Origin of the sequence: Peribacillus sp. YIM B13481 (assembly GCF_042787985.1) — a bacterium.
In the GTDB taxonomy this organism is placed as follows: Bacteria; Bacillota; Bacilli; order Bacillales; family DSM-1321; genus Peribacillus; species Peribacillus simplex_A.
Genome location: NZ_JBHZPE010000032.1, coordinates 1 through 54,379, shown reverse-complemented (window position 1 = coordinate 54,379; position 54,379 = coordinate 1). Strand labels below are relative to the sequence as shown.

Genomic DNA, 54,379 nt, shown 5'->3' with positions numbered 1-54,379 from the left:
CCCCGGTACAATACCGGGACCATTTATTAGCTGCTTAGGCACTTTTTTATACTGTCCGTAAAATGGGGCACAGTTCAGATATAGAGGATTCTTTTTTGCAGGTCTAATATATTAAAGGTATATTCATTCTATGGCTATACAAAAAAATTATTCTATAATTTTAATTACTCTACAAGGATTGCCCACCGCAATAACATTAGCTGGAATATCTTTTGTCACAACACTCCCTGAACCAATAATACTATTTTCACCAATAGAAACCCCCATATTGATAACTGTATTTCCTCCAACCCAAACGTTGTTAGCAATATTTACAGGTGCAGCTATCTCGTAACCTTCTTTTCTAGCTTGTGGATCAGTTGCATGATTTACAGCGTAAATTTGAACTCTCGGTCCAAGCCAAACATTGTTTCCAATCGCTATTTTACCACAATCTAAAATAATACAATCGAAGTTTGCAAAAAAGTTGTCTCCAACCTCAATATTATAACCAAACTCACAACGAAAATTAGGCTCAATAACCGTATTTAACCCTCGTTTTCCTAACAATTCATCTAATACGACATTGCGCTTATTCCGATCAGCATCTGTAGTTAAATTATATAGCCGTGTCAGCCTTTTAGCATGCTCTCTTGACCTCACTAATTCATCATCGAAACCACAATAAGTTTTTCCTAATTGCATTTTTTCTTTTACATTCACAAACAAACACCCCTTCAAATTAGAATAAGTTTGTATTAATTTTTAGCCTAGCAATCCTTAATTTCTTTTATTCTCAAGAAATACATTTAAGTGCTGAAAAAGCTACATTAGAAAATATATGATATTTTTACTATTAATGTCAACTATGTATTTTAAAAGCCTTTTAATTTTTATAATCTAGTTAGGGTTATTAACTATCTTAATTATGTGATGAACTTTTATTGATAATTCAAAGGGACTTTCAATATAAATCTCCCTACTTATTTAGCTTCTTTTAATATGATTTTGGCCCCATTCACACATACAATCTAGTACATTATTCAATGATTTCCCATAGTCACTTAATGAATATTCCACCTTTGGGGGAATTTGATTATAAACAGTGCGATTAATAATTCCATCAGCCTCCAATTCCCTTAATTGTTGTGTTAGCATTTTTTGCGTAATATCAGGCATTGCACGTTTAAGTTCACTGGTTCTTTTCTTTCCATTCATTAAAATACATAGTAAGACTACCTTCCATTTCCCACCTACTATTTCAAGAGTTGCTTCAATGGGGAAATTATACTTTTTCATAAACATCCTCCTTATAGGTACTTAAAAGTGCCTAAAACACTTTAAAGTACCTACTTTTATTTTAATTTTATATCATACATACTAACACATGTGGAAAAAAATTGATTTTTAGGAAAAGGGAGTTTTTTTATGAAGAACCTGGTAATTGTTGCGCACCCAAATATCGAAGAATCACGTATCAACAAACGTTGGATAGAAGAACTAAAAAAGTACCCTGAAAATTTCACAATACATGAACTGTATAAACAATATCCTGATTGGGATTTTGACATTGAACACGAACAAAAGTTGTTAGTAAATCATGACCGTTATATTTTCCAATTTCCCTTCTATTGGTATAGTTCACCACCATTATTAAAAAAATGGTTTGATGATGTTTTAACATATGGATTTGCCTACGGATCAAAGGGAGATAAACTTCATGGAAAAGAATTTAGTTTAGCCATCTCTGCAGGTGTATTAGAACATGAATATCAAGCTGGTGAGGCTAATGAGTATACAATGAGTGAGTTAACAAAACCTTTTCAAGCATCCTGTCTTTATACTGGTATGAAATTCTTACCTACATTTGCTCTATATGGTGCCGAGCATAATGTAACAGATGAGGAAATAGAAGAAAGCGCAAAAAAATATGTAAAACACCACATAAAAAGATTAGAAGAATTGTCAAAATAACTAATTTTCCATCTATACATATGGAATCTGTTAACTAACGGTTTAATTAACTTTTGAAACATACCATAATGATTTGGCGAGGTGAGAATTTGCAAATTTCACAACAAGCTTTACTACCAAATACGAGTAAACAATATGACACTCCATTAATTACAGGGGTGAGAAACTATATAGATGGTAATTATCTACAGATGCATACCCCTGGTCATATAAAAGGAAAAGGCCTGGATGATGAATTTAAAACATTTTTAGGACAAAACACATTAGATTTCGATTTAGTAGGAATCCCCCCTCTAGATTATTTGCGTCACCCAACTGGTATTATTCATGAAGCACAGAAGTTGGCTGCAGAAGCTTTTGGAGCAGATTATACTCTTTTCAGTGTTCAAGGTACTAGTAGTGCTAATGTGGTCATGATTATGAGTATTTGTAATCCTGGGGATAAAATTATTGTACCTAGAAATGTTCATGCATCTATTGTCAGTGGACTCATCCTATCTGGAGCAATACCCATTTTTATCTCTCCTGAAATTGATTCTATATATGGAATTTGTCATGGAATTAGTCTAGAAAACATTAAAAAAACTTTGGAAGAGCATCCAGATACTAAAGGAGTTTGTATAATCAATCCAACTTATTATGGGGTTGTAACAGATTTGCAAGCAATCATAAAATATGTACATTCAAAAGGAATTCCTGTAATTGTAGATGAAGCTCAAGGATCACATGTACATTTTCATAAAGAATTACCTATATCGGCTATGGAAGCTGGAGCAGATATAGCTTCTTCAAGTATGCATAAAATGGGCGGTTCTTTTACTCAAACCAGTATTATTAATGTTCGTGAGGGATTAATAAATTTAGATAGAGTAAAAGAGAACTTTTCTTTAATTACCACTACAAGTGCATCTTATATATTGATGGCTTCCATAGACGCTGCTCGTAAACAACTAGCAATAAATGGCGAACAACTATTAGATCGTGCCATAACACTTTCTCGTACTGCAAGAAATGCTATCAATCAAATATACGGCTTATCTTGCTTAAAACCAGAAGATTTAAGTGGAACAAGCTCAAGTTTTGCTTTAGATGAAACCAAACTGTGCATAAATGTTACTAAATGGGGCGTAACAGGAAGAGAAGTTGAAAATTTTCTGAGAAACGACTATAGAATTGAAGTTGAGCTTTCAGATGTAAATAATATACTTTTTATTATTACAATTGGTCATGATGAATTTGATATTGAACAATTGATACAAGCATTAAGTTCATTAGCCAGTCGATTTAAGGACGGATCGATACTAGTTGATCTTGAACGAATTGCAAAGAGCAAAGGTGCTATAAGAGCATTGACACTACCTATATTAGCCATGACTCCTAGGGAAGCATACTTTTCAAAAGTCAAATATGTAGACTTAAATGAAACCATTGGGAGAGTAGCTGCTGAGTCAGTACTTGTCACACCACCAGGTATACCTGTTCTTTTACCAGGAGAAGTTATTACTAAAGATATTACAGATTACTTAAATTACTGCATTGACTTAGGACTTTCTGTACAAAGTAGCAATGGTTTACATGCTATTAAAGTAATTGATGATAAATAAACTATATTTTTTCGAAAAATAGGAGAGATTTATTATGACATTTCAAAAACAATTTGACACAATTGTAGAAAATCACATCAACTCACTTACAAAAGATTACTTATTAGTACTTCAAGAGAAGTTTAAAAATGAAGGATTAGCAATGATGAATGATATGTTGCCTCAACCTTTAATTGCAGCTATGTCTGCTGAAGCAAAATATCTTCTTTCAGAAAATGCAAAACGTCGTGATATTACTATTAAAGCCACAGGTAATACGCCTCGTAACTTCAATGTAGTAAATCAGGATAGTATTGCTGAAAATGGTAAATTGATCCCATCGTTCTTTAAATCTGAAGTGATTTTAAATTTCTTAACATTTTTGAACAACAATGAACCGGTTCACCGTATCCCATATAAGCCAGAAGAATTTATCATTAATAATCAGCAAAAAACAGGTGATACACACGGATGGCATTGGGATGATTATACATTCGCTTTAATTTGGGTTATTGAAGCTCCTAATGAAGGTGAAGGTGCTTTAGTTGAGTATGTACCTGACACTGTTTGGGATAAAGAAAACCCAGAATCTGGACTGAAGGAAGTTTTAGAAAATCGTGAAATTAAAAGTCTCTATGTCCCTCAAGACCACTGTTACTTTATGAAAGCTGGTACTACATTGCATAGGGTTACACCATTAAAGAATGATTCCCGTCGTACGGTTGTAGTTTTCAGTTACGCCTCCCAAGAAGATCTAGCTAAAAATATTTCTCATGAAACTATGGGAGAAATTTATGAAAACAGCAAGGATTTAGTTGGAGTTTAAGTTTTAAATAAGCTGGACATCTTTAGAGCCGGAGAGCAGAATTTTATTCCCTCCGGCCTTCTAGTAGCCTCTGTAAAATTCAGAGTGTTCCAATATATACAGATTTGTTCTGTATTGATTTAGACTGTTTTAATAAATTTTTTAAAGAGATTCATATTATTTTTATCTAATCTCTAAAGGTTTATGTTATCTCTATACGGGGGAAATTATGAGTTCTGAAAGAGCAACTGTAACTTCGAGTGCAGACAATGCAATCCATAAAACCAATGAACATCCCACAAACACATTAAAAAAAACATTAGAAACAAGACATCTTACTATGATTGCTATTGGTGGATCAATCGGAACAGGTTTGTTTATTTCTAGTGGTACGTCTATTCAAATGGCAGGACCCGGTGGAGCCTTAATTTCCTTTACTTTAATTGGAATAATGGTTTATTTACTTATGATGAGCTTGGGTGAGATGGCCACATTCTTACCCGATTCAGGATCATTTAGTACATATGCTTCTAGATTCGTAGATCCAGCTCTTGGATTCGCTCTTGGATGGAATTATTGGTTTACGTGGGCTATTACAATAGCAGTCGAGTTGTCTGCTTCTGCTATTATAATGAAATTTTGGTTCCCATCTGTTCCGGGAATTGTATGGAGTGCTATTTTCTTAACCATAATATTATTACTTAATTACTTTTCTACACAGTCATTTGGAGAAGCTGAGTTCTGGTTCTCGCTAATTAAAGTAATAATAATTATAGTTTTTTTATTAATAGGACTACTTACCATAATTGGAATTATAGGTGGAGAATTTATTGGTTTTAAAAATTTCACCATAGATGAAGCTCCCTTTCCATCTAATGGTTTTAGTATCCTATCGGTTTTTATGATTGCAGGATTTTCTTTTCAAGGAACAGAGTTAATTGGAGTTGCAGCTGGAGAGAGTAAGGATCCTAAAAAAAATATACCTAAAGCCATCAAGCAAGTCTTTTGGAGAATTTTACTTTTCTATATTTGTTCTATTTTTGTAATTGGGTTGCTCATTCCATATACACACCCTTATTTAATGAATGTCAATATTGAAAATGTCTCAATGAGTCCTTTTACAATAGTCTTTGAGAAATCTGGTCTTGTATTTGCTGCGTCAGTAATGAATGCTGTGATATTAACATCTATTCTATCAGCTGCCAATTCTGGGATGTATGCATCTACTCGAATGTTATGGTCTTTAGCTAAAGAGGGAAAAGCTCCAAAATCACTCATGAAATTAAATAAAAATGGTGTACCAATCAATGCTTTACTTGTTACCTCCTTAGTAGGTATGCTTGCTTTTCTTTCTTCCTTTTTTGGTGAAGGAAAAGTATTTATGTGGTTATTAAACTCTTCTGGTCTTTCCGGCTTTCTAGCCTGGATAGGTATTGCATTAAGTCATTATCGATTTCGCAAAGCTTATATAGTACAAGGAGGACATATTAGTAATCTCCCTTATAAAGCTAAGTGGTTTCCCTTCGCTCCTATTGTTTCAATTATATTATGCATAATTATTATAGTGGGGCAAGAATATGAGAGCATTATGAAAATGGAGATTTCATGGGCTGACTTATTCACGACATATATTAGTGTCATTTTATTTGTATGTATTTGGTTTGGTTATAAAATAAAATATAAAACTAAAATTGTCGATCTTAAGAAATGTGATTTCTCTTAAAAGTGTTTAAGAGAGCTTATGGCTATAATAAACTGCAAAGATTTTAGTCTTCTTTTGATAAAGTTGTGTATTTACCTATATGAAACAAAACTATTATATAAAAATTAATATCTAACTATAAATATTGTAGTTAATTAAGAATTTACTATATGTACTAAGTAAGCCATTAATAATTCGAAAAATTCAAACTTAGGAGGAATTTAATTATGTTACTAATTGGAACAGAAGTAAAACCGTTCAATGCAACAGCTTACCATAATGGTGATTTTATCGAGGTTACAGAAGAAAACCTAAAAGGTAAGTGGAGTGTCGTTTGCTTTTATCCAGCAGACTTCACATTCGTATGCCCAACTGAGCTTGAAGATTTACAAAATCAATACGCAACTCTAAAAGATTTAGGAGTTGAAGTATATTCTGTTTCAACAGATACTCATTTTACACATAAAGCATGGCATGATAGCTCAGAAACTATCGGTAAAATTGAATACATTATGATCGGTGATCCTACACGTACAATCTCTAGTAACTTCAACGTGTTAATTGAATCAGAAGGTCTTGCTGCTCGTGGTACATTTATTATCGATCCAGACGGTGTTATCCAATCTGTTGAAATTAATGCAGACGATATCGGTCGCGATGCAAGCATCCTTGTTAACAAAATTAAGGCATCACAATATGTTCGCAACAACCCAGGCGAGGTTTGCCCAGCTAAATGGCAAGAAGGTGCTGCAACACTTAAGCCAAGCCTTGACCTTGTAGGTAAAATCTAAGAAGTAAAATTTAAGGAGTAAAATGAAAATGGTACTAGATGCAGATATCAAAGCACAATTAGCCCAATATCTTCAACTGATTGAAGGCGATATACTACTTAAAGTTAGTGCAGGATCTGATGACACATCTAAAGAAATGCTAGGTCTAGTAGATGAATTAGCAACTATGTCATCAAAAATCAAAGTAGAAAAAACAGAATTAGAAAGAACTCCAAGCTTTAGTGTAAATCGTGTCGGTGAAGATACTGGAGTAACATTTGCCGGTATCCCCCTAGGACACGAATTTAATTCACTAGTATTAGCTTTACTACAAGTTAGTGGCAGAGCTCCAAAAGTTGAGGAAAAAGTAATTGATCAAATTAAAAGCATTCAAGGTGAATATCGCTTTGAATCTTATATCAGCCTAAGCTGTCATAACTGTCCAGATGTTGTGCAAGCACTGAATTTAATGAGCGTTCTTAACCTTGATATTACACATACGATGATTGATGGCGCTTCATTCAAAGAAGAAGTAGAAAACAAAGGCATCATGGCAGTACCAACTGTTTACTTAAATGGTGAATCATTCGGAAGTGGTCGTATTACACTTGAAGAAATCCTTGCGAAACTGGGTAGCAGTCCAGATGCATCAGAATTCATGGATAAAGATCCATACGATGTTCTTGTTGTTGGTGGCGGTCCAGCTGGTGCAAGTGCGGCAATTTACGCAGCACGTAAGGGTATTCGCACAGGTATTGTTGCTGAGCGCTTTGGTGGCCAAGTAATGGATACAATGGGTATCGAGAACTTTATCAGTGTAAAACACACTGAAGGTCCTAAGCTTGTAGCAAGCCTTGAAGAACACGCAAAAGATTACGACATCGACGTAATGAACTTACAACGTGCGAAGCGTTTAGAAAAGAAAGACTTAATCGAAGTAGAGCTTGAAAACGGTGCGGTTCTAAAGAGTAAGAGTGTAATCGTTGCAACAGGTGCTCGTTGGCGTAATGTTGGTGTACCAGGTGAAGCTAAATTCAAAAATAAAGGTGTAGCATACTGCCCACACTGTGATGGTCCTTTATTCGAAGGAAAAGACGTAGCAGTTATCGGCGGTGGTAACTCTGGTATTGAAGCAGCAATTGACTTAGCAGGTATCGTAAAACACGTAACTGTTCTTGAGTTCATGCCAGAACTAAAAGCTGATGATGTATTACAAAAACGTCTTTACAGTTTACCTAACGTAACTGTATTAAGGAACGTTCAAACAAAAGAAATTACTGGAACTGACCAAGTAGAAGGTATTTCTTACATCGATCGTGAAACTGGAGAAGTTCATCACATCGAATTACAAGGTGTATTCGTTCAAATCGGTCTTGTACCAAATACAGATTGGCTAGGCGACACCGTTGAACGCACTCCATTTGGTGAGATCGTTACAGATAAGCACGGTTCTACAAACGTACCTGGCGTATTTGCTGCAGGCGACTGTACAAATAACCCATACAAACAAATCATTATTTCAATGGGATCAGGAGCAAACGCATCTCTTGGCGCATTTGATTACCTAATCCGAAATTAATAAACTGAAATGATAAATTGTTTTACCCTGCTAACTTCTTCGTTAATTCGCAGTATAAACAATTCAATATCTTTCAATTTCCAAAAGTCGCTATACTATCGGCAGGTAGTATAGCGACTTTCTTCTCTTCGGGGTAGCGTCAGGTTATAAATAAAAGCTAATCGCAAACCTAACTGAAAGTGAAAACATACCCTTTACCATATAAAAACACTACTTTTTTAAGCAATGTGATGCTGAGAAACGCTCTACAGCGAAATTAAATTCATTTTGGCTTACAATTACCTATTTGATTTAAAATACATAAGATCTCTTGCCTAGTATAAAAGTATTTCTGGTCCCATTAAAAATAGCCCTTAGTTTGTGATTTGTTTTTGTTATCTATAAATCTATATAAGAATGTTCGAGCAACATCAGTTTTATCGCATATCTCTTTTACCGTCAATTTCTTTTGTTGGTATAAGTCATAAGCATATTCAAGTTTTGCCTGATCTGTTTTTGGACGTCCACCAAGCTTTCCTCTGGTTCTGGCTGCTTTTAATCCTGCCTGTGTTCTTTCCGATATGATATCTCTTTCAAGTTCTGCCATACTAGCCATCTTTTAAAAGATGAAACGGCCCATGGCTGTTGAAGTATCTATATTATCTTGGATGGATATAAAGTCTACTCCTAATTTTTCAAATTCCGTGAAAAATAATTTGTATAAACTGCCATATCATCACCTATTCACTTGGGGTACCAAAGGGAATCCTATATAAATTAAATGTAAATATAAAAACACTGGACTGTTGAGCTCAGCAGCATCAAAAACAGCTTTTGAATTTTCTGGATGCTATTCAATACTGTACGTCCAGGGATTCGGATTTACCTGAGCGACTATATCCCCGGTTGTTGGATACAACAAATAATTAAACTAATAAGCCAGTAGAAGCACTCCTTTCGATTCTCACTATTTTAAATAATTTTATAATATTCCATGAGGATACCACCTATAAACATCATAAAGAAAACAATTGAAGTGATTATACAAAGTTTTTTAATTTTCTTTGTATTAACAACCAGAAAACCTGCCATAAACACTAGAGCCATAATGGCACTTACTGCTGTTAATACATAAACTAATTTTTCCAAGAGACACATCCTAATTTTTTTATACTCCCTTCCTTATTTTTCATTATTTGCTGACAGTATATACGCTAGAGATGTGAATTTTATTGTAGCTTAGAAACATTAACTAACCATCCATTTAGGATGGTTTGTCTCTATTCATTTGAATGCAACTCGGTTAGTGCAAAAGGAAAAACCGAAATCTCACTTATGTAAAAATAGGCTTTACTCTATTGAGATTGTGAAGGTTTCTACTTAAACTATCGGGGTAGGATAGTTCCATAACACAAATTGGAAATATATGTGGTAATATGGGGAGAAATATATTAAAGTAGGTAATTTATTTTGGAACTCTTTACAGAAAAATTAATTCTTATATCTCTATTTATATTTATTATCCATTCTATCGAAACACTTGCATATGCAGTCAGATTATCTGGTGCAAGAGTAAGATTGTTAGCTTCAGCTCTATCCTTATTTAATTTGATGGTTATGATTTCTCGATTAGCGAATATGATGCAGCAACCATTTACAGGGAGCCTGGTTGATAATGCTCCAAAAGTAAATACACTAGCGTTTGTTGAAAACCAATATAGAGTCATTATTGGTTCATCAACATTAGGAACAATTATAGGTATTCTTTTACTTCCTACTTTTATTGCAATCTTTTCAAGGGCTATTGTTTCTTTAGCTGAAGAAAGAGGTTCTATTCCATCTTTGATAAAAAAGGGGTTAACTTTCGAATACATTAAGCGTGGGATAAAACACATTCATTTACCAAGGTTTTCATACTTAAAGGATATCAGATTGGGGGATATTCCCATAAGATTGTTCTTAATTAATATGGTAATAACTGCAATCTATACGATTGGAGTGTTATCAGCGTTATATGCTGCTTTAATAGCTCCAGAAAGAGCAACAACAGCTATTATGGCATCGGGTCTTATAAATGGAATAGCTACAATTTTACTTATAATTTTTATTGACCCTAAAATATCTATTCTTGCGGATGACGTAATAAATCAAAAGGGAAGTTACCTTAATCTCAAGAGTGTATCTCTTATGATGGTTACTTCTCGTTTATTAGGAACGATACTAGCTCAAGCATTATTTATTCCAGGGGCAGATTATATTGCGTGGTTTACTAAATTTATTGTCTAATAATTAACTGATTTTTTTAATGAACTCCCATGAAAATTAAAAAAGCTCAGAATCCAGAAAAAACTACAACAAAATAGACCCAGTAAAAACGCTTTCTAAAAAAAGGCTGAGCCTTATGAGTGATCTGATTGAGTTTGGTAAATCGTTAAACAAAAACCTCCAATTATAGCAAATTAAGTAGAGGCTAGCGCGACGACCAAAAAAGGATTAATCTCCCATGAGTGCTACCCATAAAAGGCGCGACAGTCGGTGGTACACCGTGGTTGTCGGAGTCAGACTAACGGATGGGCTCAAAGGCACCATAGTTCAACGACCTTCTTCGCCAGCCATTAAAACATTATCGACATAGAGACCAATTTTCATTCTCTGTGGTGAAGCGCTGATTTTTGCCGCTTCATGGATGGGAACGGGTGCGTTAGCTGAAGATCAGAGCTGTCTTTAAGGCGGTTTTTTCTTTATGCAACTATCGGGGCAGCATTCCTGTTAGAAGGATGTTCGGGGTCTTGAAAGAAAAAGAGCCCTCTTGTATGATGCATGAGTGTCAACGACCATTGACAAAAATTAATAAAGTAACTGAAAATACACTCGTTGTTGGTATGGATATTGCCAAGCGTGTTCATTACGCTTGTTTTGTTGATGGATGAGGGCGCGTGATAGAAAAAGCCTTCGCAGTACATCAAACGGTGAAAAAATAGAGCCCGATGGTCATGGTGGATTGGCAAACAAAAGCAAGTATTAAGTACACTTTTCCGAACGGGACATTTTTTTATAAAATCACCTACCTTTAACGTCCGTTAAAGTATGGATACAAGTGGGGAAATAATATCAATTGTTAAAACGAATGATCCGGAAAGGGGATGTTCTTTACATTCATTCACTGGATCGTTTTGCGGAACAAGGATGAAACCCTTAGATTCTAAGACTAAGTGTTTTTATTTGTCAGATTGACTTAAGGTTGTAAATGAGAAAGGTGTCACGATTGTTTGCTTAATTGGCTAGTAATTTTGTTCTTAGTTTTGACATTTCTTTATCCATTAAAGAAGAAGCTTTGGCAAGCTCAATTAGCTGCTTTTGAGCATCCTCAGGTATAGTCTCGCCTTGATATTTATAGTTTAGTTTATGCTCGGTGGATGCCCAAAAATCCATAGCGGAAGTACGAATTTGTATTTCTACAGGAACCCATATTATTTCGTTGGATAGGATGACTTGGGTTTCTACAATCAGGTGCAAACTTTTATATCCGCTCATTTTCGGGTCCCGAATATAATCCTTTACGCGTATCATTCGAATGTCTTCACGTTGCTCGATATGCTCCTTCAACAAATATACGTCATCAATAAAACTTGTGACAATTCTAACACCCAAAATATCTCTTATTTCATTCCTCACCGCTTCTTGTGTTAAAGGAATTTCTTTTCTTTGTATTTTCTCCACCAAAGAGCTTAATTTTTTCATGCGTGCTTTCATATGTTCAATAGGAGAATAGCCATGTTGTGTTTTCCACTCTAAGTCAATAACCTTGAAATCACTTTCTAATTCATGTAATGCCATTTGGTAAGGTAAAAAGAAACCCCTCCAATTGTCTAATACTTTTTGGATAACCTCGATTTTCTTCTTTTCTTTCAGCATGTCCACAGCCCTCCTGTTATTACTCTGTTATCATAACCAAGATACCATAAAAAAGACAAACAAAAAAATACGAAAATTAATCAAAAGTCAACTTCAGGAATGGATCGACTGCCTTCCCATCTATATCAAGGCTTATTGTGCCCATGAAACATACTAACTCCACTTTTTAGAATCGGAAGAGGTTAAAAAAACCATTAAAGATGATGAATATAAAATCATTGTCTATAGTAAAGATAAGCAGCAAATAAATTAAACATTTCTTAACTCCATACTAATGTAAACTAGCAAGCTTATTTATAAAAAAAAGCTATCCTATTACGTTAGCTTAGGATCGGAGCTATCTTTAAGGCAGCTTTTTCTTTATGCAAACGATGGGGGCAGAATAGTTCAAGTACCATCGTTTATTCGAACTGTGCAACATAATCATTACTTTGGAATATTTTTTGATTTACTACGAATCCTAATTTTAGGAGGCGGAAAAAATGAAAAAACAAGAAAAATCAAAAAATCTTGGCCAAAAAGCCGATTCAATGAATGCCTTGGATCAAGGGTTAAACTTGTTTCCACAAATAGTTAATAACGCTACTGGTATTGACAAGGGGAACGACGGTAAAATAAATAAAAATGATTAAACTGAACGCCTTTTTTGGGGCGTTTTTCTATCTTTTCTAATGATCTTCTCCATCCTATACTCCCTCCTTCACTTGTCAACTCAACAATAAGTCTTATAGAACTATCAGGAGCGTTAGTTGATTAAGGAACACAAAAATGACTAATCCAATTAAATAGTAGAAGGGCATGTTTTGATCAATCCTTTTTCAAAACATGCCCTTCTATTAAAGCTACACCTAACTCCAAAAACCGAACGAATTTTGCCTTCTAGTATTTAAAAATTATCAAAAAGCTTAGACTTAATGGTGTTACAGGCTACATTAATCCTGCAAATCAAACTGAATATAATCAAGGTTGTAGGAACCTGGCCTTGTGACCTTTACTGTAAATACGTGAGTACCTTTTTTTAGGTAGCGGTTCTCCAAATTCTGAAGTTTGAATGCACGTTTGTGAGTTGTATTTTTCAGCTCGATCTCCCCGCTTGTTTCGCCAGCCCAATCCAAGTTGATGGTGCCAGCCGGGGTAGATGCTGCAGAAACTCTGCCGGAGATTTTATATGTTCCTGACTTCTTAATATTCACTTTGTATTTCGCCCACTCACCATCCATGTTATGGCTTACTGCAATAGCTCCATCGATTTCGCAAACATCAATTGAATCTTGATCGGCTGTATTACAGCGGTTGGCGTCCTGATCAAAATATCCGGTACCTTGTCCACCGCCAAGAGGGTCCTCAGCTTGAACCCGAACTGTACGGTTTCCGGTATCGTACTTCCAGTGTCGCATGTTGCCTCCATTACGCCAGTAATCAATAGCTTCAATATTGTCAGTCTGCATCATATTAACTCCAAGCTTTGTTACTGCCTTCCATCCAAGATTTACATCTCTTAGTGAAGCCTCATCCGTGTATTTTGCAGCAAGGCCATACCACATTACATTCACTAAGACCCTGCTATTTTTCTTGATTTGTTTCACCTTCTCTGGCTGGATCTGCGGATCTGCAAGATCATCAAAGACAATTTCATAACCGACCGGCTGACGGCCCGGGAACGTTCCTACAGTGTTGGCGCTGTCATCAAGGATAATGTGCATATATAGGATTTCTGGATCTTTTGCCATGAATTCGGCTGCTTCTTCAACATTTGGGCTGCCTTTAAACAGACCGTGATCTACTGTGTCGGTTTTAACGAGAACCTCGTACATTTTATCCCGGATCTCCCAGCCCTTATCCAGGTTTACGATTGCACGGTCCTTTACTGCAAGCATGACCTCTTTAAGCGTTGGAATTTTGTGCTTGGTGAGCGCTGCCGTCTTACCTCCGAGACCTTCCTTAAGGCGAAGATTCTTAATTTGAGCCAGTGTGAGGTCAGAAACCTTTCCCTTGCCATTGGTAGTACGATCAACGGTCGTATCGTGCATTAATACAGGTACACCATCAGCCGTTAGCTGGACATCTATTTCTACAATTTCGGCGCCATCTTCAATCGCCTCATTGATTGCTGCAAGCGAGTTCTCGGGATATTCACGCCATTGGCCCCGGTGAGCCAGGATCATGAGTGGTGCATCTTCACTATGGTCGAGCAATTCTGCGTGAATCTGTTCAAAGGACTTGCCTTCTTGGACAGCAATCGGACTAGAAGCGGTTGCTCCTGCTTGCTGTACCGGTACTAAGACAGACGCTAGTAACCCTAATAAAAATAATTTTTTTAGCTTCATTATTGTTAAAACTCCTTTCAATTTTTAATCAATTAAAGGTTGTTTTAATATTTTTACCCCGCCCCCCCCCCGACATAGTTATTGGATGCATCCACTTTTACAGTTTCATTATACTTTCACTATGTAATTAAATATTATAATTAGACAATTTTTTACAAATATTCACATAGGTTTTACAAAGTTGCCATTTGCTATCCTTGTTGGTTTAGTCAAAGGATTTAGGAAAACCGAGAGATGGTGCAAAAACTATAAAATTTCTAGTGAGCGATGAAACAGATTGAATTACATGTCAGATTATTCATTTTAGAAGGTGGATTTACTAGAACCTTTTTGTTGTATTAAATTCCAAGGATTACACTTAAAACTAACAGGTTATGATCGGGGCTGTCTTTAAGGCAGATTTTTCTTTATTCCTAATAGAGTTTCAAAGGACAGAGATATATAAGTGGAGAATATTTTATTTATCAAATAAATGGAGGCTAATTTGATGAATGAAAAATTATTAAGGGGACGTATTACTTATATACCAGTTACTGATGTAGAACTTACTTCGGAATGGTATGTAAGTAAATTGGGTGCGGAGTTAAGCTATAGAGATGAAGACAAACCCAATTCTTAAGGTACAATAGGTATCAATGAAGATATTCCTCAAAATATATGGAAGAATACAATATTAAAAAATTACAAGTACAATTAACAAGTAAGACATAATCAAATTGTTATTAATGAGGATCAGTTAAAAACAGAAAAAAATGAAAAATTCAAAGATACTGGTGGGGAGATAAAAACCGGTATAACAATTCTCATACTGCAGCCAGTGTTTAGCACAGCGTAATATAGCTGCAGGTGGAGCAATAACTGCATTGGGAATGCTTGGATTTGGACCGGGTGCATTTACAGGTGTTGTAAGTGGACCTATGGGGGGACTCGGTTAGAGAATGGATGCACATAATGAAGGTAAAGGTGGAACACTTTTTAGTTACTTGGGTATAAGTCTTTACTGTAGCATCAAGATAAGGAGTATTTATGACATATACACAACAAATTTTTTTAATAATGATGATTATACTAAGCATATTTTATTCTCTAAAGTATGCTAAAAAAGATGCTCCTAAGAGGTCAATGTCTTTTATGTTATTGTTCTTATTAGTAACGGTTACTTTAATATCTATTATAACTTTCACTATACTTTTATAGATTGAAAGTAAGTTTAGGATTGTTGAGCCGAAGGAAATTCAAAGTGCCATTTTGCTATGGGGGTCGGATGCTTAGGCATCATATGAACATTTGGATGCAAAACTTGTTAACACAACACCTATTTCCAACACCACCAAGTTAGTGAAAACCAGAATTTGACCAAAGTCGGTCAAGTTCTGGTTTTTTTGTTTGAGAAAGGGGGGGAATGATCCCCATAATCTAAATTTACGGTGTAAATTTAATGATATCAGGAATCCGAAATAGGAAAAAATAAAAGGACAAATACTGATGATTTGCAAGCATTTGTCCTCTTGTTTTTAAATTGTTTATTTTTCTCATTTAATGAGGGCTATAAGATTCAATGTGTTTATCCGAGGGCTCACTTTTTTGTTCCTCCTGATGTTCCATAATCTTTAATTGTTAATTTTACATTGTAGTTGATCGGGATTTCACTAAATGTTTGGTCCCAATCCTTTTTGACCTTCATCCATAATTTGGGGTTCTCGATTCTCAAGCGATTTCCGAAGCCAGCGACGTCCACTCGATATTCTTTTTGCATTTTTTCTATTGAATTCCTTACCAAGCGTTTCACTTCTTTTTCCGCTGATATTTCCGCTTTTTTTAGAAATTCATTTTTAAAGGGGTCTCCCGAAACCACCCAATTTTCGGCTAGCCTTCCCTCTGATTCAATGTTTACATCAAAAGATATGTTGTTTCCTTTAACTCGAGGTTTAATAGTACTTTTCATTGTCTCTACTTCATACACCATCAGCTGACCAGTCTTCTTATCAAAGCTCTTTACAACACCGCCTTTACCCTTTCCTGTAATCCATGTTACGCCTTCTAGTTCTTCCTCATTCAAAAAGCCCTTCATTTTATGTGTTTTTCCATCGATCACGGAAGCTCCCGCAAATTTGACTTCCCCATTAACTGAGTCTACATTTTGCAGCAAAAAACTGGATTCTGAATGAAGCTTGCTCTCTAATTTAAAAAGCGGCATAGGAGGCAAAATCCTCGATGTTCGAAAGGTATTATCTAAAATGCCAACCAGCCGAAACGCTGGAATTTCTCCTGCTGTCTTTGTTTCCAGTGTGCTCTTTGCTCTTCCTTTACTAATGAGCACAACACAGCTTGGTCTAAAATCGTTATCACGAAGATTTTCATCGAGTAATTGTTCCAAATCATACGATTTTGCAAGACTTTCACTGATAACAATCACTTTCATGTGGTGACTGGTTAATGCCTGTTCCCTTTCTAATGAAAATTCACGAATCATTTGAAGGACGGAATCCCCAGTTTGAGAAATATTAATATAAGATTTTTGTGAGGGTCCTGATTGTTTTGTGGTGGAACTTGCTACTTGTGGAGTGATGATTTGAAAGGTTGAGGTAATCAGGTCTTTTTTTGTATAACCCTCCCCTTTTTTGCTTAACTCTTTCTCAATTTTGGACTTCATGCCTTTATCAAATGCCAAACCTATGCCTAAACTTTGCTCTTCAATTTCATGACTGCTCCAACATCCTGTAAGGGATACGAACAATAGAACGGAGAGGGAAATGAAGAGGGGCCGTATTTTGCTATGTGGTTGTTTCATATTTTCCTCCCTTTACTTTTTGAATAATAAGCAGGAGAAGCGGGAGTAAACCAAATAAATACAATGCGTAAATGCCGACGAAATCTCCAAGTTTAAAGATGTCATTCATATTTTTTGGAATCATGGAAATGATGTATAAAACCGGAAGCAAGGCAAACATAAAAGGGTGAATGTTCTTTTTTGAAAGTTGAGCTAGCCCTAAAGAAGCTGCATAGTATGTAATGGTGAATGTGGCAAATATTTGCATGATCCATACCACGAGCAATAAAGATTCAAACCGTTCAAAGATCAAACCTGAGACCTCAAAACTGCGTATAAGATCAAGTGTCGGCCATGTTCTTGTGACCACTCCTTCAATAGATAATGCTCCGATAACCATTACGACCGTTAACACGTAAAAAATCAATGGAATGAAAATTCCAACAAGAATGGCTTTTACTGCTTTTTTGGGCTGATTCATAAACGGAATAAGCAGTAACATGATTTCAGGTCCTGTAAAAGCTAGTGCCGTCGTTTTTACTCCTTTTAGTACAGGGATGACTCCTTCCCCTAATACCGGACGCAGATTATCAATCTCAAATATTTTAATGCTCATGAAGGCAACGACCAAAAAAAGGATAACCGTCAAAGGTAATATAATTTCAAAAAGACGGGCAATCGGGTTAAGGCCGCCGATGATCAGATAGAGACTTACCCACATGAAAATCATCGAAATTGCCCATGTAGGGGTGCCTTCAAGAAGCAAATACTTTATTACTTCCGCCATAGAACGGAGCTGAAACCCGCAAGTAATAAGGAAATAACATATTAAAGCTAAACTGAGTAATTTGCCTAACCATTTTCCCACAATTTCATTGCTGTATTGATAAAAGGTTTTTTCGGGAAACTGTTGGCTTAATTTGACGATGATCACCCCCGCGATTATGGCAATAACCCCGCCTAAAATAACGCTTATCCATGCATCTGGTGTCTGTACCTTCTCCGTGGCTGCTCTGGGCAGGGTGAGTAATCCTGTACCAAGTATAAAGTTGATGACTATGACCGCTACTTGAGGAGTTGTAATTTGGTCTTTCGGACTGAGATTCATTCTTTAATCACCCTTCCACCGTATGTTATCTTTTACGTATAGGATTTTTCGTATGCATCATCTTTGGCCGGCGTTTCATCATCATAATTGGCATGCGAACCATCAAGTCTTTCCACTCACTTAAGCGATAAGGAACGGCTGGACTCAAATAAGGCACGCCAAAGCTTTTTAATTTCACTAAATGGCTGGCCATGAAAAGAAAAAAGAGAATGACTCCGTATAATCCCAATGTGGCAGCACACAACATAGCTGGAAAACGAAGTACCCGAAATGTAAACCCAGTACTATATTGCGGAATAGCAAATGATGAAATGGCAGTTAACGCGACTACAATCACCAAAACAGGGCTAACGATCCCTGCCTGCACAGCAGCTTCCCCAATGATTAATCCGCCGACAATCCCCATTGCAGGACCAATTGGCTTAGGTAAGCGCAGGCCTGCTTCCCTCAAAATCTCGATGGATATTTCCATAAATAATGCTTCGATAAGTGCCGGAAAAGGAACGGTTGCTCTCGTTCCTATAATGGATATGGCCAGTTTGGTCGGAATTAATCCTGAATGAAATGAGATGAAAGCTATATACATAGACGGTGTAAACAGGGCTAGAAAGGCTGCGAGATAACGAAGCATACGTATGAATGTGCCAGGAATCCATCTTTCATAATAGTCTTCCGGTGATTGTAACATCATGCTTAAGGTAACCGGAGCAATCAAAGCAAATGGCGTCCCATCCAATAAGATGGCCACCCGGCCTTCCAACAAAGCAGCGATTACGCGATCAGGACGTTCTGTATTCTGTATCTGCGGAAAAGGACTTAGGTAATTATCTTCGATGAGTTGCTCTACATAACCTGATTCTGGCACATTGTCAATATTAATTCTCTTAATTCGATTTTCTACTTCTTGAACTAATTCGGGATCAACAATATCTTTTATGTAAGCGACAACCAAGTCTTTTTTTGAACGCTTTCCTACTTGGAATTTTACTAACGATAAATTTTCGTTTTCACCACTTCCCCTTAAAAAAGATGTATTATCACTCAAAGATTCAGTGAAACCGACCCGTGGACCCCTGACTAATGCCTCTGATACCGGCTCTTCAATCGCCCTTGTTTTAAGTTTTGTTGTTCCGAGGATTAGCGGTTCCGGCAATCCATCAATTAAAAGAGCGGTAGAACCTGTTAATACTTTTGATGCTAACTCTTTAATGGAACCGACCACTTCTACTTCACTGATAGTTACCACTTCATTTTTTATAAATTCTTTTGAAATGCTTCCTTTGATGTAAGGAAGGCCCTGTTTGTATTCTGCTGAAAAGTCAACCATTAATGATGGCATGATATTTTTATCAATGAGTTCTTTATCTGAAAGTCCATCAACAAAAATGATAATTGACCGAATACCGGTACGCCCTATATTAAATTCTCGAAAATGCACATCCCAATTATGGCCAATTTCTTGCTTAACTAATTCTAGATTTGATACAAAATTATCTGTAAAATGATCAGTTGAATCTTGGGAGGTACATTCTTTTTGTTTGTCATTATTAGTAACTTTTCCTTTTTTACTGATCTTTGATATCCACTCTTTCATATCATCACTCATCCTTTGAGTTGCGAAGCCGATTAAACAATTTGGAGAATAAATACGGAATAAAAAAAACTATAAAAGCTTGTATAAAAACCTGCCACTCTGGCAGGTTGGAAACAATCGTTTTCCACATTATCATCACCCTATACTTGCCTCATATCAGCAGCTGAATTCTTTGAAATCCCTTTATTTCTCAAATAGTATGATGTTCTTACACGTTTCTTATGCAAGAAAGTTAAAAGCAAAGCCTATTTCTATCCCCTTTATTTTTGGTACTACCTTGAGGTATTTAACTCTGACATTTGCCCGTGTATCGATGGAAAGACCCGAATGTAGAAATGACGTGGATAATTTTGGTCAATAATTGCTTTACCTCCTACATTGGGCTTATGCTCATGATTGAAATATAATTTTAAAGATTCAGATACCAAATTGAAATGATGTTTGAAATAATATATACTGAAAATTGGGAATTGTTAGTAAGTAGTATCCTTAACCATTAACGACTACGTGATAAAAAAATTGCAAAATAAAGACGTTCAAGAATAAAATAATCCAATCGCAACCCTTGTACCGGAACGGAAAGGAAAAGTAATTACCGTTTTGTGGGAATGTGAATCCTGGTAATAGAACGGAAGTAAAGAATTCTCCCTCATTAAATCGAAGTATTCCTTAAACTTATTAAATCCAGTTTATTTCTTTCGACATTAGTCAAAGGGTAAAGTTGTTCGTTTCTTGTTTTCTAAGTACGATTACAAAGGGGGAAAAGGATGAATATATGGACAAGCTGCACACTAAGTTCAATTCTGGCACTCTCATTACTTGCACCTTCCGTGTCATTTGCTAAAGAAAATGCAAATCAGGAAGTTCCTGTGAGTAAGGAAACTGCCAGCCAGTATCCTGTGTTAACGAAAGCAAAAAAACCAGAAGAAGCGGGCTTTTCTTCTGAAAAGCTGGAAAAGGTGGATCGGCTGATTGAAATGGAAGTGGCTGCCGGTTTCCCTGGTGCTGCCCTGATTGTCATAAAGGACGGTAAGATCGTTAAAAATGAAAGCTATGGGTACAAACAGAAATTTAATGGATATACGCCACTTAAGAAGTTTCAGAAAATGGACAAGGACACTTTATTTGACCTTGCTTCAAACACGAAAATGTATGCAACTAATTTTGCTATTCAGAAATTAGTCAGTGAAGGCAAGTTGAATATCCATGCAAGAGTTCAGCAATACATTCCTGAATTCAAAGACATGGAAGCGGATGTGATCAAAGGAAAGGATACCCTGAAGATTATTGATGTGCTTCATCATACAGCGGGTTTTAGACCAGATCCGCAATACCATAATCCAAAGGTTTCGAAAGACCTTTTTTCACAGGAACGGGATAAGACCATTGAGTTCATATCTAAAACACCGCTGACATATGTACCTGGAACACAGAAAGTATACAGTGATGTCGACTATATGCTGCTCGGTGCCATTGTTGAAAAAATCACGGGTCAGCAGCTTGACACCTATGTTGAAAATGAATTGTACAAGCCGCTTAATTTGAAAAATACAAAGTTCAACCCCCTTCAAAAAGGCTTTAAGCCAAAGGATGTTGCTGCAACTGAATTGCTTGGGAACACGCGGGATGGCGTGATTGATTTTCCTAACGTTCGCACATACACACTTCAAGGTGAAGTTCATGATGAAAAAGCCTTTTATTCGATGGGAGGCGTTTCGGGTCATGCAGGTCTGTTCTCGACCACAAGCGATCTCGCTGTCCTCCTGCAAGTGATGCTGAATGGCGGGGGCTACGGTAAACATAAGTTGTTTGATCAAGAAACAATCGATGAATTCGTCGCACCTTCCGAAATGAATCCTACTTACGGACTTGGGTGGAGGCGAAATGGCGATGCTAGCATGGAGTGGATGTTCAGCTCTTATGCGAGTGACAGTGCTTACGGACATACTGGATGGACTGGGACGGTCACGATCATAGATCCTGAATTAGATTTAGGGATTGTTCTACTTACAAATAAAAAGCATTCTCCGCTCGTTAACCCTGTAGCCAATTCCAATCAGTTTTTCGGTGACCTCTTCAAAACAGGAAGCTATGGAAGTGTTGTAACTGCGATTTATGATGCATTGGAAACGAAGGAATAAGAGGCAATATGTTTCGTAGGGAAGTCAATTTGCCAGTCGGGATATCAGGGTCATCAAGTTGACTTTGTATGTGGTACACAGTCTTAAATCTTAAATAATATTTTGGGGGGACATAATGAAAGTCAGGCTACTAACTCCATCTGATGCTGAAAGTTATTGGGCATTAAGAATAGAAGGATTAAAAAACTATCCAGAAGCATTCGCAACAAGCTACGAGGAATCTATAAATAAGGAGAATCCAATAGAGCAGGTTGCTAATAATTTAAAAACCAAAGGGAATTTTACCTTTGGGGCATTTGATGAATACGAGGAACTCATTGGGGTAGTTACCTTAATTCAAGAACAGCACAAAAAACTGCAACATAGGGCAAATATTTTTGCTATGTATGTAACTTCGAAGAAAAGTGGATTGGGTGTTGGAAAAACCTTATTAACAGAAGCTATAAATAAAGCGAAAGAAATAGAAGATGTCGAGAAAATAAATTTGACTGTAGTAACAAGTAATCAAAAAGCTTTAAAAGTAAATGGTGTCTATTATGACGAAGAACATATGGTTCTATGTTTAGAAAAATAAAGTGTCATCTTCAACTACGGGTGCGTTAGTAACAAGACTTATGTTTTACACCGTTCACTCTGAACGGTGATTTTTAGTTTTTATAAATGTGGCCAAGTGCGACACATTGGCGCCTGTCAACGGTACCGGACCGAAGGGAGGATAAGGAGTACTCACTTCATCAAGATCCTCTTGGTGTCCTCTAAAGGCAAGTGGGGAACCAACTGTTTGATGCTGTACTACCACCGCCTGAAGCGCTTATCAAAGCTAGCATTTTCGATATGATGAGCAGGTAATTAGGGATGATGAACATTAGCCCCAAAAAGAAATGTTAAAACAAATGAAAAAATATGTTGACTGAACAGACTGTATCCGCTTACAATAATATTTAGTTATTAGTCTATTTAGAAAATTATAAAAAGAGGTACCTGCATGACAAAGGAATTCGACAAAAGAATCGGGCGCCATGCAATCATGTACGCGTTTGCGGACGAAGAGGAAGAAGTCATATTGACGAATGATCTAAAGCGGATGGATTGGCTTTATGGAAAAGGTAAAGTCGGTTCAATGGAGCTGCAGAAAATAGTTGCGGCCATTGAGACATCAGCTAAAAGACTTGGATTAGTCAATCCCGATATGTATCGGGAAATGCATGCGCTGTATCATGCGATCATCGAAGCACTCCAAGGCGTGACACGGGGCCAAGTCGAGCTTGGCGGTCTTTTGAGGACTGCGGGCCTTCGGTTTGCAATCGTTCGGGGCAGGCCGTTTAAAAGCGGGGACGAAGGTGAATGGATTGCTGTCGCCGTGTATGGAACGATTGGAGCACCGGTTCGGGGATTTGAACATGAAGCCGTTGGTTTGGGAATTAACCACATTTAAATAATTAAAAGCCTATAGTTATTTAGTGAAATAGGGGGCTGTATTGTAGACTGGATAAGTCTGTCAATATGGCCTCCTTTTGTTTGTTTAAAAAAAGAATAGGGGTGCAGGAAATGATTATGTTAACGGGCCAAACTTTAACGATTGAAGAAGCGAAAAAAGTATTATATGGGGAAGCATTTGTCTCTGCTTCAGCCGAGAGTGTTAAGAAAGTGGAAAAAAGCCGGGAAGCGGTTGAGAATATCGTAAAACAAAAGAAAGTCGTCTACGGTATTACAACAGGATTCGGGAAGTTCAGCGATGTATTGATTGATGCAGAGGACGCAGAGCAGCTGCAGTGGAATTTGATTCATTCCCATGCATGCGGAGTCGGGGAACCGTTTCCTGAGGTGGTTTCGAGAGCTATGGTCCTTCTCCGTGCCAATGCACTATTAAAAGGGTTCTCAGGCGTCCGTCCTGTTGTCATTGAACGTCTGATCGATCTTTTGAATGCCCATATCCATCCGGTCATCCCTCAGCAAGGTTCTCTTGGGGCAAGTGGGGACTTGGCACCCCTTTCCCATTTGGCGCTAGTATTGATGGGAGAAGGGGAAGTGTTTTATAAAGGAGAGCGAATGGAGGCCATCGTAGCTTTATCGAAAGAAGGCATTCTTCCGGTGACACTTAAAGCAAAAGAAGGTCTTGCATTAATTAACGGAACACAGGCCATGACGGGGATGGGGCTCGTCAATTACATTGAAGCCGAACAGCTTGCCCATCAAACTGAAGCGATTGCTTCACTGACTTTAGAAGGATTACGCGGTATTGAAGATGCCTTTGATCGGGATGTTCATCTAGCACGCGGTTACCGCCAGCAAACAGAGGTCGCGGAAAGGATTAGCCGCATGATCAACGGCAGCCAGCTCATCACCAAGCAAGGAGAACTGCGGGTACAGGATGCTTATTCGCTTCGCTGCATTCCGCAAGTGCATGGTGCTTCATGGCAAACTCTTGATTATGTAAAAGAAAAATTGGAGATCGAAATGAATGCTGCGACGGATAATCCGCTTATTTTTGACGATGGGGAAAAGGTTATTTCAGGGGGGAACTTCCATGGCCAGCCGATAGCATTTGCGATGGACTTCATGAAAATCGCTGTTGCCGAGCTTGCGAATATTTCAGAGCGCCGCATTGAGCGACTCGTCAATCCTCAGCTGAATGACTTACCGCCATTCTTAAGTCCGTCACCTGGCTTGCAGTCTGGAGCGATGATCATGCAATATTGTGCAGCTTCACTCGTCTCTGAGAATAAAACACTCGCACATCCTGCAAGTGTGGATTCCATTCCATCTTCAGCGAACCAGGAAGATCATGTAAGCATGGGAACGATTGGATCCCGACACGCACATCAAATCATTCAAAACGTTCGCCGCGTTTTGGCGATTGAGCTCATTTGTGCCTTGCAAGCGGTGGAATACCGTGGAATAGAAAAGATGGCTCCGTTTACAAAAGAGTTTTATACGGAAGCAAGAAAGCTCATTCCAAGCATTACGCAAGACCGTATCTTTTCAAAAGATATTGAAGCAACGGCAAGCTGGTTACTTCAAATCGATTGGAATTCATTTATTAATAGGAGTTTACCTACAACATAATATGATGATGCTAAATCACCGAATCTTTAAAAATTCGGTGATTCTTTTAAAAAACGTTAGGCATATAAGCCCTTTGACTTGAGTTTTTAAGCCTAACATAGTTGCGGAAATGCTACTTAGATCCCTGAATTCCAAAAAAAGGTCTTAGCATAAGAAAAAATGACCTTGAAAAAGTAAAAATTGCAAAAAGTAACTGCTAGATTAAATATGCATTTTTGGAGGGGAACCCAATTTGGAAAATAGGCAATTGCAGCCGTTTGATAAAAATGAGCAAAACCAGCCGTCAAATACTTTACAAAGAAAGCTAAAAGCGCGCCACCTTACGATGATTTCGTTGGGTGGTGCTATTGGAACAGGGCTTTTTCTCGGCAGCGGGCCGGCGATTCACTCTGCAGGACCTGGCGGGGNATTTGGAAAATAGGCAATTGCAGCCGTTTGATAAAAATGAGCAAAACCAGCCGTCAAATACTTTACAAAGAAAGCTAAAAGCGCGCCACCTTACGATGATTTCGTTGGGTGGTGCTATTGGAACAGGGCTTTTTCTCGGCAGCGGGCCGGCGATTCACTCTGCAGGACCTGGCGGGGCTTTGGTAGCTTATACCGTTATCGGTATCATGGTTTATTTTATTATGACAAGTCTCGGAGAACTTGCATCATTTATGCCAATCAGCGGAGCCTTCAGTACCTATGCTACGCGTTTCATCGATCCGGCACTAGGGTTTGCACTTGGTTGGAACTATTGGTTCACCTGGGCGATGACGCTTGCGGCGGAACTATCTGCCGCAACGATGGTTATGAAGTTTTGGTTTCCTCACAGCCCGTCATTCTTATGGAGTTCTTTGTTTTTAGTTTTGATATTCTTATTGAATTACGTATCAGTTAAAGGATATGGAGAAGGGGAATATTGGTTTTCGCTCATTAAAGTGGCGACCATCATCATTTTTATAGTTGTCGGAATATTGATGATATTCGGGATCATGAACGGAGAGGCGATTGGTTTTAAAAACTTCACAGTTGGTGACGCTCCGTTTGCCGGTGGCTTTTTGGCAACATTGGGTATTTTCATTGCTGCTGGTTTCTCTTTTCAAGGGACAGAAATAGTCGGTGTGGCAGCCGGTGAAAGTGAAGACCCGGCAAAAAATGTACCTCGTGCAGTTCGTAGCATCTTTTGGAGGATCTTCCTTTTTTACATCCTAGCGATACTTGTTATTGGACTGATCGTTCCTTATACGAATGGCAGCCTGCAGGGACACACGATCATGGTTAGCCCGTTTACGATGGTGTTTGAAAAAGTGGGACTGGCATTTGCTGCTTCGGTGATGAATGCCATCATCTTAACGGCTGTATTATCTGCTGGTAATTCAAGTCTTTACGTGACAAGCCGAATGTTGTACTCAATGGCAAATGAAGGGCTGGCACCGCGGATTTTTGGGAAGCTCAACAAGCGCGGCGTTCCCATTTGGGGACTGATTGTGACCTCACTTGTTGGGATGCTTGCATTTTTTGCTTCCATTTTCGGTGATGGAGTTATCTATATTTGGCTGATGAATGCAGTTGGGGTCACTGGATTTATATTCTGGCTAGGTATAGCGGCGAGCCATTACCGGTTTAGAAAAGCATACATTGCTCAAGGGTATTCACTGGACGATCTTCCCTATCTATCAAAATGGTTTCCTTTCGGACCGATATTTTCCTTTGCCCTTTGTTTATTCGTTTTAATGGCGCAAAACTATCAAGCCTTTCTTGGAGATACCATTAATTGGGCAAGTGTGGTTGCTACCTATATTGGCATCCCATTTTTTCTGGTAATGTGGCTTGGGTATAAGTTAATTAAGAAAACAAAAGTAATTCCGCTAGAAGAGTGCCAGATTGATTTTGATGAACACAGGAATGCAAAATAAACATAAGACTTCTTTAATAATTTCAACTTTCTTTGTTAAGAAATTTAGCAGCCTTGAAATGACAAGGTTCCTTACCGCCAAATAAACAAAATTTGAATGATGCCAGTTGATTGAGCCGAGGTAACTGTTGGAGATGATTGAATCAATACGGACAATATCAATTTCATTTAAGGGATATCCCTTTTTTATCCCCCTACAGGTAGATTATTAAGGACATTTAATAATCTACCTGTAGGGGATTTTTTTTTTGGCGGAAAGGGACAAACATTTTAAACGTGAAGTGGTTCGATTAAATTTGGGGGAGGTTCATTGAGTTTAGGCTTTATTAAGTAGGCAAGAGATTTCCATATAGCCTAATTAACGGTTTTGTAAAACAGAGATAAGCCCTGCCAAAAGGGTTTGGAGGGTTATTTGGCATGGCCATGAATAATGTAACAAAAAGATAAGAAATAATTCAGGTGTAATTGGGGAGGAAAGACATGGGCACTATAATTTACATTACAAAATGTTGAGTCTAACAATCTATATCAAATGGTCTATGAACATGTTGGGAAATAATTGTTCATCTTCTTATTTAAATGTCCTTTCTTCCATAAACTCACCGATTTTTCGGAACTTATCAAAACGTTGTTGGCGTAGATTGCCTTTATCTAATTGACCAAGTTCTTGTAATGCTTTTCGTAAGGTTTCTTTGATAAAGTGCGATTGAAGTGGGATGTCAATATGTGCTCCTCCTACAGGTTCTTTGATGATCTCATCAATCACCCCTAGTTCCATCAAGTCCTTAGCCGTAATTTTCAATGCCTCAGCTGCTCGTTTTGCTTGTGAGGCATCCTTCCATAACAATGCTGCTGCTCCTTCAGGTGAAATAACCGAATAAAATGTGTTTTCTAGCATGTAGATTCGATTGCCTATACCTAGAGCCAATGCACCACCACTCCCGCCTTCACCAACTACAAAACAGATGATAGGCACTCCAAAACTTGCCATTTCACGAAGACTGAGGGCGATAGCTTGTGATTGTCCGCGTTCTTCGGCTTCACGACCTGGGAAGGCCCCTGCCGTGTTGATAAATGTTACGATGGGGCGATTGAACTTATTGGCTTGTTGCATAATTCTTAGGGCTTTCCTGTAGCCTTCAGGTTGCGACATGCCAAAACGACGATAGATATTGTCTTTAGTATTTTTACCTTTTTGATTTCCTAAAACAGTTATAGGCATTCCTTCGAAGGTAGCTATTCCTGAAACCAATGCAGGATCTTCCCCATAAAGTCTGTCACCATGAAGTTCAATAAAGTCTTCAAAAATATGGTGGATAAAATCTAAAGTAGTAGGGCGTTGTTGAATTCTTGATAGTTGAATTTTATCCCAAACTTCCATATTCTCGTTAAGATGGATTTTGATTTCATTGACTCTTTGCTCAAGATTATTTATTACTTCGTTAAGGTCAAGATTATGCTTTGTAGACACCTCTTTCAATTCAGCAATTTGATTTTCCAGTTGTTTTAATACTTGCAAATTCATCGTTTAAAACACTCCCTGAAATCGAGATGATGGATTTTTAAAATGGTTGTTAATGATTGTTTTAATTCACTTCTATTTACAACCATATCCAGTTGCCCATGTTCTAATAAAAATTCAGAGGTTTGAAAATTTTCTGGAAGTTCTTCTCTTATCGTCTGTTCAATTATGCGTCTTCCTGCAAAGCCAATTAAAGCCTGTGGTTCGGCAATATTGATATCACCTAATGAAGCGAAGCTAGCAGAAACTCCACCCGTTGTAGGATTCGTTAAAACGGATACGAAAAGGATTTTTTCGTAGTTTAGTTGTTCTAAAGCAACACTCGTTTTTGCCATCTGCATGAGACTAAGAATTCCTTCTTGCATTCGAGCTCCGCCGCTTGCCGAAAACAATATAAATGGTTTTCGTGTTTTTAATGATTCCTCAATGGCTCTTGTAATTTTTTCACCGACTGCTGAGCCCATACTTCCCATACGGAAACGAGAATCCATGACACCAATCACAACCGGATAACCACCTATGGAAGCTTCCCCGGTAATAACCGCATCATTTAATGCAGTGTTATTTTTATCAGAAATTAATTTATCTTTATATTCAGGGAAGTTCAGCGGGTCAACGGAAATTAAAGATTTATTGAATTCCGAAAAAGAACCACTATCTGTAAGCATTGAAATGCGGTCATAAGCGGTAACCGGGTGGTGATATTGGCATTTCGGACACACATTCAATTCTATCTTCATAAGAGATTCATCATAAGTTTCCCCGCATGATTTACAAGTAAAAGGGATTGGAGTAAGGCTTTTGTCTATTTCATTTGATTCTATTTTTTCTCTCTTTAATGGGTAAATCTCCATCAATCCTCCTTTGGTAAGACAGCTTTATTACAAGTTACGCTCACCGTTGTGTTTTTTAGCTTTTCATTAAAAAGTTTTATACAATCAGCAATCACCCTAGAGTGGGACTTCATTATAAAAAATTATCTATTCCTGTATGAATGCATGTTTACTTGGAAAATCAAAAACTTACGATTTTATCGACGGGAAATACATAGGCTTGTATACAAACCGAGTATACAAACATTAAAAACTACTTATTATCTTCTATATAGTGAATATTGATCCAGTTCTTAGAAAGAACGATTTACCAAATAGCAAAGCGTCATTTAATCCCATTAATTGGTGTAAGCTCATAATATGCAATTACTAATATAATTGAATGGGTCATTCTTCCATGGATAATATTTTATTGGTTATCAGATTGTTAAAAAGATAAAGATTAATAGTTTTTTTCTTAATTTAAAGGGGCAGATTAGGCACACATAATATTCAAGAGGGCAATCTTAGAATGTAAATGAAACTTTAAGAGCTATATATTCGTATAAATTGATAGGGTTTCAAGCGAAAGTGAAATGATCATAACAGACTAATGGAAATTAAAGGAGAAATGAACCGAATGTTTAAGAAGTTTATGGCTAAGTTAGGGAAAGGTGCAGCAACTGTTGATTTACGCTACGAAAACCGTTCTTATTATGCTGGTGAGACACTAAAAGGGGAAGTAATTTTACATGGCGGAGAAGTGCAACAACAAATTAACCAGTTAGCAGTTGGCTTCATGATTAAAGTGAGGACAAAACGTGGGGAAACTGTCACGAAAAAAGTGTCATCTGTACCTTTAAGCGGTCCGTTTACAATTAAGGAAAAGGAAGAGAAACATTTTGACTTCACTTACAATATCCCGCAAGATCTTCCTTTAACAAGAGGTTCGATTTCTTACTTTTTCGATACTCACCTAGATATTCAAGGTGGATTGGATCACATTGATGTAGATGCATTGGTCCTTAAGGCTCCAAAGGAACTAGAAGCCATTTTCAACTCACTAAGTAAGCTCGGTTTTCGAGAACAACCTACTTCAGGAAAAGTGGATGCCTATGGACAGGAATTTTCATTCTTTCCAACAGCGCAATTTGCCGGCCAGATCAATGAATTGGAGATACGGATTTCTTCAAATGAAGCTGTAGAGCAGGTGTTTATGGAAATCGATTGTCAAAATGGGAATCGAGAAATTGAAGCCAAACGGGAATTTGTTATTGATCATAGACTGTTAGAGGAACATCAAGAGCTTACCCATTTTTTACAGCAACAAATTGCAGAGGTCGTGGAACAGCCTCAATTGTTCACGCGTCCATTTTCTTATCATGATCAATATTCACCTACAGGAAATAAATTCAGTGGTGTTGGGGGAATGGTTGGAGGATTAGCCGCAGGAGTATTGGGTGGCATGCTGCTTAGCGAAATGATAGATGGTTTGGATATGGATGGAATGATAGAAGGGGCTACTGATGCCCTCGGAATAGAAGAAGATGTGTTTGATGTGGAAGAACGGTTTGAAGATTTTGGTGGCTTTTTCGGTGATGGGGATGAGTAACTTAGATACCAAACATTAATCATTTTTAATTGTTGTAGTAAAATTCCAGGAGGGAAAACAACTTGTTGTTGAGAAGATATCTGTCACAATTAGGAATTGGAAAAGCTGTAATCGACCTTAAATTGCCTAAGGTAAAGTATGGGCTGGGAGAACGGATAATAGGTGAATTCTACATAATAGGAGGAATCTGTGAGCAAAAAATAAAACGGTTGGAGTGTGACTTGGTGCAATTAGACAAGGTGAATAATGTGCAACGGATTTTTGATACCACAACCATACTGACAACAAAATTTATAGAGGAGGAGCAGGAAATCCTTATTCCATTTTCATTCCAGTTGCCGATTTCCGCTGCCTTGTCATCAGAGCACATATCCTACCGATTTAACACGAGGTTGTTTTTTGATAAAGGAGTAATAAGCGAGGATCAGGACATCATTCAAATAGTAGACCAAATTAGTCAAGAAAATTGAAGTTGACAATAATATATAAATTTAGTTTGAATTATGATTTTCATGTTTTCCAAGTTTACGAAGGAGGATATTAATAGTCATCATTAAACTAAGTGCTAGGGTATAAAGACAGCAACTTCACCAGGGGTGAAGTTGCAAAAAAAAGAATGTACTCATAATTGTTTGATTAGCTGCATAATCTCCAAGTTAACAGGAAATCTCTATTTTATATTTCTTAACAAACCCTAAAGTACTTTCAAATACTTGCTGTATCTTATGTTCTGGACAATGGATGCGCACCTGCAAATCTCGGGATGCGTCATTTCATAAGAATTCATAATGACATCCTGTTCCTCTTTTTCGAGAACCCTAGCTTCATACAGCTCACGGACTTTTCTTTTGCCGAAGGTAGCTTCGCGAGACTACGGAAAGCTGTCTCATAGCCGATATGAAGACTGATTGCCGTGATGATACCAACGCAGTTTTCCACGGATCTCTTCATTTGCAGCAATAGCTTCAATATAGTATTTACTCAATATAGATAGAGCTGTACATAATGCTGGTAGATTGAAGCGGGATGAAGGCAAGAACAGGCTCCATGACATACAACTCAAGTTGTATGTCATTACCGATTACCTAAAAAGTCCACTTTGTTGATAACTTCCGCCGTGACAGTGGTGACTTTTCCCTGGCATTAAAGTCACTCCCTCATTCAAACGTTCCTTTTATAAGCGGAGCCATCCTTTCTACCATCAATTGTCCTCTTGCAATTACAGTATCAATTGTCAATGTATCCTTTTGCAACAATACAATATCAGCATCCTTCCCGGTTTGGATGCTGCCCTTGCTCGAAAGCTTTAGTACTTGTGCGGGATTGGTGGTGATGACCTTCAGTGCCGTTTCCAACGGGATGCCTTCCTTTAAAACAGAATCACGGACTTCGTGATATAGCGAGGATACTTTTCCAACTTGTAGGCCTGCATACTCCCCATGGCTGTTAAAGAAGGGAAGGCTTGCTTGTCCGTCTGAAGAGAAGGTTATGTGCCCGACTGGAACCCCTTCTTCAAGCATCAGGCGCAAGCCTATGCTGCACTTCACTTCCCCTTCTTCCAAAAACAAAGGAATGGTACTTGTGGTAAAGTCTACGTATCCGCCTCTCTTCGCGTAATCAATTCCCGCCCTGAATAATTCCCCATTTCGATTGATATGTGTCGGATGGAGCTGCCTAATTGGAATGTTGGTTTTATCTACAATTTCATGCAGCAATGAAAGCTTTCCATCTCCGTCCCCTACATGAACTTCTAATATCCCAGCTTTTCCTGACAGGATACCGCCATTGCGTGCCGCTGAGGCGACTTTAGTCAATTCCTCAAATGTGGGTTCTGATGATCTATGGTCGGAGATTGCAATCTCTCCAACACCGATAGTTTTATCGATTAAAATAATATCGTCCTCGATTTTTCCCGTCAATGTTTTTACTGGCACTTGATAGGAGCCAGTATGAATGAAGCAGGAAATACCCTCTTCTTCAAGCGCCCGCGCCTTGGCAAGAAGGCTTTCCATTCTACGTGTAGTTCCGTCCGTACCAAGTAAGCCGACCAGCGTTGTAATACCTGAAGTTGTAATATCAGTGAGCATCAGCTCGGGGGTGCGGGTTTTGAATCCTCCCTCGCCGCCTCCACCAATAATATGAACATGTGAATCTATAAAACCCGGAACAACGAAAAGATTAGCCGCATCAATGATTTGAATAGGGGCAAAGTTGTCAGGAATCTCGATTCTGTCATCTATAAATGCGATTTTATCATTTGTAATCAATATGTCCTTCCGTCCTAAGTAATTGGGTGAGTATATCTCGCCATTTTTAATTAAAGTAAGCAATTCGTTTTTCCTCCTGTAAATACTGCTATCAGAATGGACCATACCCGACGAAGTGGGCTATGATAACAGCTACTAATCCGATGAGATATTGAATGAGCACCAGCGGCAAAATCCACTTCGCCCACTTTGTCCAAGAAATGCCTGCGATTGCTAAGCCTGCCATTAAGGTGGTAGCGGTCGGGAAAATCATATTCCCGATTCCGTCCGCGAAAGAGAAAGACAACACTGCGGTTTGGCGTGTAATATCCAATAAGTCTGCGAGCGGCACCATAATTGGCATTGTCAGCATCGCATGACCGGTGCCGGACGCTAGAATAAAATGGATAAGAGTTTGGAAGCTGTACATGCCAGCAACGCTTAACAAGGCAGGGATATGCTGGATAGATTCAGCTACTTGATGTAGCATAGGGTCGACGATATGGCCCTCATTCAATACAACAAGAATGGCGCGTGATACGCCGATTATCAAAGCGCCGCCGAGCAAGGCTGCAGATCCATTAGTAAAGGAGTTGACAATGTGATCTGCAGAAAGTTTTCCGGTGATTCCAATTACGATTGTCAATACAATGAATAAGGCAGCAATTTCTGTCATGTACCATTGGAACTTGATGACTCCAAACGCCAAGACGATATAGTTAATTAAAAAAGCTACTAAGATGAACTTGTGTCTCGCTGTTAATTTCGCACCTGATTGCAGCAAGTTTTCCGATTCTTCTTTTGTATATTTTCCGTAGATTCCTATATAAGGATTTTTCTTTACCTTCATTGCGTAACGATAGATATAAAGAACGGAAACCAGATAGACAATAACAAATAAAATAAGGCGGAATCCCATTCCTGAGAACATCGGCAATTCTGCGATTCCTTGGGCAAGTCCTACTGTGAATGGATTCATGACGGCTGTCGTAAACCCTGACATTACCCCTACTATAACAATGGCGGTTCCTGTAATTGTATCGAATCCCAGAGCCAACGCCAGGGGAATGATAAGAGGAAGATATGCCAGTGTTTCTTCTGCCATCCCCATTAAGGAGCCGCCTACTGCGAAAAACAGCATCACGACAGGAATCAATAGCTTTTCACGCTTCGCCAACTTCCGAGCCATTGTCCCGATAAGTACATCAACCGTACCTGTTGCTCTTAAAACACCGAAAAACCCTCCGATAATCAATAAGAAAAAGATAATATTTCCGGCTTCTACCATTCCTGTGTGAATAGCTTTTATCATATCGAACAATCCGACTGGTGCAGATTCTATCCATTTAAAAGAATTGGCGTCTACAGTTGTCCGTCCATCCGCTTCAATTCGTGCAAATTCCCCGGCCGGCAAAATGTAAGTGAATAGCGTTGCTATTGCGAGAATGCAGAGCAGCAGTACAAAAACATTGATTTTTCTCTCTTTTTTCCCTGGTGTTCCAAGCGAAACAACCTTCTCTTCAATTTGGCTCATAAATGTCTCTCCTTTGTATTTAAAATAAAAGCATGGAACTAAACCGCTTACAAAATTATGCCGGCCTCATAGACTATCATCTGTTTTTCTCGTATTCTGCTGTTTCCCTCCTTTTCAAATCCATAGGCACATCAATGCTTTATATATGCAAAATCTGTGCCAATATTTCTAGATTGATTATTATGAAAACTTTAGAATTAGATTAGAGTTTAAGGTCATTATTGGTTCTTTTTGGTGATATAATAGAACCAATTTAAAGACAGGTAGGTGCTTTTATGTCAAAATCCTCACTTACGCTTATAGCGGGAAGTGCAAAAACAAAGCAAGCCTTGCAGGAACAGTTGGAACAATTGCTTGGAGACTATGTTCATATTAAAAGCCATTCTGCCGATGAGGGATTACCGGAGTCTCTGGAAGATACAATAATCTTGTATTCATCAGATGCTGCTTATGATAAAACAAACGACATTTTTAGCATAAATGCCGAGAAAATAATTGTGGGAAAGAGAACGGTTCATCATGAATACATTAATAAACTATTAAGAATACCTGAAGGCTCAACAGTTCTGGTGGTGAATGATGTTGATGAGGCAACAATAAGTCTTATTGAATCCTTATATCAGCTTGGTGTCGATCATGTTCAATTCATCCCTTTTCGGAAGGGGAGTTTGTTTTATGAGGATGTTCATATTGCAGTTACACCAGGAGAAACAAATCTTTGTCCCTCATACATAAAAGAAGTAATCGATATAGGTGTGCGACTTTTTGACATGACAACAATTTTAGAAGTTGTAGAACGCTGCGGTTTGAACAAGGATATATCCTCGAGGATTTCAGAAAGGTACATTAGGAATATCATTGAATTACAACGTAGGCTGTTATATGCAGAGCGGGATGCCAAGCGGATGAGCGAGCACATCCAAAATGTGCTGGGAACTGTCGATGATGGAATATTGGTCGTAAACGAGGAAGGGCAGATTACAGTATTCAATAATAGGCTTGCGGCATTGTTTCATGTTGATCCACAAGATGTAGTTAAAAAGTATATGAAGGAAGTAATGCATAGCCGGGATATTACCGATTTCATCATGAACGGTAAGGATGCAAGCAAGTTCTTCGATATAGATGGCATGGATGTCGTCATTTTTCGATTACAAATGGAGAAAGAAAATACAATTGTCGCAACCTTCAAGAGTGTACATCAAGCCGTTGAAATTGAAAAGACGGCACAAAGGGAAATGCGAAATAAGGGGTTTTATACGAAATACAGCTTTCATGATATTATCGGCGAGCATGAAGTAATGAAAGAACGTAAGCAGATCGCCAAGAAGCTTGCCTTGTCGGGGCATCCGATTTTGATTCAGGGTGATACAGGAACAGGAAAGGAACTGTTTGCGCATGCTATTCATGAGCATTCAATGCGAAAAAACGGGCCGTTTCTCGCTGTGAACTGCAGCGCATTAACAGAAACTTTGCTTGAAAGTGAATTGTTCGGCTATGAAGAAGGGACATTTACAGGAGCGCAAAGGGGAGGCAGGAAAGGTTTGTTTGAATTGGCGGATAACGGGACTATCTTCTTGGATGAAATTGGCGACATAAGTCTCACAGTTCAATCACATCTGCTGCGAGTTCTGCAGGAGGGAGAAATTCGAAGGATTGGCGGCAGAAGAATCATACCCATTAATGTTCGGTTGATTACAGCAACGAATAAGGATCTTCAAGGAAAGATGCGGGACGGTTCGTTCAGAACAGACTTATTTTACCGGCTGAATGTACTTAATCTCCGCATTCCGCCACTCAATGAGAGAAGAGCGGATATTCCACTTTTGATTAAGCATCTCATCACAAAGAGTGGGAAGTGGGTAAAGGTAGAGCAAGACGTACTGGAATATTTCATGCAATATGAGTGGCCCGGCAATATAAGAGAGCTGAAAAGTACTATTGATTACATGCTGACGGTCTGTGAGGGAAATGTATTGATGAAAAGGGACCTTCCGTTCATGCACGGACAAGCGGGAGAAAGTGTGATTTCGAAATACTCCGCGTGTGAAAGTATGCTGGAAATGCAAGAGCGCACTTTTATTTTGGAAGTAATCAAGCAATGTAACGATAAAGGAAAAGCGGCGAGCAGAGAGCTTATATCAAGTCAAAGCATAGATTCGGACATTGTCTTGTCCACGCAGCAGATCCGCCGCCGCTTGGATATTTTAGCGGGCGAAGGATTTGTGATCAAAGGCAGAGGACGGGCCGGCACAAAGATAACTGCGGCTGGAATAGAGTATTTATATTTTCTAAAGTCAAATCGCTGAGGGTAGCTGAAATAAGTTATTAAATTCTCAACAAAAAAACCGATTGGTAAATCAATTGGTTTTTTTACATATCTGCATGGGAAAAAAATTATAGAAAGAAATCTATACAGTATATAGAAATTATGAATTGATAAGTGAAGATGAGAATTTTATTTAACAAGAAATCTAGTGATGTTAGGGATATTGATTTTGGGGTATATGGTTGTTATCTGCCCGACAACGTCATAAAAAGTATTTTAAAATAACAAAAAAACGATTGAATATAAAATCTTGATAATGAACAGCAAGGCAATAGAAGTGTAGCGATTGTTCACGCTGGGTGTAGTTATAAATGCACGGTCTGTATTTTTTATTATTTTATATCCTTTGCAGCAATGGAAAACTTGTACAGCCGATGAAGCTATGAATGAGTTAATTGAAAGAAGGCAATCCACTAACTAAAGTAGCCATATTTTTTGTACTGGTTTTGTCAGTGAAGAGTATTCGATTGTGAGATATTTTCACATTTGAAAAAAATGATAAATCGTGTGTCCGAAAATTTGTTTTCGACGTCCGAGTTTTTGCTATGAACGTTGATAAATCAACGTTTATAGAAGAATGGTGCTACTTTCATATGATGCACGCTCTTAACATATATACTCAACAATTCCGCCGCACATCATTTGAATTTATATTCATTGTTTGTTAAGGTAATGAAGTACTTTAGGGAGAACGGTTTATTCCGTGTGATGGAACTGACCAAAAAACTCTAAAATAAAAACCAATATATTTCAGTTGATATATGCTGTGCCTGTTAGTTTCCTCAGTTGTATTGCACCTCTTTTCCCTACCTGAAATGCTCAAATTAGACACATTGGGAATCCCATAATCATTTTCAATGCGTATGGTGTCATACTGCAAGTATCATTCCACCTGGTTAAGGAAAATGAAGTACTTAAGAGGGGTAATCTTTAGTCCAACGACTGGACAGAAAACTCTAAGTGGAAATCGTTTATATTAAAGTTGGTATATGCTGTGCCTGCTTGTTTCCTCAATTGTGATTGCACCTCCTTTTCCTACTTGAAATGCTCAATTAATCACACATATAAAATCCAAGTAAAGAATGGCTTCTTGGGAACAATAAAAATAGTAATTTCTTTGTTCATTAGGTCCTGTGCAAGAAGGTGCCACTCACATATGTGTCAATTCCGCTTTTTTTACCTCAATATGGTATAGAACAGAAGAAAAAAGTGTGTGGGTAGAATCGTTTTTTTAAATTTCGATTATTTCAAGGTACTTGTGTATTAATAATCATCACTCGCATAAAACGGGGAAATTCAGCAAAACTGAATCATATGGGCAACTATTAGAATGAGGTGACTTGATGAAGCCGTATGTAGAAGTCAGAAATGTTTCGAAAATTTTTGGCAAATCTCCAAAAGCAGCAACAGATTTATTGATGCAAGGCAAAACAAAAAAAGAAATCTTGAAAGAAACGGGACAAACGGTCGGAGTTAATAATGTGAATTTCGAGATTTATCCTGGCGAAATTTTTGTCATCATGGGTCTATCCGGAAGTGGGAAATCCACTTTAATCCGCATGTTCAATCGTTTGATCGATCCTACATTGGGAGAAATCTTAATTGGGGGAGAAGATATCGTGAAGATGAACGCGGCACGCCTAAGGGAAGTCAGGCAAAAGAAAATAAGCATGGTCTTTCAGAACTTTGCTTTATTTCCGCATAAAACGATATTGGAAAATGCTGAATTTGGGCTCGAAATTCAAAAAGTGGATCCAACAAAACGTCATGAAAAAGCGATGAAGGCACTTGAGGCCGTTGGATTGAAAGGCTACGAAAATCAGCTGCCGTCACAGCTTAGCGGTGGTATGCAGCAAAGGGTTGGGTTAGCTCGGGCACTTGCTAGTGATACGGACATATTATTGATGGATGAAGCCTTCAGTGCTCTTGATCCATTAATACGTAAGGATATGCAGGATGAGTTGATTGAAATTCAAGATCAGTACAAAAAAACGATCATTTTCATTACCCATGATCTTGATGAAGCATTAAGAATAGGGGATAGAATTGCTCTTATGAAAGATGGAAGTGTGATTCAATTGGGAACTCCTGAACAAATCATGATGAATCCAGCTAATGAATTTGTCGAGAAGTTTGTTGAAGATGTTGATCTATCAAAAGTACTGACAGCTTCTCATGTAATGATACGCCCAGAGAAGATCGCAGTTGACAGAGGTCCGAGGGTTGCATTGGAAATCATGCGTAAACAAGGGTATTCCAGCATTTTTGTTGTGGATAGAAAGCAGAAATTATTGGGGGCAGTGACTGCAGAACAGGCTCGTCAGGCAATGAGCAATAACCAATCGATTTCTGAAGTGATGTCAACCGATATCCCAACTGTAAAAGAGGATGAATTACTTGGTAACCTCATGGATGTGATGGCAACTTCAAGCTTGCCAATCTCAGTGATTGATGAACAGAAAAGAATTAAAGGAATTCTGCTTCGCGGTGCCGTGATTGGTGCTTTAGCAGGAAATAAAGATTCCTTGAATGAAATGGAGAGTGAATAATTCAATGAATATGACAAAAATACCACTAGGAGCTTGGGTCGATTCTTTAGTGGATTGGATAACTATTGTATTTGCTGGATTATTTACACTTATTACGAATGTGATTGAGGGTCTACTGAATATCCTGGTCGATGTAATGAGTGCTGGACCTTCCATCGTGTTAATTATAGTCCTTACCCTTCTGGTTACCTATACAAGCAGATGGCCATTGGGAATATTTACTTTCATTAGCTTACTTTTGATTGATAATCTTGGTTATTGGGAATCAAGCATCCAAACACTTGCTATCGTTATATTGTCAGGATTCCTAACCATACTGATCGGGATACCGATCGGAATATGGTGTGCCCAAAATAAAACGGTGCGTAAGATCGTAACCCCAATTTTGGATTTCATGCAAACGATGCCTGCGTTCGTTTATTTGATTCCTTCAATATTATTCTTTGGAATAGGGGTAGTGCCGGGGATCATTGCGTCATTCATTTTCGCAATCGCACCGACAATCCGTATGACCAATCTTGGGATTCAGGAAGTGCCTAATGATTTAATTGAAGCATCGGATGCTTTTGGTTCAACAAGCAGCCAAAAGTTATTCAAGGTACAAATACCATTGGCTACTCCAACGATTATGGCAGGAGTTAACCAAAGCATCATGCTTGCATTATCCATGGTTGTTACAGCTTCATTGGTTGGAGCACCCGGGCTTGGGGCAGATGTCTACCGGGCTGTCAGCCAAATTAATGTAGGACAAGGATTTGAAGCAGGATTATCCATCGTAATCATTGCAATCATTCTAGATCGTATCACGCAAAACCTTCGTAAGCCAGCTTACGAGCATATCGTTAGCAGGAAAATCATTTTTACAATATTAGCTTTACTTGTTGTAGGGACTGCACTGTTCGGTACTTTTACAAAAGAAAAAGCTGTGAACGGGGATAAAAACAGTTTTGCTGCCAAAACCAATTATGAAATCATCGGAATTGAACCTGGAGCAGGATTGATGAAGTTGACTAAAACGGCTATAGGTGATTATAAGTTGGATGATTGGAAGTTGGTTGAAGGATCTTCGGCGGCAATGGTTGCTGAATTGAAAAAAGCAATTGATAAAAAAGAACCGATCATCGTTACTGGATGGTCACCGCATTGGATGTTCTCGAAATATGACTTGAAATATCTCAAAGATCCGAAAAAATCCTTTGGCGGGGCTGAAAATATTAATTCGATTGCCAGAAAAGGCCTCGAACAGGATGCGCCCGGCGCTTATAAAATTATTGATCAATTCTTCTGGAAAACTGATGATATGGAAGATGTAATGGTCAAAGTCACTGAAGGGATGTCTCCTTCAGAAGCGGCAGAAAAATGGATAAGCGAAAATCCGGACAAAGTGTCCAAGTGGACTAAAGGTGCTAAATCAGGAAATGGTGAAAAAATCAAACTGGTTTATGTTGCATGGGACACTGAAATTGCCAGTACAAATGTAATTGGCAAGGTTCTGGAACAGAATGGTTATGATGTAACATTAAGTCAAGTTGAAGTGGGACCAATGTTTGCCGGCGTTGCAAACGGAAGTGCGGACGCAATGGTGGCTGCATGGCTTCCTGGTACACATCTTGAATACTATAATAAGTATAAAGATGATATGGTTGACCTTGGACCAAACTTAAAAGGAACAAAGAATGGACTGGTTGTACCGGATTACGTCGATATTGATTCGATTGAAGATTTAAAATAAGAAAAACGAGGGGATTTCAGAAATGAAATTCCCTCGTTTTTTCAGTTAAACGAAAGATCAATGTATGGAAACGAATTTACTCTTCAATTCTTCTTCCGTTACTTCGATCTTTCCTTTCAAATCTTCAGCTAGTAATACATAACTTTTCACACCTATGAATTCTGAATGTGATATTAAAAAAAATTTTGTCCCCTTTTTATACGTAGAAGGATCATCTTCGATTAACCTAAACATTTTCATCCTTTATCCACCTTCGTCAACCGCATGTAATATAACTACCTTTAGAGAACACTCTCTAGTTTGGGTAATAGCATTGAACAAGTTAAAAAGGAATAAGGGCCCTACTTCTTCATTTCCCTTTTTATATCATTGATATTTATAAGCGGTCAACTATTTTAACACCGGCAGGCTTTTTCATTGTTTGGAAAATTCTTAAATTTCTGTGGAACTGCCTATAATTGAATGTTAAAATTCAGTTGGAAAATAGTGATCCCTGATACATAAGAAACTTCTATGGCGGCGATCCCCGCCGCCACCATCTATCACGAAACCCTGCTTATTACCCCAAAATAAAGTCTAACCCATTAAACCCTTGACAATAATGGATGATAACAATACAACCAGGCTGAACCTTTTTTGGTGGATCTTAAGGAAGATACCCTGTATAAGAAACTGGTTGTGACAGTATTGAAGAACCATTTAGTGTACTGCTAGTACGTATACAAAAATTTTTGTAACAAATCTCCTGTCATATGTATTGTTAATCTTTTATTGAGGTGATTCTCCTATGGAAGCAATGATTGAACGGTGTGCTGGCCTAGATGTACACCAAGAAACAGTAGTAGCCTGTGTATTATTTGGTCCATTAGATAAAAAGCCAAAAACCTCTATTGAAACTTTTTCAACTACAACAACGGGACTCTTGGCTTTAAGTGATTGGCTCGCTACCCTTCAGGTATCCGATGTTGTGATGGAAAGTACGGGAGTCTACTGGAAACCAATATGGAATATACTCGAAGGTTCTTTTCACCTTGTTCTTGCCAATGCCAGGCATGTCAAAAATGTTCCAGGGCGTAAAACGGATGTGAAAGATGCCGAATGGCTTGCCAAGCTTCTAAGATGCGGACTTATAGAAAGCAATTTTGTCCCACCAGAGGATATTCGTGATTTACGAGATCTTACTCGTTATCGAAAAAAATTGATTCATCATCGCACATCAGAGCAGAATCGCATTCACAAAATTCTTCAAGATGCTAATATCAAGCTAACATCCGTTCTATCAGACATTTTTGGTGTATCGGGACGCCGTATCCTTGAAGCGATTCTAAACGGTGAAAAAATAGAGACCGATGGTCTTAGAAAAATGGTGGATTGGCGAACAAAAGCAAGTATTACTGACATTGCCAGTGCAATTAATGGTCGTATTCGCCGTCATCATCGTGATATGTTGCGTTTCCATTGGGAGCATATGGGTTATTTAGAAGAAACCATAGAAGAATTAGAAAAACAAATTGATCAACTCCTGTCCCCTTATCGTAAGGAAGTAGAATTATTGGATGGTATACCTGGTGTGAACAAAGCTGCGGCAGCTACTTTTATTGCGGAGATGGGTGTTGATATGTCCGTATTTAAGTCAGCTAAACACCTTGCCTCTTGGGCTGGTGTGAGTCCTGGAAATTACGAAAGTGCTGGTAAAAAAAAACGAGTAAAACCACACAAGGTAACAAAGCTTTGAAAACGATGGCCGTAGAGTGTGTATTAGCGACATCAAGGCAAAATAATCGAATTGCTTCACATCGAAAAAGGATTACCAAACGGCAGGGAAAAATGAAAGGACGAATTGCTTCTGCTCATTTACTATTGACGATTGCTTACAACATCTTAAAAACAGGAGAACCCTATCAGGAACTAGGCTCAAATTACCTTGAAGAAAAACAAAATAACAAAGAATTAAAAATGATCGAATACCTAAAAAAGAAAGGCTATTCAATCGCTCCATCTAAACAACAAACTGCATAACCCAATTAAAATAACGACATGGTACATTTACGCCCTTCGAAAAAAAATAAGAATATGGAGGGTTTATTTTAGCATGGCTTTTTTACTAATGTATTTTCATACAAAAAGGAGCTGCTGATCAGCTCCTGGTAATGAAGTAAAGCACCTTATAGTTTAAGTGCATTTTTTCACAAATAAGAAATACAAGCTGATTTGTTGATTAAGCAATCATTAAATATAGCCACCGTATTTAAACTCACGTTTTCTTTCGTGATAAAAACAAGAGGAGCTAATAAAACTCTTCAAAGGTTTATTTTCTTTCATGAAAAGCTAAGTTTACAGCTAAGGCACCTAAAACAGATGCCATGAACCAGCGTTGAATTTTAACCAAAAAAGGTCTTCTTCCAACCCAAACCGCGACCTGACCAGCAAATAAAACAATTAGTAAATTTACAGCAAAGCTAACAAAAATTTGCACCGTTCCTAATTGAGCAGTTTGAACAAGCAGTGAACCACTATTAGGATCCATAAATTGAGGTAAAAGTGAAACATACAAGACCGCAATTTTTGGATTTAACAAATTTGTCATAAGGCCCATAACATATAGTTTTTTTGGTGACTCTACGGCTAAATGCTGTGGCTCCAGGATTGAACTTGCTCCTGGTTTTATTGCATTCCAAGCTAACCACAACAAGTAGATAACACCTAACCATTTAATGATGTCATACATTACTGGAACTAATTCGAACAAGAAGGATAAACCCAACATTGTAGCGATAATATAAATCAAAAAACCAGTAATTACTCCTAAAAGAGAAATTATCCCGTCCTTTTTACCTTGCGAAATTGTTCTAGATATTAAATAAATCATATTAGGACCAGGTGAACAGACCATCCCTAAAGATACTAGAGCAAAAGCGCCTAATGTTCCTAATTCCATCATTAAATTGCCCCCCTTTTCAATCATCACTATACCCGTTAAATAACGTAAATTTCTTCTAATGTACGGTCTCCTCTAAGGCACTTGATGAGGGAACTTCATCTTTATATTCCATAAAAGTCTTAATCAATAAATCCTGAATTAATGGTGCATCTGAAACTTCTGCAAAATATAATATCCCTCTCTCTTTTGTAATAATTATACATTATAAGTTATTTTATACATTATTATTTTACTATTCTTATTGAACTATCCTGCCCCGATAGTTCCATAAGAACAAGCTGCCTTAAAGACAGCTCCGATCTTCAGCTAACGCACCCGTTAGCTTAACAAGGTATGTATAGATTATTTTTCAACTTTAATGTATGTTCATTCGAATATAGGACGCATAAAGCTTCTCTCATAACTTAAAATACATTTAGTCTCTTCTGCAAATTTATATGCTTCTTGACAATCTGCATCCAATGCCATTTTTACTCGGTACTCTTCATATGCTGCTAAACTTGGGAAAGTGAATAATGCAAAAGCAATATTATTAGCACCCTCGTGTGGAAGGAAATAACCCTGATGTGTACCGCCTAATTTATTAACTAATCGAATCCACATCTTACCGTATTCCTCGAATTCATTTAATTTATATGGGTCAATAACATATTTCAAATAACACGTAACCATTTTAATCCCCCAAAAAAATCTATTTTTTTCCATCATAACATATAATTCGACTAACCTGCCCCGTTAGTACAATTGGTTACTCCATGTACTTCCACCTCTTTATCCTACTAGTAATTCAATCAAACTCCACCCTCTTTCGAGGTGTAGCTTTTAAATAAAGTTTAATCAAAAATATCTCGAAAACCCACATTTGACGATAAATAAAAAGAATCTATTTTGAAAAAAGATTGATCAAAATAGATTCCTATCCAGAATATTCCAGTTTGATTTTTATAAAAAATTTTAATCAATTTCAGTGTATCTAAGGTTTATTCTGCCTTCTCGAATTGAATGTGCCAGCTTTCCATGACTTTCCCGGCCGGGCTAATCTCTGAAACAAGCCTGTGCTTCACCGGCGTGTGTTCGGTCCCGGATGGGTTGATGGACAGAAGCATTAGAATTAGCTATCAGTGCGCCTCCGGGGTCATCCATCCTGCAAGATCGGACGGACCGGCCGGCTTCTTATTGTTGGCGGAGCCGTCGCGTGGACGAAGCATGCCGCCAACGAGACGAAGTCCCTGTTTCCTCGTCATGAATCGTCCAATCTGCGTACCTATATAATTCTGTGTTCCCGGAACGACATACAGCTTCCCGTCCTTCAATGCCCGAAGCGCAACTTCCACGACTCGCTCCGGTGTGTCTTTCTTACCGACGGCGGCTTCTTCCGCGCCTACGACGTTGAAGAAGCCGGTGTCCGTCGCTCCGGGACAAAGCGTGAAAAATTGGACGCCACTGTTGCGGTTCTCCCACCACAAGGCTTGGGTAAACGACAAGACGAAGGCTTTCGTTGCTCCGTATACGGCCATATAGGGAAGGGGCTGAAATCCGGCGGTCGATGCGACATTGATAACGGCCCCGGAGTTTCTACACAACATATCCGGCAAGAACAAGTGCGTCATATCTACAACAGCGGCAACATTGAGCATGACTTCCTCATGCTGGCGCACGCCTGACATTTGTTCAAACAAACCATGCGTGGCAAAGCCTGCGTTGTTGACCAGCATTTCGATCTCTAAATTCAGAAGTTGACATTGCCGATATAACTCGCCTGGCGCGCCCTCTTTGCCAAGATCGGTAGGAATCACCTCGACCTTGACGCCGTGCTTCTTTCTAAGCTCCGATGCCAGGTTCTCCAGCTTGTTTTTCGATCGGGCTACGAGTACAAGGTGGCCACCCTCTTTGGCCAATTGTCGGGCGAATTGCTCTCCGATGCCGGATGAAGCTCCCGTGACAAGCGCCCACTTTCCTTTTATGTTCATTGTGCAACTCTCCTATCTACTTTTTTATAATTAGGAAACAGTGTTACTTAGTCCTTAAAAATAATTCCTGACTCTCATAAGAGTCAAGAATTATGATACGTTCCGGTAACGGTGTTTCCAATTGAAATCATTGTAACTAAGCTTTTTAAGAAAGTCAACATCGTTTTTTGAATCGTTGGTTTTTAGCATCCCTCGCAACATTGACAACGGTCCGACAATTATATTAAAATTCCTGTTAAGAGCTGGAAACATTGTTTCTTATCAAAAATGTATTAATTGAGGGTGATAGCGATGACAGAACAAAATAATTCCTTCGCTGCAAATACGAAAAAGTTGGAAACGTATCAGGAGGCTCGCTTGAAAAATATTGAAAATCTTCGAAAGCTCGTCGTCGATGCTGCGGCAACGATTTTGTACGATGAGGGTCCTGAAGCTGTGACGGTGCGTAAAGTTGCGCAGAAGATGAATTGCTCTACCAAAATCATATACAACCTGTTTGTCAATAAAGATGGACTGGCTCAGCAGCTTTATCTCGACGGCTGCAAGATTCTCGCCAACAAATTCGAGGGAACGCCGCGCGCTGACGATCCGATGCAGCAGCTGTTTAATTTAGGCGAAACCTTCTGGCAATTCGGACAGAGTTACTCCGGTTATTACAAGCTGATGTTCGGAGGAGCCTTCGCGGATTTCAAACCAGACGAGGAGAGCATACACGGCACCGTAACAGCTATGCGGCAGTTATTAACAGTAATTGGTAATGCGCAAGAGCAGGGACTGATTACCGGTCCGTATGACACGGAAACCGTCGTCCGTATCTTCTGGGCGTCGCTCCACGGTGTTATCCATCTTTACATGTGCGGACATTTTGGTGATGTGCAGTCCGCACATGCGGTTTACAAGCAAACGCTGTCTTTGGTTGTCGATTCGTTATTTTCGAGTTGAGTCTTCTAGAGAAGAAAAAAAGCAACTTAGGGTGTCTTTTCTTTATTTTTTAAAACGTCGCAACTTTATTTCAAAACGACACGAGGGTATTTTTTTAATACAAGCAACTTTGATAAATGAATAAATAGAAAGGGCATGTTTTGAAAAAGATTAATCATAACATGCCCTTATACTATTTAATTGGATTATTCTTTTATAAAAAAGATTGAACATTTTTATGTTCCTTAATGAACTATTCTGCCCCGATAGTTCCATAAGAACAAGCTGCCTTAAAGACAGCTCCGAACTTACCTGCCCCTTTAGTTCATTAAGCAAGGTCACCAAATGGCAGCCCCAGAAAACTGCAGTAATAATATACGTGCAAAATAGCACTTAAAATAAGTGCAAATTATCACCTAAAGTAACACAATTCCGTTAAGTTATGATACCAACTTAGTCAAAATAAAAACACCCCATTTCTGGGCTGGACATCTCTTGGTCATATGTTCTTTAGTTCTTTAACGAGTTTCTTCTGTTTTACTCATTCTCCTATTTTAAGGTAACTACCAGAACGGTCGTTTTACCGGCTACAGATTGTCCACTATAGTGATACTCTAAATGTGTCACAATGTCTCCATTGGTAATGATCATCGGTGTAATAGTACTTGATGCTTTTTCCTTTACCAGTTCAAGGCTGTAGGTGACCAATATGTCTCCTGCTTTAACCTGGTCACCTTCTGCCACACAAACGGAAAACCCTTCTCCTTTCATGTTAACCGTGTCCAATCCAATATGAATCAATATTTCCAGCCCTTCTGCCGTTTCCAATGCAATGGCATGCTTCGTCGGGAAGACATTGATGACTTTTGCATCAGCCGGCGCTACTACCTTCCCTTCGATAGGAAAGAAAGCAATACCATCTCCCATCATTTTCTGTGAAAAAACTGGATCCGGTACATCTTCAAGCTTTAAAATTTCTCCTTCAATTGGCGATACTAATTTTATTTCCGAAATTTTTGTTTTTTTTCCAAATAAGTTTTTTAACAAGGTAATACCTCCAATTATTTTTAATACTCTGGCTGAACAGCAAATTTCTTAAGCAATCACTTTTTTGATTTGTTCTTTTAGCTGGTCTGATTTCGGTCCAAAAATTGCCTAGATGTTATTTCCTATCTCCAAAACGCCCGCAGCTCCAAGGCCTTTTAATCGGTCCTTATCAACTTAGCAAGCCAATCGGTCGGTACTTTTCCGTTTAGGGCAGCCGCCATTATTGATCGATTTGCTGCAGTTGATAAATCGCTTCTTTGGCCGGAATGGAAGAGATTGCTCCTTTTCCAGTCGTAGTAAGAGCGCCACTAGCGTTTGCAAAGCTTAGGATTTCTTGGTGATGAAGTTCAAGAACTTCTTCCAGATTTCCTTGCCGAACGTCTTTTTCTAATAACTGATACAGCAAGCCTCCGATAAATGCATCCCCAGCCCCTGTTGTATCCTGTACGCCGACGCGATACCCGGTTGATTCGTATTTTTTACCTCTTACATATAATTCGGCACCTTGAGCTCCTTTTGTATAAATTACTGCTTTAACAGCACCAGTAAATAACGAAGAAACTGCTTTTTCTTTGTCAGTAATCCCGGTAATAAACTCAAGCTCTTCATCAGAAATTTTCACAATATGAACCATTGGAACAAACTCTAAAATCGTTTTCCGGCATTCTTCAGGATCAGTCCAAAGCGGAAGGCGGACATTTGGGTCAAAGCTGATGATTCCGCCTTTTGCTTTTAGAGAAGTAATGGCTTTCACATGCGCATGCTTCATAGGACTTTCCACTAAATCGACTGAACAGAAGTGGAGGAGGTCGCCGTTTGCAAACCAGCTATCGTTAATTTCAGTCTCATGAAGCAGCAAATCTGCAGAAGGATTGCGGTAGAAAGAGAAATCACGTTCACCATTTTCAAGCAAAGATACAAAAGCAAGGCCTGTGTTGGCTTCATTTGTTCTCGTAATTTTATCTATTTTCACGCCGGCTTGCTGCAATTGTTCTAAAAGAAAGTCCCCAAATGAATCCATTCCGAGCTTAGTAATTATCGATGCATTGCCGCCATTTCTGGCAACTGATACAGCAACATTCGCTGGAGCGCCTCCTGGAGCACGCTCGAATTCCATTACATCTTTTAGTGCGATTCCTTTTTGAAGGGGGATAAAATCAATTAATACTTCACCGATTGCATATAAATTTCTCATACCTTACCTCTCGCTTTCATACATAACTCCATTTTTTTGCTTGAAAAGTGGTGCTTCCAGATAATGCAAAGAAACGAATTTCATTTCTGTTTTCACGAGGGAAAATTCGGCTCGTGAATACTTCTTCACCGTCATTGATGAAAATCTCAACAGAAGAGGTATCTACAAATAAATGAAACTTAATTTTTTTGGTATTAACAAAGCATTTTCGGATTGTTCCATAAGCTTCTCCAACGGTCTCACCTGAAGAGGAGCGGTCAAGAATGACTTTTTTCTCTACAGTATCATATTTAATGACCGTTTTTTCATCATCACCGGCCCTGAATTCAATACCAAATTCAACGGCATCGTTGTTTTCAAATTCACATACCATTTCATAGGATACTCCTTTGAATTCTTCATACATGTTCTTGGTGTTCTTCAAAACACCTTTTACTTCAGTTTCCTGCCTGCGTAGAGCTTGAAGTTCCTGCACTGGCCGCTGAATCAGTTTGCCGTTTCGAACAGATAATTCTCTGGGCAGTGTTAAACAATGCGCCCAGCCATTTTTGTCTGTGGGTAGGTCGATTTCAGGCAAGCCCATCCATCCGACAAGGATACGCCTTCCGTCAGGATTAACCATTGTTTGCGGCGCATAAAAATCAAAGCCTCTGTCAAGCTCCTGAAAAGAGCCATGTGATAATGAGTGGGTTATTGTATCTAGCTTGCTGCCAATAACATAACCGGATTGATAAATATTGTGGTAAAGGTCTCCCTTGGGCTCCAAACCTTGTGGAGAAAACATCAGTACACCATAGTTTTGCAGTTCAAAATAATCTGGGCATTCCCACATATATCCAAAAGTTCCAAGGTCAGTTTGTAACTCTCCTTCAAATGTCCAGTTTACTAGATTGGAGGAACGATATAGGACAACACATCCTGTTTTGTCTTTCCGCTGTGCACCGATTACTGCATAAAAGGTATCATTTTCTCTCCAAACTTTCGGGTCGCGGAAATGATTAGTATATCCTTCTGGTACGTCCCGAATGAATGGATGGGTCAATTTTTCAATTTGTCCCGTTTTCTCCATGATGGCGATACATTGATAGGGATGTCTTTGCCAATTCTCATCACGGGTGTTGCCGGTATAAAATAAATATAGTTTTCCTTCATATTCAATAGCACTTCCGGAATAGGCTCCATGGCTGTCATAATAATCATCCGGTGCGATCCCGATGCCGGCATTTTCCCAAGAAACAAGATCTTTTGATTTCGTATGATACCAATACTTCAACCCATGTACAGGACCAAGTGGAAACCATTGGTAGAATAAATGGTACTCGCCATGATAAAAAGAGAAGCCATTAGGGTCATTAAGTAGGCCGGATAAAGGCTGTATATGAAAGGTTTGTCGCCATGTGCATTCATTTACTCTTGTTTGCAAATTTTGCAGCTCTACCTGATTAACATCTTCAACGCGGCGATAACGCTGTTCTTTTGTCCATCCCATGTGATCAGACTCCTTTAAAAAATCAGAGGACTGTTCCTTGTTTCGAACAGCCCTTTTCATATTAATAAATTAGGCTGCTTCTTTTCGAGAAAGGGCAGCAACTTTTTTATCTGTCCGATTTGCTAAACTGAATGTTGCGATAAAGGCAACAGCAAAGGAAATGGCCATACCAATTATATAAAAGATAATTGTATCTGTTTTTATGGAAATAATCCCTGGTAGACCTGCAGCACCAAGTGCAATCGCCTTTACTTTGAAGAAGGTGACGAAAGCAGAGGCCACTCCTGAACCTATAATTGCTCCAATAAATGGATACTTCAGTTTTAAGTTAACACCGAACATTGCAGGTTCTGAAATCCCTAAAAGAGCCGAAATACCCGCTGCAGATGCCGTACCTTTTGTTTTTTTATCTTTCGTAATGAAAGTAACTGCAAGGGTTGCTGCACCTTGAGCAATATTGGACATTGCTGCAATTACGAAAATAAAAGAGCCCCCAGTTTTTGAAATATCAGAAAGTAATTGTGTTTCTACAGCAATAAAGCTATGATGCATACCTGTGATAACGATTGGTGCGTAAAGAAGTCCAAATATAGCTCCTCCGATAAAACCAGTTCCATCATATAAGAAGATGAGACCGTCTGTTAATAAGTTCCCTGTAGCACGAGTAATCGGTCCTACTACTGTGAACGTTAAGATACCAGTAATAAAAATTGTCAATAATGGTGTTAGAATATTGTCTAGTGCGGAAGGAATGACTTTTCGCAAATACGTTTCTATTTTTGCTAAAATAAAGGAAGCAACAAGTACTGGCAACACAGTGCCTTGATATCCGATTTTTTCAATTTCAAATCCGAAAATATTCCAGACCTGAATTTCACCGCTTACTAAGGCTCCTCCGTATCCCCAACCATTCAATAAGTCAGGGTGAACCATTAGCATTCCAAGTGTAGCACCCAAATAAGGATTTCCGCCAAACCGCTGTGTGGCAGAGAAACCGATTAAGATTGGAAGGAATACAAATGCTGCGTTGGCAAATGTATTAATTAGAGCTGCTAAATCTGCGAATCCCGGGTTAGCTTCGACAATGGATTGCCCTGCGATAAATAAGTCAGGTGCTGTGAGCAAGTTGTTAATCCCCATCAATAGACCGCCGGCAACAATTGCAGGAATAATAGGAACAAAAATATCAGAAAGCATTTTTACAAAGCGCTGAAGCGGATTCATTTTCTTCGAACCAGCATCTTTTACATCTTTCGTCGACATTTCAGTAAGTCCAGTTAGCTTTGAAAACTCTTTGTATACTTCATTAACAGTTCCCGCACCGATAATAATCTGGTATTGTCCTCCAGTTGAATATGTTCCCTTTACTGCATCCATCTCATCTAGTTTTGCTTGATCGACTTTATCTTCATCATGTAAAGCTAAGCGGAGCCGAGTCGCACAGTGTGCTGCAGCTGCCACATTTTCTTTCCCGCCGATTGCCTCCAATATTTCCTGAGATACTTCTTTATAATTCATAATGATCCTCCTTTTAAACGTTTATAAACGCCGACTTGGAACCGGTTCCGTTTGAATTCAAAAAAAACATATGAATATATTAAGCAACGGAACCGGTTCCAGTATAAACCAAAAAAATATAATATCAACAAGTTGATTCACAGAAACCGGTTACATTTTAGAAGGGAAATATTTGGTAACCAATTTCATTTTGATTATAATCGGTGTGGTAAACGATTGTCAACGCTTTCTCTTTCAATAATTTTATATTTTGATAGAGATAATTTTGGTAATTCTTCCCCGTTAACAAGCTTTACGATACTTTTAGCTGCCATTTGTCCTGCTTCTTTGTAGTAAAATTTCGCTGTAGTTATGCCTGGGTGTATCATCTCTGTTACTTCATAACCTCCAAATCCAGTGATCGACAAGTCTTCTGGGATTTTTAAACCTCTTAAATAAGCTGCTTTCAAAGCACCAATCGCTATATTATCAGTTGCACATACGATAATAGAGGGAGTGAATTCCTCAATAATAGAGGGGACATTGATTAATGCATCTGTTATGCTGAAGCTTGTTTCATAATACCTTACTTCACAGTCTGGTTTTTCATCTATCGCCCGCTGAAATCCTTTTTTTCGCATGACTCCTACAGCAATATCTTTTCCTGTTACGCCCAAAAAAGCAATCTTACGGTGACCTTTTTCCAGCACGTGTTTTCCGAGATCATATGCTGCTTCATAATCATTGTGTATGATGCTGTGAATTGTTTCATGCTGCTGACCAACCAGTAAAACGGGCAAGTGCAGCTCTTTGAAGGCCTCTAAATGGGCGTCTGTAACTTGGGATGGAAGCAAAATCATTCCCGCAACCTTTTGCTTAGCCAGTGTGTAAATATTTTCAATTTCCCGATCTAAATCCTGACCGGTATTTGAGATCAGCATTTGATAATTTAGTTCTCTTAATTGTTCATCAATGCCAATTAACGTATGAGAAGAAGCATACGAATCAAGTCTCGGTACAATGGTACCGATTATATTAGTTTTCTTTGCTTTTAAACTTTGAGCGAAGGCATTAGGAGCATAGCTGGTTTCATTTATCACTCGTTCGATTTTATTTTTCGTTGCCTCACTAACAGAACCATTATTTAGATAACGTGAAACTGTACTCTTAGCAACTCCGGCAAGCTTCGCGATATCAGTAATTGTAACCAAAGCATTCATCTCCGTCTTTATATGGATTTATTTATTATACACCAATATGTTTAGTAAATTAAGAGGTGAATATAGTTGATTATTTAAACAGGAAATTTTACAACGTTATCATTGCAAATTTAAATGTAAACACATTCACGTCCAAGTAGGAGGTGAAAAATATGGAAATTAGTAAAGAGGTTACATTTATACAATGATAAATAGAACTAACCATTATGAGAAAAAAATCCTTTCTTTTCTATTTAGCTCTCTTCCTAAATGGGTATAGCACTCCATCAAACCCAATTACGAAACATTTCGTATACTTCCTGATTAGTTTTAACATTACCAAGAAATACACCCATAAGTATAATAGTATTCTTTATCACTAAATAACGCTTGAAACTCCTTATCATCTGCGAAATCATTAAAAAACAAGTCCATTGAACTGTCTTTTCTTACCCAAGCAATTGCTTCTATATATGGAGTGAACTCATATTTCCAATTATCTACATGAAGGTGATTACCAGTATAGTTTTCATCATTAAAATAATCTTGATTATTCATTGACTTACCCCCGAAAACTCAATTATTAGCAGAA

46 protein-coding genes and 2 pseudogenes are annotated in these 54,379 nt (G+C 38.3%); 25 read left to right on the top strand and 23 right to left on the bottom strand.

Features of this window, described 5'->3' with window-relative positions:
* Positions 1-147 precede the first annotated feature (147 nt).
* Both ACFX4X_RS17295 and ACFX4X_RS17290 read right to left on the bottom strand, forming a co-directional pair.
* Positions 148-702: a sugar O-acetyltransferase gene (locus ACFX4X_RS17295; protein WP_377384995.1), complete on the bottom strand. Its 555-nt coding sequence runs from the start codon at positions 700-702 to the stop codon at positions 148-150.
* Between the two features lie 264 nt (positions 703-966).
* Positions 967-1,284, bottom strand: coding sequence for a winged helix-turn-helix transcriptional regulator (locus ACFX4X_RS17290; RefSeq protein ID WP_377384993.1), 318 nt, complete (start codon positions 1,282-1,284; stop codon positions 967-969).
* A gap of 123 nt (positions 1,285-1,407) precedes the next feature.
* Between ACFX4X_RS17290 and ACFX4X_RS17285 the strand changes: the two genes are divergently transcribed.
* The 6 genes from ACFX4X_RS17285 (at position 1,408) to ahpF (ending at position 8,392) form a co-directional block, all read left to right on the top strand.
* Complete coding sequence (locus ACFX4X_RS17285; RefSeq protein ID WP_377384991.1) at positions 1,408-1,953, top strand: NAD(P)H-dependent oxidoreductase; 546 nt, start codon at positions 1,408-1,410, stop codon at positions 1,951-1,953.
* An 89-nt stretch (positions 1,954-2,042) separates the two neighbouring features.
* Entirely contained in the window at positions 2,043-3,557 is a 1,515-nt protein-coding gene (locus ACFX4X_RS17280; protein WP_377384989.1) for an aminotransferase class I/II-fold pyridoxal phosphate-dependent enzyme, read from the top strand.
* Positions 3,558-3,591: 34 nt separating this feature from the next.
* Positions 3,592-4,362, top strand: coding sequence for a HalD/BesD family halogenase (locus ACFX4X_RS17275; protein ID WP_377384987.1), 771 nt, complete (start codon positions 3,592-3,594; stop codon positions 4,360-4,362).
* 208 nt (positions 4,363-4,570) lie between these two features.
* A complete protein-coding gene (locus ACFX4X_RS17270) occupies positions 4,571-6,064 on the top strand; it encodes an amino acid permease (RefSeq protein ID WP_081109050.1) in 1,494 nt (497 codons plus the stop codon).
* Positions 6,065-6,270: 206 nt separating this feature from the next.
* A complete protein-coding gene (gene ahpC / locus ACFX4X_RS17265; RefSeq protein WP_377384985.1) occupies positions 6,271-6,834 on the top strand; it encodes an alkyl hydroperoxide reductase subunit C in 564 nt (187 codons plus the stop codon).
* A 28-nt stretch (positions 6,835-6,862) separates the two neighbouring features.
* Positions 6,863-8,392, top strand: coding sequence for an alkyl hydroperoxide reductase subunit F (gene ahpF, locus ACFX4X_RS17260; protein ID WP_377384983.1), 1,530 nt, complete (start codon positions 6,863-6,865; stop codon positions 8,390-8,392).
* Between the two features lie 340 nt (positions 8,393-8,732).
* On the opposite strand, the gene ACFX4X_RS25550 is transcribed toward ahpF, so the two are convergent.
* Together ACFX4X_RS25550 and ACFX4X_RS17250 are read right to left on the bottom strand one after the other, a co-directional pair.
* Positions 8,733-8,978, bottom strand: a complete 246-nt coding sequence (locus tag ACFX4X_RS25550; RefSeq protein ID WP_483878236.1) for a helix-turn-helix domain-containing protein — start codon at positions 8,976-8,978, stop codon at positions 8,733-8,735.
* 365 nt (positions 8,979-9,343) lie between these two features.
* Complete coding sequence (locus ACFX4X_RS17250) at positions 9,344-9,520, bottom strand: hypothetical protein (protein ID WP_377384981.1); 177 nt, start codon at positions 9,518-9,520, stop codon at positions 9,344-9,346.
* A 321-nt stretch (positions 9,521-9,841) separates the two neighbouring features.
* Here ACFX4X_RS17250 and ACFX4X_RS17245 point away from each other — a divergent pair, with 321 nt between their 5' ends.
* The 3 genes and pseudogenes from ACFX4X_RS17245 to ACFX4X_RS17235 all read left to right on the top strand — a co-directional run.
* Positions 9,842-10,657, top strand: a complete 816-nt coding sequence (locus ACFX4X_RS17245; RefSeq protein WP_377384979.1) for a lipid II flippase Amj family protein — start codon at positions 9,842-9,844, stop codon at positions 10,655-10,657.
* 503 nt (positions 10,658-11,160) lie between these two features.
* The gene (locus ACFX4X_RS17240) at positions 11,161-11,301 is read left to right on the top strand and encodes a hypothetical protein (RefSeq protein ID WP_377384999.1); all 141 of its coding nucleotides are present in this window, start codon (positions 11,161-11,163) and stop codon (positions 11,299-11,301) included.
* Positions 11,302-11,480: 179 nt separating this feature from the next.
* Positions 11,481-11,571, top strand: a pseudogene (locus ACFX4X_RS17235) (recombinase family protein); the annotation flags it as partial.
* Between the two features lie 73 nt (positions 11,572-11,644).
* On the opposite strand, the gene ACFX4X_RS17230 reads toward ACFX4X_RS17235, so the two are convergent.
* Complete coding sequence (locus tag ACFX4X_RS17230; protein ID WP_377384977.1) at positions 11,645-12,286, bottom strand: GTP pyrophosphokinase; 642 nt, start codon at positions 12,284-12,286, stop codon at positions 11,645-11,647.
* 482 nt (positions 12,287-12,768) lie between these two features.
* Between ACFX4X_RS17230 and ACFX4X_RS17225 the strand changes: the two genes are divergently transcribed.
* Complete coding sequence (locus tag ACFX4X_RS17225; RefSeq protein ID WP_167555960.1) at positions 12,769-12,918, top strand: hypothetical protein; 150 nt, start codon at positions 12,769-12,771, stop codon at positions 12,916-12,918.
* A 300-nt stretch (positions 12,919-13,218) separates the two neighbouring features.
* Here ACFX4X_RS17225 and ACFX4X_RS17220 read toward each other — a convergent pair whose 3' ends face one another.
* Entirely contained in the window at positions 13,219-14,451 is a 1,233-nt protein-coding gene (locus ACFX4X_RS17220; RefSeq protein ID WP_377384975.1) for a glycerophosphodiester phosphodiesterase family protein, read from the bottom strand.
* A 649-nt stretch (positions 14,452-15,100) separates the two neighbouring features.
* Here ACFX4X_RS17220 and ACFX4X_RS17215 point away from each other — a divergent pair.
* Positions 15,101-15,220 (top strand): annotated as a pseudogene (locus ACFX4X_RS17215) (VOC family protein); the annotation flags it as partial.
* A gap of 969 nt (positions 15,221-16,189) precedes the next feature.
* Here the strand turns inward: ACFX4X_RS17215 and ACFX4X_RS17210 are convergent.
* Genes ACFX4X_RS17210 through ACFX4X_RS17200 form a run of 3 tightly spaced genes read right to left on the bottom strand, consistent with a single transcriptional unit; the run spans position 16,190 to position 20,085 of the window.
* Positions 16,190-17,404, bottom strand: a complete 1,215-nt coding sequence (locus tag ACFX4X_RS17210) for a Ger(x)C family spore germination protein (protein WP_377384973.1) — start codon at positions 17,402-17,404, stop codon at positions 16,190-16,192.
* Positions 17,388-18,491 (bottom strand): spore germination protein, encoded by a 1,104-nt coding sequence (locus ACFX4X_RS17205; RefSeq protein ID WP_377384971.1) that lies wholly within the window; start codon positions 18,489-18,491, stop codon positions 17,388-17,390. Before ACFX4X_RS17205 ends, ACFX4X_RS17210 begins: the two co-directional genes overlap by 17 nt.
* A 25-nt stretch (positions 18,492-18,516) precedes the next feature.
* Complete coding sequence (locus ACFX4X_RS17200) at positions 18,517-20,085, bottom strand: spore germination protein (protein ID WP_377384969.1); 1,569 nt, start codon at positions 20,083-20,085, stop codon at positions 18,517-18,519.
* 767 nt (positions 20,086-20,852) lie between these two features.
* On the opposite strand from ACFX4X_RS17200, the gene pbp4b reads away from it, so the two are divergent.
* The 6 genes from pbp4b (at position 20,853) to ACFX4X_RS17170 (ending at position 27,193) form a co-directional block, all read left to right on the top strand.
* On the top strand, positions 20,853-22,226 hold the full coding sequence (pbp4b, locus tag ACFX4X_RS17195; protein ID WP_377384967.1) for a penicillin binding protein PBP4B: 1,374 nt from the start codon (positions 20,853-20,855) through the stop codon (positions 22,224-22,226).
* Between the two features lie 115 nt (positions 22,227-22,341).
* Positions 22,342-22,800 carry a GNAT family N-acetyltransferase gene (locus ACFX4X_RS17190; protein ID WP_377384965.1) on the top strand — a complete coding sequence of 153 codons (459 nt, stop codon included), beginning with the start codon at positions 22,342-22,344 and terminating at the stop codon, positions 22,798-22,800.
* 411 nt (positions 22,801-23,211) lie between these two features.
* Positions 23,212-23,661, top strand: a complete 450-nt coding sequence (gene hutP / locus ACFX4X_RS17185; RefSeq protein ID WP_061461237.1) for a histidine utilization transcription antiterminator HutP — start codon at positions 23,212-23,214, stop codon at positions 23,659-23,661.
* A gap of 113 nt (positions 23,662-23,774) precedes the next feature.
* Complete coding sequence (gene hutH / locus ACFX4X_RS17180; protein ID WP_125162862.1) at positions 23,775-25,292, top strand: histidine ammonia-lyase; 1,518 nt, start codon at positions 23,775-23,777, stop codon at positions 25,290-25,292.
* 325 nt (positions 25,293-25,617) lie between these two features.
* Entirely contained in the window at positions 25,618-25,713 is a 96-nt protein-coding gene (locus ACFX4X_RS25545) for a hypothetical protein (protein ID WP_483878260.1), read from the top strand.
* A gap of 82 nt (positions 25,714-25,795) precedes the next feature.
* Positions 25,796-27,193, top strand: a complete 1,398-nt coding sequence (locus ACFX4X_RS17170; protein WP_377384997.1) for an amino acid permease — start codon at positions 25,796-25,798, stop codon at positions 27,191-27,193.
* A 570-nt stretch (positions 27,194-27,763) separates the two neighbouring features.
* Here the strand turns inward: ACFX4X_RS17170 and ACFX4X_RS17165 are convergent.
* Positions 27,764-28,717, bottom strand: a complete 954-nt coding sequence (locus tag ACFX4X_RS17165; protein WP_377384961.1) for an acetyl-CoA carboxylase carboxyltransferase subunit alpha — start codon at positions 28,715-28,717, stop codon at positions 27,764-27,766.
* On the bottom strand, positions 28,714-29,568 hold the full coding sequence (gene accD / locus ACFX4X_RS17160) for an acetyl-CoA carboxylase, carboxyltransferase subunit beta (RefSeq protein ID WP_377384959.1): 855 nt from the start codon (positions 29,566-29,568) through the stop codon (positions 28,714-28,716). The genes ACFX4X_RS17165 and accD overlap by 4 nt, the downstream gene beginning before the upstream one ends.
* A gap of 598 nt (positions 29,569-30,166) precedes the next feature.
* On the opposite strand from accD, the gene ACFX4X_RS17155 reads away from it, so the two are divergent.
* Both ACFX4X_RS17155 and ACFX4X_RS17150 read left to right on the top strand, forming a co-directional pair.
* Complete coding sequence (locus ACFX4X_RS17155) at positions 30,167-31,138, top strand: sporulation protein (protein ID WP_377384957.1); 972 nt, start codon at positions 30,167-30,169, stop codon at positions 31,136-31,138.
* A 62-nt stretch (positions 31,139-31,200) separates the two neighbouring features.
* Positions 31,201-31,608, top strand: coding sequence for a sporulation protein (locus ACFX4X_RS17150; RefSeq protein WP_377384955.1), 408 nt, complete (start codon positions 31,201-31,203; stop codon positions 31,606-31,608).
* Positions 31,609-32,295: 687 nt separating this feature from the next.
* On the opposite strand, the gene iadA is transcribed toward ACFX4X_RS17150, so the two are convergent.
* Both iadA and ACFX4X_RS17140 read right to left on the bottom strand, forming a co-directional pair.
* A complete protein-coding gene (iadA, locus tag ACFX4X_RS17145; protein WP_377384953.1) occupies positions 32,296-33,468 on the bottom strand; it encodes a beta-aspartyl-peptidase in 1,173 nt (390 codons plus the stop codon).
* A gap of 28 nt (positions 33,469-33,496) precedes the next feature.
* On the bottom strand, positions 33,497-34,918 hold the full coding sequence (locus ACFX4X_RS17140; RefSeq protein ID WP_377384951.1) for a YfcC family protein: 1,422 nt from the start codon (positions 34,916-34,918) through the stop codon (positions 33,497-33,499).
* A 275-nt stretch (positions 34,919-35,193) separates the two neighbouring features.
* Here ACFX4X_RS17140 and ACFX4X_RS17135 point away from each other — a divergent pair, with 275 nt between their 5' ends.
* The 3 genes from ACFX4X_RS17135 (at position 35,194) to ACFX4X_RS17125 (ending at position 41,528) form a co-directional block, all read left to right on the top strand.
* The gene (locus tag ACFX4X_RS17135) at positions 35,194-37,227 is read left to right on the top strand and encodes a sigma-54 interaction domain-containing protein (RefSeq protein ID WP_377384949.1); all 2,034 of its coding nucleotides are present in this window, start codon (positions 35,194-35,196) and stop codon (positions 37,225-37,227) included.
* A gap of 1,363 nt (positions 37,228-38,590) precedes the next feature.
* Complete coding sequence (locus ACFX4X_RS17130) at positions 38,591-39,796, top strand: quaternary amine ABC transporter ATP-binding protein (protein WP_061461247.1); 1,206 nt, start codon at positions 38,591-38,593, stop codon at positions 39,794-39,796.
* Between the two features lie 4 nt (positions 39,797-39,800).
* Positions 39,801-41,528 (top strand): glycine betaine ABC transporter substrate-binding protein, encoded by a 1,728-nt coding sequence (locus tag ACFX4X_RS17125; RefSeq protein WP_377384947.1) that lies wholly within the window; start codon positions 39,801-39,803, stop codon positions 41,526-41,528.
* Positions 41,529-41,585: 57 nt separating this feature from the next.
* On the opposite strand, the gene ACFX4X_RS17120 is transcribed toward ACFX4X_RS17125, so the two are convergent.
* Positions 41,586-41,768, bottom strand: a complete 183-nt coding sequence (locus ACFX4X_RS17120) for a hypothetical protein (RefSeq protein WP_089364188.1) — start codon at positions 41,766-41,768, stop codon at positions 41,586-41,588.
* Between the two features lie 547 nt (positions 41,769-42,315).
* On the opposite strand from ACFX4X_RS17120, the gene ACFX4X_RS17115 reads away from it, so the two are divergent.
* Complete coding sequence (locus ACFX4X_RS17115) at positions 42,316-43,263, top strand: IS110 family RNA-guided transposase (RefSeq protein WP_377384945.1); 948 nt, start codon at positions 42,316-42,318, stop codon at positions 43,261-43,263.
* A gap of 92 nt (positions 43,264-43,355) precedes the next feature.
* Positions 43,356-43,547 (top strand): hypothetical protein, encoded by a 192-nt coding sequence (locus ACFX4X_RS17110; RefSeq protein ID WP_377384943.1) that lies wholly within the window; start codon positions 43,356-43,358, stop codon positions 43,545-43,547.
* Positions 43,548-43,836: 289 nt separating this feature from the next.
* Here ACFX4X_RS17110 and ACFX4X_RS17105 read toward each other — a convergent pair whose 3' ends face one another.
* From ACFX4X_RS17105 to ACFX4X_RS17095, 3 genes are all read right to left on the bottom strand, one after another.
* Positions 43,837-44,469 (bottom strand): LysE family translocator, encoded by a 633-nt coding sequence (locus ACFX4X_RS17105; protein WP_284469567.1) that lies wholly within the window; start codon positions 44,467-44,469, stop codon positions 43,837-43,839.
* 366 nt (positions 44,470-44,835) lie between these two features.
* The gene (locus tag ACFX4X_RS17100; protein WP_377384941.1) at positions 44,836-45,141 is read right to left on the bottom strand and encodes an NIPSNAP family protein; all 306 of its coding nucleotides are present in this window, start codon (positions 45,139-45,141) and stop codon (positions 44,836-44,838) included.
* A gap of 446 nt (positions 45,142-45,587) precedes the next feature.
* The gene (locus ACFX4X_RS17095; RefSeq protein ID WP_377384939.1) at positions 45,588-46,439 is read right to left on the bottom strand and encodes an SDR family NAD(P)-dependent oxidoreductase; all 852 of its coding nucleotides are present in this window, start codon (positions 46,437-46,439) and stop codon (positions 45,588-45,590) included.
* A 291-nt stretch (positions 46,440-46,730) separates the two neighbouring features.
* On the opposite strand from ACFX4X_RS17095, the gene ACFX4X_RS17090 reads away from it, so the two are divergent.
* Positions 46,731-47,381: a TetR/AcrR family transcriptional regulator gene (locus ACFX4X_RS17090; protein ID WP_377384937.1), complete on the top strand. Its 651-nt coding sequence runs from the start codon at positions 46,731-46,733 to the stop codon at positions 47,379-47,381.
* Positions 47,382-47,909: 528 nt separating this feature from the next.
* Here the strand turns inward: ACFX4X_RS17090 and ACFX4X_RS17085 are convergent.
* From ACFX4X_RS17085 to ACFX4X_RS17060, 6 genes are all read right to left on the bottom strand, one after another.
* A complete protein-coding gene (locus ACFX4X_RS17085; RefSeq protein ID WP_054397421.1) occupies positions 47,910-48,407 on the bottom strand; it encodes a PTS sugar transporter subunit IIA in 498 nt (165 codons plus the stop codon).
* 220 nt (positions 48,408-48,627) lie between these two features.
* The gene (locus tag ACFX4X_RS17080; RefSeq protein ID WP_317779160.1) at positions 48,628-49,602 is read right to left on the bottom strand and encodes a carbohydrate kinase family protein; all 975 of its coding nucleotides are present in this window, start codon (positions 49,600-49,602) and stop codon (positions 48,628-48,630) included.
* A 16-nt stretch (positions 49,603-49,618) separates the two neighbouring features.
* Positions 49,619-51,091, bottom strand: coding sequence for a sucrose-6-phosphate hydrolase (locus tag ACFX4X_RS17075; protein WP_034314995.1), 1,473 nt, complete (start codon positions 51,089-51,091; stop codon positions 49,619-49,621).
* A gap of 69 nt (positions 51,092-51,160) precedes the next feature.
* The gene (locus ACFX4X_RS17070; protein WP_284469637.1) at positions 51,161-52,609 is read right to left on the bottom strand and encodes a sucrose-specific PTS transporter subunit IIBC; all 1,449 of its coding nucleotides are present in this window, start codon (positions 52,607-52,609) and stop codon (positions 51,161-51,163) included.
* A gap of 194 nt (positions 52,610-52,803) precedes the next feature.
* A complete protein-coding gene (locus ACFX4X_RS17065) occupies positions 52,804-53,799 on the bottom strand; it encodes a LacI family DNA-binding transcriptional regulator (protein ID WP_377384934.1) in 996 nt (331 codons plus the stop codon).
* Positions 53,800-54,123: 324 nt separating this feature from the next.
* Complete coding sequence (locus ACFX4X_RS17060) at positions 54,124-54,345, bottom strand: hypothetical protein (protein ID WP_377384932.1); 222 nt, start codon at positions 54,343-54,345, stop codon at positions 54,124-54,126.
* Positions 54,346-54,379: the final 34 nt, after the last annotated feature.

Excerpts from the sequence above, each read along its gene's own strand:
- ACFX4X_RS17290 (WP_377384993.1), bottom strand. The coding sequence starts at position 1,284 with ATGTTTATGAAAAAGTATAATTTCCCCATTGAAGCAACTCTTGAAATA.
- ACFX4X_RS17285 (WP_377384991.1), top strand. The coding sequence starts at position 1,408 with ATGAAGAACCTGGTAATTGTTGCGCACCCAAATATCGAAGAATCACGT.
- ACFX4X_RS17275 (WP_377384987.1), top strand. The coding sequence starts at position 3,592 with ATGACATTTCAAAAACAATTTGACACAATTGTAGAAAATCACATCAAC.
- ACFX4X_RS17270 (WP_081109050.1), top strand. The coding sequence starts at position 4,571 with ATGAGTTCTGAAAGAGCAACTGTAACTTCGAGTGCAGACAATGCAATC.
- ahpC (WP_377384985.1), top strand. The coding sequence starts at position 6,271 with ATGTTACTAATTGGAACAGAAGTAAAACCGTTCAATGCAACAGCTTAC.
- ahpF (WP_377384983.1), top strand. The coding sequence starts at position 6,863 with ATGGTACTAGATGCAGATATCAAAGCACAATTAGCCCAATATCTTCAA.
- ACFX4X_RS25550 (WP_483878236.1), bottom strand. The coding sequence starts at position 8,978 with ATGGCAGAACTTGAAAGAGATATCATATCGGAAAGAACACAGGCAGGA.
- ACFX4X_RS17230 (WP_377384977.1), bottom strand. The coding sequence starts at position 12,286 with ATGCTGAAAGAAAAGAAGAAAATCGAGGTTATCCAAAAAGTATTAGAC.
- ACFX4X_RS17225 (WP_167555960.1), top strand. The coding sequence starts at position 12,769 with ATGAAAAAACAAGAAAAATCAAAAAATCTTGGCCAAAAAGCCGATTCA.
- ACFX4X_RS17220 (WP_377384975.1), bottom strand. The coding sequence starts at position 14,451 with ATGATCCTGGCTCACCGGGGCCAATGGCGTGAATATCCCGAGAACTCG.
- ACFX4X_RS17210 (WP_377384973.1), bottom strand. The coding sequence starts at position 17,404 with ATGAAACAACCACATAGCAAAATACGGCCCCTCTTCATTTCCCTCTCC.
- ACFX4X_RS17205 (WP_377384971.1), bottom strand. The coding sequence starts at position 18,491 with ATGAATCTCAGTCCGAAAGACCAAATTACAACTCCTCAAGTAGCGGTC.
- ACFX4X_RS17200 (WP_377384969.1), bottom strand. The coding sequence starts at position 20,085 with ATGAAAGAGTGGATATCAAAGATCAGTAAAAAAGGAAAAGTTACTAAT.
- pbp4b (WP_377384967.1), top strand. The coding sequence starts at position 20,853 with ATGAATATATGGACAAGCTGCACACTAAGTTCAATTCTGGCACTCTCA.
- ACFX4X_RS17190 (WP_377384965.1), top strand. The coding sequence starts at position 22,342 with ATGAAAGTCAGGCTACTAACTCCATCTGATGCTGAAAGTTATTGGGCA.
- hutP (WP_061461237.1), top strand. The coding sequence starts at position 23,212 with ATGACAAAGGAATTCGACAAAAGAATCGGGCGCCATGCAATCATGTAC.
- hutH (WP_125162862.1), top strand. The coding sequence starts at position 23,775 with ATGATTATGTTAACGGGCCAAACTTTAACGATTGAAGAAGCGAAAAAA.
- ACFX4X_RS17170 (WP_377384997.1), top strand. The coding sequence starts at position 25,796 with ATGATTTCGTTGGGTGGTGCTATTGGAACAGGGCTTTTTCTCGGCAGC.
- ACFX4X_RS17165 (WP_377384961.1), bottom strand. The coding sequence starts at position 28,717 with ATGAATTTGCAAGTATTAAAACAACTGGAAAATCAAATTGCTGAATTG.
- accD (WP_377384959.1), bottom strand. The coding sequence starts at position 29,568 with ATGGAGATTTACCCATTAAAGAGAGAAAAAATAGAATCAAATGAAATA.
- ACFX4X_RS17155 (WP_377384957.1), top strand. The coding sequence starts at position 30,167 with ATGTTTAAGAAGTTTATGGCTAAGTTAGGGAAAGGTGCAGCAACTGTT.
- ACFX4X_RS17140 (WP_377384951.1), bottom strand. The coding sequence starts at position 34,918 with ATGAGCCAAATTGAAGAGAAGGTTGTTTCGCTTGGAACACCAGGGAAA.
- ACFX4X_RS17135 (WP_377384949.1), top strand. The coding sequence starts at position 35,194 with ATGTCAAAATCCTCACTTACGCTTATAGCGGGAAGTGCAAAAACAAAG.
- ACFX4X_RS17130 (WP_061461247.1), top strand. The coding sequence starts at position 38,591 with ATGAAGCCGTATGTAGAAGTCAGAAATGTTTCGAAAATTTTTGGCAAA.
- ACFX4X_RS17125 (WP_377384947.1), top strand. The coding sequence starts at position 39,801 with ATGAATATGACAAAAATACCACTAGGAGCTTGGGTCGATTCTTTAGTG.
- ACFX4X_RS17120 (WP_089364188.1), bottom strand. The coding sequence starts at position 41,768 with ATGAAAATGTTTAGGTTAATCGAAGATGATCCTTCTACGTATAAAAAG.
- ACFX4X_RS17115 (WP_377384945.1), top strand. The coding sequence starts at position 42,316 with ATGGAAGCAATGATTGAACGGTGTGCTGGCCTAGATGTACACCAAGAA.
- ACFX4X_RS17110 (WP_377384943.1), top strand. The coding sequence starts at position 43,356 with ATGAAAGGACGAATTGCTTCTGCTCATTTACTATTGACGATTGCTTAC.
- ACFX4X_RS17105 (WP_284469567.1), bottom strand. The coding sequence starts at position 44,469 with ATGATGGAATTAGGAACATTAGGCGCTTTTGCTCTAGTATCTTTAGGG.
- ACFX4X_RS17100 (WP_377384941.1), bottom strand. The coding sequence starts at position 45,141 with ATGGTTACGTGTTATTTGAAATATGTTATTGACCCATATAAATTAAAT.
- ACFX4X_RS17095 (WP_377384939.1), bottom strand. The coding sequence starts at position 46,439 with ATGAACATAAAAGGAAAGTGGGCGCTTGTCACGGGAGCTTCATCCGGC.
- ACFX4X_RS17090 (WP_377384937.1), top strand. The coding sequence starts at position 46,731 with ATGACAGAACAAAATAATTCCTTCGCTGCAAATACGAAAAAGTTGGAA.
- ACFX4X_RS17080 (WP_317779160.1), bottom strand. The coding sequence starts at position 49,602 with ATGAGAAATTTATATGCAATCGGTGAAGTATTAATTGATTTTATCCCC.
- ACFX4X_RS17075 (WP_034314995.1), bottom strand. The coding sequence starts at position 51,091 with ATGGGATGGACAAAAGAACAGCGTTATCGCCGCGTTGAAGATGTTAAT.
- ACFX4X_RS17070 (WP_284469637.1), bottom strand. The coding sequence starts at position 52,609 with ATGAATTATAAAGAAGTATCTCAGGAAATATTGGAGGCAATCGGCGGG.
- ACFX4X_RS17060 (WP_377384932.1), bottom strand. The coding sequence starts at position 54,345 with ATGAATAATCAAGATTATTTTAATGATGAAAACTATACTGGTAATCAC.